Origin of the sequence: Chitinophaga sp., assembly GCF_039596135.1 — a bacterium.
In the GTDB taxonomy this organism is placed as follows: domain Bacteria; phylum Bacteroidota; class Bacteroidia; order Chitinophagales; family Chitinophagaceae; genus Chitinophaga.
The window spans coordinates 1-57671 of record NZ_JBCNKH010000006.1; the positions used below are offsets into that span (position 1 = coordinate 1).

The window sequence follows — 57671 nt, forward strand, 5'->3', positions numbered from 1 at the left end:
GGCTAGTTGGGTAGCGCCGGAGGTGAGAACAATGTTGAGGGTAGTATTGTTACCTACTTTGACTTCCTGGGTTTCGTAGCCCACGTAAGTGATTACGAGGATATCGTCCGGGGAAGCGTTGATAGTGAATTCTCCTTTTTCGTTCGTGGAAGTTCCTTTTTTAGTAGCTTTTACCATAACGTTCACGCCGATCATAGCCTCACCAGTAGCTGAGGTAACCTTACCTTTAACTGGGGGGCCAAACCTTGCATTGGTGTTGATGCTTCCGGTAGCGGTCCGGAGGGGAGATGCACTGGCTTGGAATTGAATCCCGGCAGTCAGCAATAAGAATGACATCATTCTTATTGTGGTCCCTGGTCTAAACTGCAATCGATTGCAATTTCTGCGAATAGCAGGCAGCTTCATAGTTTTTCCGTGTTTAGGTTTATAAATAGTTGTTTTGTGCGCCACGACTAGTTTTGGTTTTTGGCCAGATACATAAGTATAGCGGGCCATTCTGGATGGTATCGTGAGATACGGCCAGTTTCAGTTCACATTGTTTGTTGATAAATAATTATAGGAATTCGTCCCTCCTAACTGGAATTCTACAGAGTTATTTCATTACACCACTTCCTTAATTTGCGGCTTGCTCAGGCGTTTACCCGCGTCGTCCACTGTTGTTTGGTTGTTTTTTCTGTTCGGTATATTTCCTTTTATATCTATGGAATTCAGTTTGAAGATAGTGAGAATATTTAAATTCTGCATTTTTTTTGAAAAAAAATGATTTTGGGGTGGTGGGGAGTTAGTGGAATGGACATAAATGTCCGCAGAACACTTATTTCTGCCTTTGGAAGGGAGAGGTGATTTTATAACAATTTATGAGGGGGATTTGTTTGGGGAAATACTGATTGGTCCTTTGAGGGGTTATTTTGTCTTACAGATGTCTGGATTATTTTTAACAAAATTGCTAAAATTAATTTTGAAATCAAAAAGGGTCTCTTATCTTTGCATCAGAAAAATTTAAGAATTAAGATGCCCATAAAAGATGCTCAGACCGAAAAGTTAATAAAGGAAACCGCTATGCGGCTCTTTTTTGTGGAGGGGAAAATTCATGCCAAGACGCAGGAGATAGCGGATGCAGCAGGGGTAAACAGGGGGTTACTTTATTATTATTTTCAAAACCGGGAACAGTTATTTGAAGAGGTATTTGCAGAAGCGATGCTGGTGGTGGAGAACCGGATAAAAGAATTGTTTATAACAAGTAACCTGGGGTTCAGAGAGAAGTTAGGGGAGTTCATTGAATTTTTTATAGAGAATAATCTTAAATATCCTTACCTGGAGATCTTCCTGATCACAGAGGTAAATACCGGGCACCGTATGCCTCCCAGAGAACGGCTGATGGTAGGTATGATATTGGAAAACATTGAGAGAGAACTGAGGAAAGAAATAGAAAAAGGGACAGTTCCCGAGATGTCTGTAAGGCAGTTTATGACCAATCTTATTTCTCTTTGTGCTTATCCTGTTTTATCAAAGCCGCTATTGAAGAATTTAATGCAAATGGATGAAAAAACATATCTGGCAATGTTGAAAGAAAGAAAGCAACTTATATTGAAGGTACTATTTCGCGACTAGTTCCTAAAAATTTAAATAGTGTTTTAAAGGTACCTGAGGGTACCAATTTTTTTACCTTTATTTTAGCAAAAATGCTAAATAAAATATCAATAGGCACCAGGTGCCTTTTTTTAGGGTTTTAAATTAGCAAAAATGATAAATAAAAAATGGATAGGTTTTCGGTTCTCTATACTGTTAGCAGCTACATTTTTGTTGGTTAACAGATCGTCGGGCCAAAGCCTGTATACCTTACAACAATGTATCGACACTTCATTAAAGAACAGTCTTCAGTTAAAATCAGACAACCTGGACCTGGACAAGACGAAAGCATCAATAGGTGAGGCCTATAGTAGTTTGTTACCTACAGTGAGTGCCAGTGGTTCCTATCAATACCAGTTTAAAGTACCCGTACAGCTAGTGCCTGGGGAACTGTTCGGAGGAACAGCAGGCACTTACCAGGTGGCACAGTTCAGTGTACCTCAGACAAAGTCTGGTTCATTGGACCTGAGCCAGACGTTATTCAATGCTTCTTCCCTGATCGCATTGAAGGCAGCTAAGGTAGCCGTGAACCTGAATCAGCTGCAGATACAAAGTTCTAAAGAGGACCTGGTCTACAATGTATCTGCTACCTATTATAACATTCAGACCATCATGAAGCAAATGGAAATGACCAGTAGGAACCTGCAGAATACGGAAGAGCTGTTACAATCTACCAGCGACCAATATAAAGCCGGGCTGGCTACTGAAACAGATGTAGACCGGTTGAATGTATCGAGAGATAATAGCAGGGCGGACCTGGAATCGGAGCGTAATAGTCTGGAAAAGCAATATAACCTGCTTAAGTATTTGATGAATGTTCCTTTGGAAAGCAATATTGTCATACCTGATATTGATCAGGCAGGCACCATAGTACCGGCCGAAACGCCGGCATTTGATATCACAAAGAAAACAGATTACCTGCAGGTTTTGGAAAATAGACGTGTAGCAGAACTGGAACGAAAGAATATTAAAGCTGGTTATCTGCCATCCTTGACACTGAGTGCTAACTATGGTGTGAGTGGATATTATTCCAACGCCGATCCATTTAAGAATCTGAATGATAAATGGTATTCTTCATCTTATATCAAGCTTGCTTTGAATGTTCCCATTTTCGATGGCTTTAATAAAAAATATAGGATTCAGAGCAAGTCTGTCGAGATAAAAAAATATGATGTGCAGGCAGAGCAATTAAGACAGCAAAGTTTAAAAAATGTAGCCAATGCCAATGCGGATCTGAAAAGTAATTTCCTGACCCTTCAGAATAAGAGAAGGAGCCTTGACCTGGCTCAAAAGGTATTGGATGACCTTCAGCTTCAATATCAAAATGGGATAGCGAAGATCACTGATGTAATCAATTCACAGACTGATCTGCACACTGCCCAGAATAATTATATAAATGCTTTGATAAACATTAAACAGGCAGAATTAGATCTTAAGAAAGCACAGGGAACCTTATTGAATTAATAACAAATATAAAAACTATGAAAGTTAATATACGATATGCAATTACCAGTGTGATCATACTTGGACTGATAGGTTTGGTCGTGGTCAAATTATTGGGCAATAAACAGGAAGTGGAGGAAAAGGTATATAAGAAAGATCCCGATCGCAGGGTAACGATACAGGCAGATACTGTTCAACCAGCGCCTATGAATCAAAGTACTTCATTCCTGGGAGCTTTTGCTCCTGTGCGTGAGGTAACGATATCGTCGGAAAGCACAGGGAAAGTGGTATCAGTAAAAGTAGAAGAGGGGTCATATGTCAGTGCCGGTGCTATCATCGCGCAGCTGGACACTGATCTGTTGAGGGCGCAACTGTCTTCTGCAAAAGCGAATTATGATAATGCTGTAACTACCCTGAAACGATATGAAGCAGCTGCGAGCGGGGTTACCAAATTGACGATGGATAACGCAGCCACCCAGGTGCTAACCTATAAATCACAGGTAGAACAATATGAAAAGCAGATTAGGATGTGCACTATTAAAGCTCCTTTTAGCGGGGTGATTACTTCCAGAAGTTTTGAGCTGGGAGCGGTTGTAGCCACAGGTGCACAGATGGCGGAGTTAACTAATATTGATCAGTTGAAACTGGAAGTAAATGTTCCGGAAGGTAATATTTCCAGCTTTAAGGATGGCCAGTCTATTTCTGTATTTACGGATGTATATGCAGACAAAACCTTTAATGGTACGGTAGATATGGTGGGTACTAAGGCGGATGCATCACACAACTTCGTATTGAAGGTGCTTGTGAATAATAGTGCAAAATTATTAAAGTCTGGTATGTATGGTCGTATTCAGCCGAAGGAGGCATTGCAGCACGATGTTATTTCAGTTCCCAGGTCTGCTTTGATCGGATCATCAAAGGTGCCTAAAGTTTTTGTTATTGAAAATGGGATAGCACGCGTGAGAGAGATTGAGAGTGGAGCTGGTAATGAATATGCAGTGGAAGTGAAAAATGGATTGAAACAGGGGGAGGTTGTTGCTACGGGTGGTCTCGTGAACTTATATGATGGAGCTAAGGTGTCGATTTCGAAATAATTATTAAAAGTAAGATTATGTCAATTACGAATATAGCGATTAACAGGCCCTCGCTGATCATTGTAATTTTTACGATCCTGATAGGTGGCGGTTTGTTTTGTTTCACCAAACTGAATTATGAGCTGATGCCTGATATTACACAGCCTACGCTGATAATATCTACCTCGTATCCTGGTGCCACGCCTACGAATGTGGAACAAACTGTCACCAAGAAAATAGAAGATGTGGTGAGTGGTGTGGACAGGTTGAAGAGTATGACATCGCAATCTATGGAAGGTAACTCTGTTATCCAGGCAGAATTTACCATGGGCACTGATATAGATGATAAGCAACAGGAGCTGCAACGTAAGATCAATAACATTATATCAGATTTGCCGGATGATGTGAAAACGCCCAGTATTTCAAAAATATCACCCAGCGATCAGCCTATTATGCAGCTAACGGCTGTCTCGTCAATGGATAATGCAAAGTTTTATGATATTGTAAAGGATGAGATCAAGCCTCAGTTCCAGCAGATAGGGGGAGTGGGAGAGATTACCCTGATAGGTGGACAGGAGCGTGAGATCCAGATTAATGTGAATAGTGATAAGCTTGAATACTATGGAATATCTATTGCCCAGGTAATAGACGCGATCAACAAGGGGAATGCTGAATTTCCAACGGGAAAGGTGAAGACACGCCAGGAGCAGATGACGGTGCGGGTAACAGGAAAGTTTACATCTGTGGATGAGATCTCAGAACTGGTAGTGGCACAGAAGGCGGTTGGTAGTGTGATCAAGTTAAAGGAGGTAGCTACAGTGAGTGATATTGTGAAAGATGCAACTGCTGTAAGCCGGTTAAATGATGTGAATGGCATAGGTATCCTGATTAAAAAACAAAATGGTGCAAATGCGGTAGAGATCAGTAATGAAGTGAAAAAGCGGTTAGTACAGCTGCAACAGAAATATGCTGCCCAGCATGTAAAATTTACGATTGCTGATGATACCGCCGACTTTACAATGGAATCGGCAGATTCAGTAGAGCATGACCTGATCATTGCGATTATATTGGTTGCGGCCATCATGCTGCTTTTCCTGCATAGTTTACGGGATTCGATGATTGTACTGGTAGCCATTCCGGCCTCACTTTTATCTACTTTTTCGGTGATGTACCTGTTGGGGTATTCTCTCAACCTGATGACCTTACTTGCATTGTCGCTGGTGATCGGGATATTGGTGGATGACTCGATAGTGGTGCTTGAAAACATTCACAGGCATTTGCATATGGGTAAGCCCAAACGGCAGGCAGCATTGGATGGGCGAATGGAGATCGGTTTTTCTGCTTTGGCGATCACGATGGTGGATGTAGTTGTGTTTGGTCCTATTGCCCTGGTGAATACTACGATTGCTCCCATGCTCAGGCAGTATTCACTGACTATTGTAACAGCAACATTATTTAGTCTGCTGGTATGTTATACCCTTACTCCCTGGCTTGCATCAAGGTTTGGTAAGATCACTGTGCTGAACCCTAAGAACTGGGGCCATAAAATCCTGATCTGGTTTGAGGCGTTGATAGAAAGTCTGACTGCCTGGTATGAAAATGCGCTGAAATGGGTGCTTCATCATAAACTGGTACTGACAGGTATTGTGATCAGTTTGTTTGTCGCCATTGGGCTGGTAATGAATATGGGCATACTGGGTAGTGAACTGGTAGCAACGGGCGATCAGGGGAAAATGCAGTTGAAACTGGAATATGATAAGAACACAACGGTGATACAGAATAATCTGTCGACTAAGAAGATAGAAGATTATTTGCTGTCGCAGCCAGAAGTACTTTCTGTATTCTCGAATGTAGCCGGACCTTCTACTACAGGGCTTGAATCGTCAGTGGCGGTAGGGAGTGAATATAAATCTGAACTGACTGTTAAGCTGGTGGACAGTAAACATCGTTCCATGACGACAGAGCAGTATATGATTCAGAAGACCCGTGAATTGGAACAGCATTTTCCGGGGGTGAAGATCCGTTCCAGTGTGGTAGGTATGGTAAGTATGGGAGATCCTATCCAGATTGTATTGAGTGCTGAGAATTATGACCTGCTGATGAAGACGGCCAATGATCTGAAACGCCGGATAGAGTCATTGCCTGGTACCAATGACATTTCATTGAGTGTAGAAGATGGTAATCCACAGATAGAAGTGAACATAGACAGGGATAAGATGTCGCAGCTGGGACTTGACATCAATACCGTTGGGGGTACTCTTAAAAATGCTTTTTCTGGTAATACAGATGCAAAGTATAGGGTAGGCACTAAGGAGTATGATATAAATATCAAGTTCGACGATTTTGACAGGCGAAATGTAACAGATGTAGAGAATCTGACATTTTTGAATACCTCTAACCAACAGGTGAAGCTGTCCCAGTTTGCGACAATTATACAAGGTAGTGGGCCAAGTTTGCTGGAAAGGAAGAACAGGAGAACAGCGGTAACGATAAAGAGCAATGTATTGGGAACGACATCTGGTATAGTAACTGATAAGATCAGGGAATCGTTGCTAAAGAACCCGATTCCCACTGAGGTAGATCTGAAGTGGAGTGGGGATGCGGAGCGGCAGGCAGACTCAATGGGGGCATTGGGTACGGCAATGCTGGCAGCGCTGGTGTTGATGTACCTGGTGATGGTGGCACTTTATGACAGTTTTGTTTATCCATTTGTAGTGTTATTCTCCATTCCTGTTTCATTCATTGGTGCATTTCTGGCATTGAACCTTGCCAAATCTTCTATGAGTATGTTTGCCATGTTGGGGCTCATTATGTTGTTTGGCCTGGTGGCAAAGAATGCGATCCTGATTGTTGACTTTGCAAATCACAAAAAGGAGCAGGGGGCATCTACATTTGATGCACTGATTGAAGCGGGTAAAACAAGGCTCCGGCCTATTCTGATGACAACGGTAGCAATGGTAGCGGGGATGTTTCCTATTGCTATTGCGAAAGGTGCGGGATCGGAATGGAAGAATGGTCTTGGATGGGTGCTGATAGGGGGATTGAGCTCCAGTTTGGTACTGACGGTGTTTGTGGTGCCGATGGTATATTATGTGGTGGATATGATAAAGTTATGGTGGAAGAATAAATATGGACATGTTAATGAGGAGCCTGCGCTCCAGGTAGCTCATCATTGACTATAAAGAAGGTAGTTGTGAATTTGTTCTATTTGGGCACTGGTCTTTAGCGGGACATGTGTTTCCTTTTAGGAACAGTTGTAGGTTTAAGTATACACCCGTGTAATCTTGCATGGGTGTTTTTTCTTCCAGTGTACAAAAAAGGTAGGTTTGACACCTAACTAATAGGTTCTTCTTTTTTTTGGAGTTTAGACCAGATATAATTAAAAAGCCAGGCGCCCAAAATGGCATAAACGGGAATCGCCAGGTATGATTGAAGTATAAAAGTTATACCGATTATATTTATAACGATAGAGCCGACTACTCCTAAAATAATTCCTACCAGGGCACCGTTTTTTTTATCTTTATTTCGTCTGAAATAACCAATTACTCCCCCAAGGATTATACAAATTAATAAAAGTTCTGAGCCTCCCAGTGAAAACATAGTAAGGTATTTAAGTGTTAAAACATTAGTTCTCTTGTAAAATATTAAAATATTTTAATATTTTACCTGGAGTGCAGGAATTTATTAATGAGTGTCTGCGCGGGCGGCTAAGATTTGCTGTAAATTTCCAAGATTAGGATCGGGATAGTCTGAATATTTATAAATAATATTTCCTTTCCTTTCAATAAGGAAAACCTCCGGATAGGCATTTATCTGATAAAGCTGGTTGATTTTATCGTTATCAACAATATTCATCCAATCCATTTGTTGTTCCTTAATGAATTGTCGAACTTTTTCAGGGGCGGATCCAACGGCAACTGAAATTATTTCTAATTGTTCTTTTGAATACTGCTGCCTTATTTTTCTGAGTAAAGGAATCTCTGCTATGCATGGTGGGCACCATGTTCCCCAGAATACAAGCAATACATGCTTCTTATTGTAAATTTCTTCAAATATTACCTTGTTATTGTTTATATCATTGGCAGTGAACGATATTGCTTTTTTTTGCTCTTCTATAATAGCTCTGTTCAATAGGTACTTTTTAATGCTGGTACCTTCTTCACTATTTCTGAAAGTAGCCGGGAAAGTTGTAGTAAACTGTTGTAAAAGCAGGTCTGGTGGCAGGGCTCTGATAGTGTACTTTTCAAACAAATAAAAAGAAGAATAGGATTTGGAGTGGCTGGTAATGTATTCCAGTCGTTTCCTATCAATTGCCATTTTGGCTTCTTTGATCTTTTTAAAGTCAAGACTATCTTCTGATTTCCAATTCGGTGCTATTGAATCATAGATTTGCCTGTAAGTATTTTGAGCTTCTTTTATGTATTCTTTCTCAGCTAAAAATTCCTGTTTAGGATCCTGTGCGTTTACAAGCGTATAGTTTTTAAAGGGATCGGCTTCATTGATTGGTTCAGAGAAGGTTACTTTAGCAGGTTTTTCTGTGGTGAATATGGTCATACCGGGTCTGAGATCGGCGGAACCATACTCTACATAAATCTGGGCATACACGGTGTTGTAGCTGTGAGAAATGATTGCTTTGTGATGATGATAAGATGCTGGAACTGATATAAAGTCTCTTAGCTGACAATCATAGTAGAAGAAAGACAGTTTTTTTGTTGCTGTGCTGTCCGGGAACGAAAAGGATACCTCGAATTTTTTTTGACCAAATATCAGGCATGGACAAATAAGAAGGATGAGCAAAAAAATAATAGATTTCATAATAATCCTGTAAGTTTTTCTGACGCTAGTTTTTAATGGCTGGTAAGTGACCTGTTATTCTTTTAGTTTGCTCTTAAAATACTCAATTCTCTTTTTATATGCTGCTTCATTCTGTTGTTTCTCCTTTAAATCCCAATCGGTTCTTTTTTGGTTTAGTGAGATAGCAAGATTAGCACAGTCAATGGCTTCTCTATATTTCATCAGTTTCTCCAGTATGTCAATTTTTTGTCTGTAATACCATGGTTCGTTTTTCTTTGTAATTGCTTTATCAATGAGCACAAGCGCCTGATCCAAATTCTTGTTCAGGTAGAAATTATATTCTGCTGCCGCTGCATACTCGTCCGGGTTAGTTGATTTGTCTGTCAATAAATGTTGTTCTATATAGTCTTTCGCTTCCCTGTCTGATGCTGTTTCTATCTTAAATGAAATTTCGGTTTTCTCCCATGCTACATAAACAAGCGCATTATTTGGTACCACATCGATGTCTATTGTCAGTGACTCATAATACCGGTTCGTTGGTTGACTTTTTGCTTTGAAACGAATGATATCCTTTCTCTCATCATAAGATGATATTCCATATAGTGTTGTATCTGCATTCAAAATTATGGTCCAATCACTTTTAGTGGGAATTGTGAAGAGGGAGTAGGTTCCTGCGTTTATTTTTTTATTGTCAATGGTGACTGGCCTGGTGAACCTGATCTTTGTACAATTTCCTGCTCCGGTTCTCCATAAATTATCATATTTAATTAATTCACCGAATACTATTCGTCCTCTGGCTGCCGGACGTTCATATTCAATTGAAATATTGGTGAGTCCAATGGTTTGTTCGATGCTTCCTTTAGGACTTAAAGCGGGGAAGATAAACTGAGCAAAGGATTGGGTTGTCGTTATTAGAAAAACTATGGTCAAAAGTGTTTTCATTTTGCTATTTTATTAAAGGTAATTTATGAAATTTATTTACCAAAAAATACAAACTAGTTGGTATTGTCTCTCACTTCATTTTACCCTAATTTGGTCATTAATTACCCCCAGCTACAACCTATAACTGTATTTCCTTATGAATAGAACAGAGAACATTTTCAACAGGAAAATTGCATTGGCCACCAGTGCTGCTTTAAACTTAAAGCAATTCCAGCAGCGCACTGATAGCGTTAAGATTACCCAGCAGATAGTTCGTGAAACTGCAAATATTAACAGGGAAGTGCTACGTTCCCCGACGGCGAAAATGATTGCCGCTACTGAGCGGATCATTCGGGGTAAAGATAACAGCACGGTTGTACCGCCCTCCCTGCGGATAGAAGGTTTTGGAAGGCCAGTGGCCCGGCTGCATGAACTGAATGCTGCAGTGGAACCTAAAGGTTTTGGATCAGGTTTTTTAGTAGCGCCTAATATTCTGATCACCAATCATCATGTCTTTGAAAGTGCAGGCTCCGCCGTAGGATGTGTGGCCAATTTTGGTTATCAACAGGATTTTGAAAGTAAACAGATCAATCTGGGTTGGCAATTCAGGTTACGTCCGGATATTTTTTTTATCAATTATGAAGAGCTGGACTTTGCGCTTGTTTATGTGGAAGAAGACGCCATCGAATCAGATAAGAAATTGACTGAATTGGGTTTGCTTCCATTGATTGCAGCCAAGGGGAAAGTTACGATAGGTAGTCATATGAATATCATTCAGTATCCTCAGGGGGGTATTAAGAAATACACAACAGATGATAATGAAATCATCAATATTGATGATGAACGTGGTATCATTTATTATTACACTGATACGGAGGTAGGTTCTTCCGGCTCACCTTGTAGTAATGACTACTGGGAGGTAGCGGCTTTGCATTATACGGGTGTTCCTGATACCAATGAGAAAGGTCAGTGGCTTACCACGAAGGGTGAAATATGGGATGAGCATACAATGAAAGAAAGTGACGTTAACTGGATTGCCAATGCTGGTAAAAGTATTAGTAAGATTGTTGCCTATCTGCGGGCATTACCTGATGGGAATAAATATCTTCAATCTGTATTGGCAAATACAGGTGACCCACTAAAAGAAAATAAAGCCATTGCTTCAGAGGGCGTAATAATTCCTCCATTCAATTCTTCAAATTCTTCCAATATGAGCAATTTCAATTTCAACTTTTACGGAAATGCAACTATTAATATAAATAACGATAGCTTGCCACGGGTGGAAACTACAACTGAATTGACAGAACTGGCGGCACTTACTGCTGCAGAAAAGAAGGAAAGATTTGATGAAGATTATAGTAATCGAAAGGGATATAGTGAAACTTTTATTCGCGGTTTTAAAGTACCAGTGCCTTCGGTTACTAAAACAAGAGAGAAAGAACTATATAAAAATTTTGGATCATCTGTACCTTATGTTGTTCCTTATTATCATTATTCTTTAGTGATGAACAAAAACCGGAGAATGGTGATGTGGACGGCGTGCAATGTAGATTACAGCGAAAAATTCAGGGATAACAGAACCCGGGAAGATCTGGGGAATGGTGCATGGAGGTTGGATCCGCGTATTCCTGCCAAATATCAGATTCAGGCGGCTGAATTTTATGATCCTGCTACGCTGGTGGATAAAGGACATATTGTGCGCCGGGATGATAATTGCTGGGCGCCTTTGAAAGGGGGGCAGACAGATAGTGTGGGTATTGAATATGCAAATGCCGATACTTTTCACTGGTCAAATTGTACGCCGCAGCATGAGGCGTTTAACAGAGATACAGCTCAATATACAGGTGTGGGGAAATGGGGGGTACTGGAGAATGCGATTAAATCCCAATTAGAAATAGATGAAAATGATCCTGATAAGGATTTTGGCCAGCGGGCGTGTGTATTGGCGGGGCCTGTTTTAAGTGATGATGATCCAGCGTATATGGACATTCAATATCCGTTGAAATTTTGGAAGGTATTTGCTATTAAAAGTAAATCGGCTGGTAATTTAGTGTATGGATTTCTATTGAGCCAGGAAGATAAAGTTGAAGAGTTTGGATTGGAGAAGGAAGGTAAACCGAGATTCAATCGGAAAGTCAAAGCTATGCAGAAGAGTTTGAAGTACATTGAAGAATTGACGGGTGTGATCTTTGATGCGTCGTTACATGTGTATGATGTATTAGCTAATGAACCGGACGAGGAGGGCGAAAGTTTGAAGGATGATTTGTCGAATTTTAAGATGAAGAAAGCTTATTTGGGAGTGCAGTAAGTTGAATTAACGGCTCCAATACCTCACGGTGAGTTTCTCCCCATTGGGCGGTTACTTCGATCACAGGTATTAATGTTTCGCCCAGTGATGTGAGTGCATATTCTACTTTGGGTGGTCGTTGATCAAAGACTCTCTTAGTAAGAATACCTTGATTTACGAGTTGTGCCAGTTGAGTATCCAATAGCCGCCGGGAGGCTTTAGGGATGCGTCGCTGTAATTCACCTGGCCTTTTAATACCAGCATGAATGCACCAGATGAGGCTAATCTTCCATTTCCCGCTCATCACTTCCATAAAGAGGTGCAGCCCGCATTCAAGTTCTACAGGTAACTTCTTTCTGTACATACTACAAATATCGGTCATCCATTTGTCTTTTTCTATAGGGCTAAATTTAGCCGGACTTGACTGCGTAGGATAAGCAACGCAACTTTGAGTCATGAAAAATAAACTATTTGGCGACCATACAGGAATACCAGCCAGCGAAATTATATTAGGAGCGGCCAATTTTGGTGAACGCAGGGGTTATGGGGCTCAATGGGAAGACATTCCCCAAATTTTATCTGCCTATACAGATGCGGGCGGTAATTTTATTGACGTGGCAGATCAATATCAGTTTGGAGAAGCGGAGGAAATCATTGGAAAATTTATAGCGACACAACGTCATAATTTTATTATTTGCACCAAATATACCTGTAGCAGTGAAAAGAATCCATCGGCTGTTAATTCGGGCAACCATCGCAAAGCAATGCGTCAGGCTGTTGAGGCGAGTTTAAAGCGGCTGCATACAGACTATATTGATATTTATATGCCACATTTTGATGACGGATTAACTCCAATCGAAGAAGTTATCCGCGGGCTCGAAGATCTTGTAAAATCAGGTAAAGTGCTTTTTACTGGCTTGACAAACTTTCCGGCATGGAAGGCGGCTGCGATTGCAAGTGCTATACCGCTTGCAGCATTACAGATTGAATACAATCTGTTACAACGAACAGCTGAACGGGAATTACTGCCAATGGCCAGACATTTTGGTTTGGGTACAATGCTATATTCTCCATTAGCAGGGGGATTGCTGACTGGAAAATATCGCAAAGGATCGGTGGGGCGTATGAACTTATCGGCACCGGATGGCTATCAGGAAGACCCGGCTACTAAAGAAATTATAGATCAGTTAGAAATAGTTGCAGCAGAAGTTGGTGCCACACCAGGTCAGGTAGCATTAGCCTGGTTGCTGACTGGCGATGCTTTCCCGATAATAGGCGCCCGGACACTTTCGCATTTGACAGATGGGCTTAAGGCACTTGAAATAAGTCTGACGGGGGATCAGGTGACGCGTTTGAATAATGTTAGTGCTGTAAGTTTAGGGTATCCACATGAGCTGCTTAAAACTGTTCAAAAAATTTATTGAGCATGGGTTGATGAGTGATGGGATGAAAATGGGACCAGAGTGGGTTCAGACGATCTTACAAACAGAACGAGCCTGGATTCTAAAAGAGATACCAGCAATACTTTCAAATAAAAAGCCATACAGCATTAGCTGTATGGCTTTTTAAATTTTTTCCATTTTAAAAATCACCACCTACGCAGAAACACTCTCCATTCCTGCCACATGAACTTTTTCAGTCTCCTGTGGCGGCGCGATCACCCTCAATTTAGCGACTTCCAACTCATGTAGCTGCTGCTCCAAATCCCTCCTGACTTCCCTGAATGCAGGATCATATGCCAGATTTGTATATTCAGAAGGATCGGCTACTAAATTATAAAGCTCATATTGTTTGTAATACGCGCCTGAAGCATCAAAATAATAACTGAACTTCCATTCTTCAGTTCGGATACATCTGATACGATTGGCTGCGTTTACCGCTGACCATTGGCTATTTGAACCTGCCTTTATATCATCAAAAGTAAATAATATACTATTCTGTACAGGTGTACCATCCTCCATTATCGGCAGCAGACTGGTACCTGCTAAGCCGGTTGGTGGATTAGAGACATTTGCTATTTCCATAAAAGTAGGCATGATATCCGCTAATGTAGCCAGTGCCATCGACTGCTGGATCGGATGACCTGAAAATAAAACAGGATTAGATATTACCAGCGGCACCCGCAATGCCTCTTCATAAGCTACAAAAGTTTTTTGTCGCAATCCTCCATGTGCTAACCCCATTTCTCCATGATCAGATGTAAAGGTGACAATGGCCCCATCAGCTAAACGTTTGCCATCGCTACTAGTATCATATAATTCTTTTATAAGGTAACTTATCTCCTTGTCCACTAAGGTTAACAAATACCCGTAGAAGTTGATATAATCTAATTTTTGCTCATCGGAGGGCAAAGGGCCTAATAAGCCATCCATCCCCAGCAGGATCTGTTCCTGTGCCATTGGTTTCTTATTAGCCAGCAAATGTTCATTTACCGTTTCAGGTAATTTGATTTCTCTTCCAGACCAGGAATCAGCATGATAACCTGAAGTTCCCGCAGTCTTAGGATAAGCTAATACATCATGTGGATTCACAAGTGATACTATCAGGCAATATGGCTGATGATTACCAGCCGCTCTTTTTACTTTTACCTGCTTTAAGTATTGGATGGCCTCTGCAACATACCGGGCATCATGATTAGCAAATCCACCGCCAAAATTCAATGGATTTACATCCTCTCCTGCATCGGGCGCAACCCATCCCATAGCGCCAAATAATGAAATATCTGCCGGTGTAAGATTATCGTAATTCGTTGAAGCCCCATTGCCTGCAACCCCCTTGCTCATATGCCATTTACCACGGTATTGAACATCATACCCCTCGCTCCAGAGCACATTCATCAGATTGGGCAATGAGGTACTAAGTGTCGGTTCCGAAGGTGATAATGGTCCTCCAATAGTGAGCGTTTGGGAAACATGGTGTTTAGCCGGATACAACCCGGTAAATAAAGTTGTTCTGCTTGGCGAACACATGCAGGTATTACAAAAGGCCCGGTCAAAACTAAACCCGTTCTTTTTGAGAAAGGTTAATGTAGGAAGGTTCTGCTCCTCCCACCCTACCGGGAAATGTTGTGTTGCACGTTGCTCATCGGTAATAATCAGGATTAAATCTGGCTGTTGTCCCAGTTGCGTCAGTTTTGATTTGAGGTTCATGATTTGAAAAGCTTTTAGGAATATGGAATTGTAACCTTTACTTATATATAACTCTTCTCTTTTTTTTTTGTTCAACCCTTACGTATTATATTTTCATGTGGAATCATCTTCATTTGGGCATCAGTGTATAACCTATTCCAGCAACGCAGCATTAACAGTTTTTCTTGTATTAATTTCAAACAAAACGTTATCATTATAACGTTCTACTGTATGTACATTGTTCATTTTTGCAAATATTGACCATAACAAGCTAATTCCATTTTCTTTAAAGTATGTTTTGAATTTCGGGAGTTTTATAGTCACAACTATTCTTCAATGGTTCAGCATCATTCTCTGTAAGGATAGAAGATATTGGGCCTGATAAATGGGCAGAGGAAGCTTATAGAAAAGAGATACTCCCGAATATTGACTCCCTTTATAAAAAGCCTGGTTATTCTATGTAGTCTTTAGTTATCCTTACAACCAAATTGGGAGATAATTTTAAAAACACTTTTGATTAACTGAGAATCAGGTATATTATACTCAGCAGATCAGCAATAACCTATTCAATCCGGATTGTTCCTTTGGTGCACGGTGAACACAAGGAGGAACCTGACTTTCAGGATGATCAACCGCTAATCGCAAAAAGTGGCTAATACTTAAGTTTATTAGGTTTGTATTAGGTGCTGCCTGATAGTACAGATCAAAGAAATGTTCAGTTAAGAATGATTCAAAACTTTCTTCTGCGCCTTGGTATAGCTACCGGTGAACATTGACCTAATGATGGATGAGAAAACCTATTGGGATCTGATAGCCGGTTCTATTGGGGGATACCATGCCCCGGAATTTACAGTTAGCATATAAAGGGCTCATCTAAATATGTTGGTGTTTAAGGTTAAAAAGCATGAAAATCTGGCACTCGCTATAATTGAAAAAAAGGCTTACAAATCAATGACTTGTAAACCTTTTAGTGCCCAGTAGCGGAGTGTTTTCGAACCAGATGATGTTGATTTTGAGTACCCTATGGCAAATAATTGGCAATTTTGCCGTCTATCCTGGTAGAATAAATCTAATATCCTCACATTCATTTTACCGTAAAAAGCACAATAATTATTCATTTTACAGTATGATTTATTAAATTTACCGTAAACAATGATAAATGGCATTAAACCCTGTAGGTAGCCAATGGTTAAAAGAAAAATTTAATATATCTGGATATATATTAACCCATAGTTCATTCATTGGGAGTAATGACTCAATAGAAATTACCAATAAAGGAAACATTGAACAGGTATATAATAGGAAATATGCTCCAAAAGAAGAAGCCCCCATCTATCATCTGGAGTTTGCGCTAAAATATGATGATTTGAATCTTCCTTTTTTAAAAAAGGTATTTGAATATATTTCAATAGAAGAAATAGAAGGTTTTATTGAAGCATCTCCAGGAGGGAAATATACAAGAAGAATAGGATTTCTATTTGAATTCTTAACTGGTAAACGGTTAGTGATCCGAAAGCCTGTAAGTGGAAATTATGTAAACCTACTGGATGATGATAAGTATGTTACTGGAAATATTGTGAAAAATACCCGATGGCTGGTGAATGATAATCTTTTAGGCACAAATTCTTACTGCCCTGTAATAAGAAAAACAAATAAGCTTAAGGAGTTATTAAAGTTGGATATTAATGCAAAGATAGAACAGTTAAAGATTGACTTCTCTGCAGCAGTTTTTCATAGAGCTATTAACTATTTATATAATAAGGAAACCAGATCTTCTTATGAAATAGAAAAAGAGCAACCGACACCTGATAGAATGGAAAAGTTTGTGTCGTTATTAACACAGGCAGGAACAGAGGAAACAGGGACGATGCTTGATGAGCAAAGATTGACACAGTTACAAAATGCTATTGTAGATAGTCGATTTGTATCTCCAGGGTTCAGGGATTTTCAAAACTATATTGGACAATCTTTACCCGGCTATATAGATATGGTTCATTACATATGTCCACCACCGGTTTTCGTCCCCTCTCTGATGGATGGATTAAAAGATACCTCAAATAAAACGATCGGCATATCAGCAGAAATTAGAGCTGGTATTATTTCATTTGGTTTTGTTTTTATTCATCCATTTGAAGATGGAAATGGTAGGATACATCGATTCTTAATTCATGATGTATTAGTCAGTGATGGCATTGTTCCCAAAGGTCTGATTATTCCAGTGTCAGCACATATGCTTAATAATATACGTGATTATGATGCTATTCTTGAACGATATTCAAGACCATTATTGCAGCTCATAAAATATTCTAAAAATCAGGACGGAGGGATTGAAGTCTTAAATACATATGAAGTGGAAGCTTATTTCCGATTTCCTGATTTAACAGAACAAGTTATTTATCTGGCTGAAACAATTCATGCAACTTTGAAAGAAGACATGCCCGAAGAACTATTGTTTATAAAACGGTATGACGAAGTAAAACGTGCTTTTCAGGATATTGTAGATATGCCGGATAGAAATATTAATCTGATGATTTTATTTTTACATCAGAATAAGGGAATATTTCCCAAACGGAGAAGAGAGCAATTTTCCAAATTAACAGATGAGGAGATCGAAAAGATGGAAATTGAATATCGAAATATTTTTGAATTAAAATAGTTGTTTGAAAATTATTAGCGTGCCAATTATCATTCATGCAGTGCGAAAATTATTGAATACTTCCCGGCTGAAAGCTGCACAATATGTTTCAGAAGATGCTCAAGATCAACTATTACATAGATGGTATGCCAGATTGATAAGTACAGGTTTTCCTGGAAAATTACTGGTAATGTATGTGTATGAGCCATCCCTGTTAACGGTCGTATGCCGGGGGAAGACTATAGGAGGTACCTGGGATGAATTTTGTAGCCGCCTACCGGGATCCTTCAAACCCCATTATTTTTAAGATCAGGGCATTTGCAAGCGTTTGTAAACGCATACCAAGTTCATATTCCTCCATTTCAAATGTTTTCTTATCTAAAGGTTCGAGTGTAATGTTTCCATGCAGCAATGCATTCCAATAAAGGATACGGCCGTTACGCCTGATATTGTTACAGTATACCAGGCAGAAGGGCTTTCGAGGGCGGCTGGCGCCTAATTTTTTAAGGCTTTTATTTTTGCTGCCGCTTCAGTATCGTTGGGTTCGAGTGTCAGATAGTTTTCAAATGTTTCGATGGCCTTACTTTTATCACCCGTCAGGCGGTATCCTTCTGCAAGACTGTAAAGCGCCCCGGATGATCCGGGAAAACTTTTTGTGTTCAGCAGTAACAATGCCAACGCTTCGTTATTCTTTTTATCAAACAACTTATGCCATGCCCAGCGGTCAATAACACTTTCCCTGAGTTTTAGTCGGCCTTTGTTTTCACCAACCAGCTTGAGCCCGGCTTCCAATCCGCCTTTGGCAGTTGTCTCGATGATCTTTTTTGTATAGAAATAGTTATCTGTTGCTGCTGATGGGCCGCACATACGGCTCTTGATAAAATTGCTGGCTTCCCAATAATTCTCTACTTCACCGTTGGTGAGGATAATTACGGTAAAACCAAGGTCGGGACAGATCATCAGTTCGTTGGCAATACCAAAATGCCCACCGGTATGACCGAAGAGCGGGTGGCCATTCAATGTGTCAATGCTCATGCCATACGCATAGCTACCTCTGTCATATTTGACTTTTCCATTTATATAAAGAGCCGTGTTTTCTTTATTGAGCAGCAGGTTGGTCAAAACTGCATTGGCAAACCTGAGCAGATCTGCCGCGGTGGAATAGCTGCCGCCGGCCGGGCCGCCTTTCACCACATTTACATACATATTATTTTTCCACTGGCCGGGATAGTCGGGCGACATGCTGTAGCCAATGGCTATACGGGGTACTGCATTGTCGAGTTCATAAGCATCGGTATCATACATTTTCAGCGGGAGAAAGATATGCTGTTTTACATAGTCAAAATAAGTTTGCCCGCTTACCTGTTCAATGATCTTTCCCAAAAGTGTATAGCCGGCATTGCTGTAAAGGTAACGGGTGCCTGGTGTAAAAAGGAGCGGTTTGTTGATGAACAGCGTAAGATAGTCGTCAACCGTTTTATATTTTTCTTTAGCCAGCTTTTCATGCTCTTCCCAGAAATTACCCATGCCCGAAGTATGCGTGAGCAATTGGTGAATGGTGACGGAATCAGCCACTGCTTTGTTGGCATAAGCCGGCAGGAAGGAACCGACATTGGCATTGAGGGAGAGTTTGCCGGCTTGCACTAATTGCATAATGGCCATGCCGGTGAACATTTTACCCATAGAGGCGAGATTAAAGCGTGTATTGAGCCGGTTAGGTATGCTATCGGAGAGATTGGCGTAGCCATAAGCTTTACTAAAAACGGTTTGCCCGTTTTTGGCGATAAGTACGACCCCGCTGAAGTGGTCGGTTGCTGCCAATTGATCGAGATGCCGGGCCGCAGCCGCAGCAAGAGGGTCTTTAACCTGGGCTGAAAGTGTGGGTGGAAATAATACAACTGCCAATGCTGAAACTACAGAAGCCAACAAATTTTTCATGATCATACTTTATGCAAAATAAAGTTATCACCCGGATGAATAATTGTACAAATGTCAGGCACCTGGTAGTTTTTTGTTAAATTAGCAGCTGATATGGAGGTCAGTATCTACAAACCGGTTTCCCCTTTGCTGCAACAGCATATCGCGTATTTTTATACCCTTCACCGGCAGGATGGGGATGAACCGGGCACCTACCTGACATTTCCTGGTATCTATAATATTGTATGCGTGTATACCGACACAGTAAGTGAGGTTAGTGACGACCTGGTATCTATCCGGCATGAACCGAATGGTGTACTGGAAAGCCGGGTGGTAGGAAAATTCAGCAAGGCAGTATGTGTTAAGTATGAAGGCCGGATCAGCGAGATCACCACTTTATTCAAACCGCTCGCTATAAATGCTTTTCTGCCGTCACCGCTAAAAGACTTTGCCGGAGGGCATTTTTCTTTTTTCAATCCTTATCCTGATTATGTGCCGGCGATGCAGGCAATGCAATTCATGCATACAGTGCAGTATAAACTGGCTACACTGGAAGCTTACTGGCTAAACAAATACAATGGTTATACACACCCTTTTCTACCTGCTATTCTGGATGAAATGGGCAATGAAGACATCCCGGAACGTAACATAAGCGAGATGTGCAGGGCGTATGGGGTGTCCCGTCAAACCATGCACCAGCATTTCGAACGATATCTATGCAAAACACCCGCAGAGTTCAGAAAGATCATCCGTTTCCGGAAAGCGGTGCATGCCCATCCTTTATTGCCGGCGGAGCAGAAGCTGACCCGCCTTTCGGTACTGGCCAATTATTTTGATCAGTCGCACATGATCCGTGACTTTAAAGAACTGACCGGTTATACGCCCAAATCCTTTTTTAAAAACATTTCCCGTTTTGGCGATGGCCAGATCAGCTGGCTATTCCTGTAGCCCGGACCTTTCCTGTGTTCTTTTCCTGGTTGGCGTTACCATTGAATGCGTTTTTAAACCATTTCTTTATAAAGTGCCCCTTCCATAACCAGAAGCCTGAAAGCGTGATAATGGGTATAAAAATAAACCTCATGCCCGGAGCTGCTTTCTGTGTTTCTTCTGCAGGCCCGTAGATAAAACATAAAAGCGGCACACTTAAAAGAATATGCACCCAGCGGATTATTTTTCTTTCTGTAGAGGTTTTCATAAAATGGGTTTAATAGGCGTGTGTTGAATCACTTTTCTCCCTGTAACATTCAGTATGCTCTTTGTCTGTATATCTCCAGTTCCTGCCGCGAAACATAAAGACATTGCCGGTGATAAAAAGCACAATAGCGAGTACAGCCGCCACTTTGGTGATCCTTGTCAGGGTCTTGCTGGCAGAGAAGTTCCCGAAAATATAGCCCAGGATAAATACCATGCAGGCTATAAACAATAGCCTTGATAAAAGGATCTCGATAAACATAATTCCAGTTTTTAGATAAATAATTGTACTGTAAAGCTACAGGCACGCAAAGCCCGGAAAGGGTAGAGTAGATAAAGGGGAGAATTGAGACAAGATTGCTAAACGGAAAGAGCAGCCTCCACTGCAGGGCGATAGGTTTCGCTCAATGATAATAGAAATACCGACCGGTAGATCAAATAGAAAGCAAAATATGGTTCCTTTAAAGGCTGAAATTGAAAAATGTAGGAAGAGGTTTACTAACGCCCGCCAGCTCATGCTGGATAAAGAAATTGAGGCGTAGGAGTACAGGGAGATCAAAGAACAATATGAAAAGAAGATCAGGGAAATTGAAACCCAAATAAAAGAAGCGGAGACCATGACTGACACTATTGCCGAACGACTGGATTTATGCGGTCAAATGCTGCCAAATCTTGCAAAGTATTATGATTCAGCAGATTTGCAGGCCCTTCGAGGCAGTACAGGAAACCCGTATAAAATATAGATGGGAAGCCCTTGAAGAAGAAAATAAAGCCTATGAACAGGCTAAAAAGCAGAAGATTCCCTATCAACGAGAAGTGTTGCATAATGGTGATACTATTAAACAGCTCCTGGCTCGTAGCAGATACTTATTGTTCAAACAGCCACGATTATGGACTAGAGAGCAGCAGCAACGGGCGGAACTATTATTTACCAGATATGCCGTTATCCAAAAAGCATATCAACTGTCGTTGGCCCTGGGAGATGTGTTCAGAATATGTACTAACAAAGAACAAGCCTTTAAAAGGCCCGCATTATGGTACAATTATGTAGATATCTCAGGAATACAATCCTTCAAAACTCTGTCCAGGACTGTGCAAAATCATTATCTGGGTATCCTAAACTTCTTTAACAACCGGGCCACTAACGCGGCGGCAGAATCATTTAATGCGAAGGTAAAATCATTTAGAAACGCTATGAGAGGAGTAAGGGACTGAACTTCTTTCTTTTTCGGCTCGTTAAATTATATGCCTAATGAGAATCCCCCAACTTTTCAACTTGATCCGTTATTTCGTGGATAGTCAAGGCAGACAAGGGTTTCAGCGAGATGGTAAATGAAAAATCCCCCAGTAATTCGAGGGATTCCACTTTCGTGCCGAGGACAGGCAAAGAAACGAACCTTATATTGAAAGATTTGTTAATAATTGCTAAGCTGCCTGACCTAAAGGCCCTCTTCGATCAATAATATAAAAACTGATTAAGCAGTATTCCTTATCGCATTATTTTTCTTTAGTTAACTTTTTCTGACTTTCATTTCAGCATGCTTGGATAGTTAAAAATACCATCCACTCTTAAATCATTAACATCGGGTTAACTTTTTTTGTTTTATAAATCATTAATATGCAATCTATTATATGAATGCATGCTATTTTCTATTTTAACTATCGTATATAATTTCTTATGCCTCAAAGAATTTTCTAAAAAGGTTTGTCTTGTAGAGTAATTCGGGATACTAGTTAATGTGTATACGAAAAGTACAATAATTAAAAAGCTATACCATGATCTCAAAAATTGATATCTTTAAATTTGGCCTTTTCTGTGGATATGAGTGGAACAAATCTATAGGTAAAGAAGAGTCTTTTCGAAGACTAAATATTATTTATGGCAGAAATTATTCGGGGAAAACCACACTTTCAAGAATTATGAAGTGTTTAGAACAAAATAAGCTGCATAAAGACTATAATAACGGTAATTTTAATTTAATGCTTGCTGATAATAGTACTATTAGACATAACACCTTAGAAAGTTTCCCCGGTAGGATGAGAGTATATAATACCGATTTCATAAGAGAAAATCTAAGTTGGCTGCATAAAGAGGATGGCTCGATCGTACCGTTTACAATTCTCGGCGCTAAAAATATTGAACTGGAAACTCGGATTTCTGAAATTAATTCCCTTTTAGGCAATGCGGAAGATAAAAATGGATTATTACATGAATATAATGATGTTAAAAAACTAATTGAAGAATATCGGAAATTATTAGAATTAAAAAATAAGAGTATTGACGATAAGCTGAGAAATAAGGCCAACGACAATATAAAGATTGATAAATCTTTGTTCATTGGAACAGCTACAAAAAAAAATTATACTATTACAGATATCATTTATGAGATTAATCTGATTAAAGCAGATATTAACAAACATATTTTACCTACACAAAAAGTTACAGAGCTTACTAATTCCCTTAATGAAATTGACCTACCAGATATCATTCCATTAAGAGAAGTTAAACCTAGCTTTATAGAAGCAGTAAGTGACACAGCAGAATTATTGAGTAGAAAAATAAAACCGACCAAAGTAATTACCGACCTAATTGAAGATAGTTTATTACAAGAATGGGTTAGACAAGGTATTGGTATACACAATGGAATTAAAGAAACATGTGGGTTTTGCGGCAGCCCAATTCCACTTGATCTTTGGGACAAATTGGCTGTCCATTTCAGCCAAGAATCAGAAGCGTTAAGAACAGAAATTATTGAAAAAATATCTCGCCTAAAATCGGTACAAGATAATTTATCATCATTCATCACACTTGATAAAAATTTATTTTATCAGAGCTTACAAGGAAATTTTGAACAATTGACTAATGAATGGACAGATTTAGTTAATTTATACAAAATTAGAATAGGAGTTCTTGTTGATCATCTAAAAAAACGAGAAGAAAATATTTTTCAAAACCTTACACTTCCAGAACTAAATGATTATTCTGATAGAATTTACGAACAAATATTGAAGTTTAATGCTTTAGTAAAAGAGCATAATATTAAAACTAAGACATTAGTTAAAGATCAAATGTTGACTCGTGAACTGCTGCGATATTCTAATATTGCTCAATTCATTAAGGATATTGATTATGATTCATTAAAAGATGAAGTTCAAGATTTAGATAATAAATGTAAGGAATTGGATAATGCTAAATTGCCATTACAGAATAAGATTGATGCATTAATTGAGGAAAAGAGAAAATTAGAATCTGAGATGAAAGACGAAAGTAAAGGTGCCGAACTTATTAACCAATATCTATCACACTTTTTTGGTCATAATGAATTAAAACTTGTAGCTGAAGGCGAAGCCCCAAAAATGCACTTTTCAATTAAGAGAGACAATTTTCCTGCAAATAATCTAAGTGAAGGAGAATGCAGTTTAATATCTTTTTGCTATTTTATTGCAAAAATCGAAGATGAGTTAAAGGATGAGTCAATAAGTAAAAATATGATTATTTACATTGACGATCCAATTTCAAGTTTGGATTATAATCATATTTTTTTCATGTTTAGCTTAATTGAAAATGTAATTGCAAAACCACAGAAGTACGGACAGCTATTCATATCTACTCACAACTTAGATTTTCTAAAATATTTAAAGCAATTAACTTATCCAAAATATAAGCCACAACCTAATAGTAAGGATAAGGCTGATCATAATTTTTTCATGATTGAACGGCAAAATAAAACTTTTTCAATAATAAGAAAATCTCCTGCTTATATGAAGGATTATGTGACAGAGTTTAATTATTTATTTCATCAAATATACAATTGTTCTATTTTACCCGAGAATGATATTGCAATGGAACAACAATTTAACTTTGGAAATAATCTTCGTAAATTTTTGGAGGCATATACATTTTACAAGTATCCCAGTAATAAAATAGCTTTTTCCCAACGATTAGAGAAATTTTTTGAAGGTGATAGGATATCAATGACATTGGTATTTAGAATGACAAATGAATATTCTCATTTGGAAAATCAATTTGATAGATCTATGATACCCATTGAAGTAAGTGAGATTTCAAAAATTGCTAAAGCAGTCATTGAAAAGATTAAGCAAACTGATCTTCATCAATATAATTCTTTAATGGAAAGTATTAATTGATGTAATTACGATCACCTCTTTAATTAGACAAATGGCAATTAATTTTTCTCTACGCGATTTTTATGATGGCACAACTGAAATTGTTGGAATAAAGTCAGGGCTTTTATTAAATCGTTTTCAAGTTGCAAAAATATTGTTGGAGAAGTTTGATGAAAAATATCTTAAAAGTGATGATTTGGACACTTACGTTAGAATTCACTCAGGAGATCTTGAAGAAATGCTCTTAAGAATCCGACAAAAGATAGGTAATTTACCTGAGAACTTGCCTTCACGTAAAGCATTTGAATATCTACAGGAATATTCAATAAAAAACAAAGATATTACTGTTGCCGCTACTGCCGCTTCCATTGGGTTTCAATATTTAAATTCAAATAATGAATTGACAATAGAAGACCTTACTAAGCTTATTCATAAAAATGAAGGCTATGATAAGGAATTGAGTTATGCTGTTGCGGTTATATCTCACGAAAAATTTGACCAAAGTTGTATAATACCTTCCTCAATTGGTTGGGATGGAGGAACAGAATTATCCAAATTATATAATTGTGAGTTGAAATCAGAAAATAATTTTTTAGAGCAAAAATTCATTGATTATTTAGCTGCAAATGGAGATGAAATCGAAATCATACATTGGAGAAATTTTGAACGCTTCTGTGCGGAATATTTTAAAAAACAGGGCTATAATGTGGTATTAGGTCCAGGAACAAATGATGGTGGAGTTGATATTAGAGCATATATAGAGAATAATAAAAATTCTGCACCTGAACTTTTAATTCAATGTAAAAGATACAAAAAAGAAAATAAAATCAGCATAGAAACTGTAAAATCGTTTTATACAGACGTGCAATTTGAGCAGGCCAAGTTAGGCCTTATTGCGACTACTAGTTACATAGCCGCAGGTGGCAAAAAAGTTTGTAAGACGAGAGGTTATAATGTTAAATTCGCTGAAAGAGAAAATATTAAAAACTGGGCTAAACAAATGTGGACGCATAAATAAGGAAAATAGGCTGGAGTTATTTTATTAGAAGAAATTAATTATAAACAAAAGATGAGATTTTTTTACTCGATTTGACTTTTCAACTTGATCCTAGATTCGACAGTAATAGTAGAGTATACCAATAACAAAAAACGCCGGAGGTATTACCTCCGGCGTTTCGCCATCCAGGGTGCCCAGAACAGGAATCGAACCCCGCACTATCTTGCCATAACAAGGTTTTGGGGTATAAAAATGGCGAACGATTTATCACGTTATAAAATAAATATATCCACCGTCGCTTAGACCCAATAATTCTCTCTATCAAGAGAACGGAATAGTATAGCCTCTGCAATGTGATCTGATTGGATATGTTCACTTTTTGCCAGGTCGGCGATGGTACGGGAGACTTTTAAGATGCGATCGTAGGCGCGGGCGGAGAGGCTTAAGGTTTGCATAGCTCTTTTGAGCAGATCTGCACATTCGCTATCCAGGTAAGATACCTTTTTTAATAAAGATGGATGCATTTGTGCATTGTTGTAAATACCTCTATGTCTGGAAAATCTTTGCTTTTGAATATTTCTTGCGGCAATCACTCTTTCTCTTATTTTTTGGCTGGTTTCGGATGTGGATAAGTCTGTTAATTCCTGATGGGAGACAGGCGTGACTTCTATATGCAAATCTATTCTGTCCATAAGTGGGCCGGAGATTTTGCGCATATAGCGTTGCACCGCACCTGCAGGGCAGGAACAGGATCTTTCAGGATGGTTAAAATATCCACAGGGGCATGGATTCATAGAAGCAATGAGCATGAAGCCGGCCGGGAAATCGGCAGTGTAATTGGCTCTTGAAATGGAGACCTTTCTTTCTTCTATGGGTTGACGCATTACTTCTAAAACGGCCCGTTTGAACTCGGGTAATTCATCCAGGAATAATACACCATTATGGGCTAAGGATATTTCTCCTGGTTGCGGTGTGACACCACCACCGACTAAGGCTGTATCACTGATAGTGTGATGTGGTGAACGAAAAGGGCGCTTTGTGATTAAGGAGCAATCGAGTTTTCCGGCTACTGAATAAATTTTTGTGGTTTCCAAAGCTTCTGGAAGTGTCATCGGAGGGAGGATGGTTGGAAACCGTTTTGCAAGCATGGTTTTTCCCGCGCCGGGAGGACCGATGAGTAATACATTATGACCGCCGGCGGCGGCTATTTCCAGGCCGCGTTTTACCATGTATTGGCCTTTTACTTCGTTGAAGTCAAGATCGTTGGTGTTTTGTTGGGAGAAGATGGTGGAGGCATCTGAGTTAGTGGGATGTAAGGTTTTCGGGTCTACGCAGAAGTCAATGACTTCTTTGAGGTCAGATGCGCCATATACTTTAATACCATCTACCATCGATGCTTCTCTTGCGTTTTGCAGGGGTAATACGACTCCTTTGAAACCATCTTTCTTAGCTTGCACTGCAATGGGGAGCGCTCCTTTTATTGGAAGTAATGTTCCGTCTAAAGAGAGTTCTCCCATGAGGGTATAATGAGCGAGATAATCGGTTTTAATTTGTTCTGAACCGGCTAATAAGCCTATCGCTATCGGGAGATCATATGCCGAACCTTCTTTGCGGATATTCGCAGGCGCCATATTCACGATGGTTCTGAAGCGGGGAAAGAAGTAACCAATATTGTGGATGGCAGATTCAATCCGGTCTTCACTTTCCCTGATTGAGCTGCCTGGTAAACCTACGATTGAGAAACGGGTACCTTTGGGCGAGACATTCACTTCTATAACAATAGAGATGGCACTGACGCTTTGCAGCGCACTGCCATAGGTTTTAACAATCATGGATGAAATAGTTTGTTATTGAATATAACGAAAAAATCTCATCTACCTTTTGGCGGATGAGATTTTTCTTTTACTTTATCTCATTTAATAAATCCAATACCTTCTCTCGTTTCAATATCAAATACCCGATTTTTTCTTTCGCTATACCATCTTTTAACTGGTAAGTAAAGTATAAATTATCCTCTATTACTTCCGATTCAAAATACTTAAACCTGATATTTGAAGCACCTTTCAACTCCTCTGCAATTTCATACAGGTGTGTAGATAAGATGAACAAACAGTTCGTACTCTTCAACAAACCATTAATCACAGCGAGTGAACAATTCTTTGCATCTTCTACATTAGTGCCTTTGAACATTTCATCTATCAGCACTAACCATTTTCTACCATCATTGATTTTGACAATCGTATTTTTGATGCGCTGTACTTCATTAAAGAAGAAAGATTCTCCTTTGAAAATATTATCCTGTACCTGGATGTTACTGAAGATACCATTGAAGAAACTACACTTCATTTCTTTTGCAGGCACGCCCATGCCTATATGAGCCAGGAATACAGCTACACCCACGGCTTTGATGAATGTCGTCTTACCTGCCATATTCGCACCAGTTAAAAACATGAAGTGCGATTGTGGCGTGATCGATACATTGTAAGATACCGGTTTAGGTAAGATTGGATGATAGAGATCTTTGATCTCTACGAATGGATGAGGTGTATCTTCAAATGCAGGGAACTGTAAATTAAAATGACGGATTGCTTTTGACATCGCATACAGTGCATCCAGTCTGCTGTATAGGTCTAACAACTCCTGAATTGTTTTGCGGTGTTTCTTGCGGATGTAATGATCATGCCGCAGGATCTGCATGAATGATATGGTGCCTGCTGCATCTGCAGCAATGATGTCGTTAAATTCTTTTTGATATAAGAGATGATGCGCCCTGTCTAATATTTGCTTAAGATCGCGGGGCGTATTTTCGGTATTATAGGTGCTGACTAAGGACCGGAATCCTTTGAGCAGGTTGAGCAACTGTGTGAAAGAGAATTGGATGAACCCGTAATCTGAATTGTATATCATCTTTGTCATCACTGCACTGACTACGAGCGATATACCTTCCGGATTGCTAATCGGTTCTATCTGTGCCTCGAGGTAGTTTTCCATCACGACGATGGTACCATTGGTAATATCCGCAGGCCAGTGGTCTTCCTCCTGTATCAGGTATTGCAATGCTTTGTGTCTATGTTCAATGGAAGCTATATCTTTCAGCGGACTTGCATACATCTGCCTGAGATAATGTCTGCCGCCTGTCGTTGTTGTAAAATCCAGTTTATGAAACAGGGAGAATTCCTCTTCTCTGTTGAATATAGATAGGTCGTAGTAGGTCGTTTTGTCTAATTCCATTGCACAGGCTTTTAGGTGAATATACGGAAATATGTCGCTTTATTTACAGATGAGCAATGTGAAGAATTCCATAAGAATGGGCAAAAAAATACCCATCCCTGTGAAGAGATGGGCGAAAAATCTTAAGACCAGCGGTCTGTCTGAAGCAGGGTAAAGAAGCAGCCGGGTGAGCTACAACATTATCTGTTGAACAACAAGCGTTGCCCTTTCTCACTCTCATTGAATTTACCATTCTCATAAGCGAGGTGACCATTTACGAATGTATGTGTCACTGCTGCGGGGAATGTATGTTCTTCCAGCGGAGACCATCCACATTTGTAATGCAGATTGCTCTTGTCGACCATAGTCGCCTGTTGCAGATCTACGATCACACAGTCTGCAAAGTATCCTTCGCGGAGGAAACCTCTTTCCTTTATCTGGAAACAGATAGCAGGCGCATGCGCCATCTTTTCCACCACTTTCTCCAGTGAGATATTGCCTTTGGCTACGTGTTCAAGCATCATCAGCAGGCTGTGCTGCACTAATGGAACGCCGGATGGTGCCTGTAAATAAGGTTGTTGTTTCTCTTCCCAGGTGTGTGGCGCGTGGTCGGTTGCGATGATGTCCAGCCGGTCATCCAGCAAACCCTGCCAGAGGCCGTGTTTATTGTGTGCTGCTTTGATAGCAGGATTGCATTTTATGAGATTGCCGTAGCGGGCGTAATCATCTGCAGTGAAGTACAGGTGATGTACACATACCTCAGCGGTAATACGTTTTTCTGCCAGTGGCAGCATGTTGCTGAACAGCTGTAATTCTTTTTCTGTAGAGATATGCAGGATGTGCAGGCGGGAGTTGTGTTTTTTAGCAAACTGGATCGCTACAAGGGATGATTCAAAACAAGCTTCTTCATTGCGAATGATGGGATGGTAAGCAGCGGTGAGGTGCTCTGCGCCTACTTCCTGCTTGTATTTTTCGAGGTTGGTTTTGATGATCTTTTCATCTTCGCAGTGTGTGGCAATGAGTACTTCACTACCGCCAAAGATGCGTTCGAGGGTGATGTAGTTGTCTACCAGCATATTGCCGGTAGAGGAGCCCATGAATATTTTCACGCCGCAAATACGGTCTTTCTTTTCATTCGTTTTCAGTACTTCGTCGGCGTTGTCGTTGGATACGCCCATGAAGAAGGAGTAGTTGGCCAGGGAGTGGTTTGCACCGATGGCGTACTTGTCTTCCAGCAGTTCCTGGGTGAGGGCGGCGGGAACGGTGTTGGGCATTTCCATGAAGCTGGTGGTACCGCCGGCTACGGCTGCACGGGATTCCGTGTAGATGGTAGCTTTGTGGGTGAGGCCGGGTTCACGGAAATGGACCTGGTCGTCGATAACACCGGGCAGGAGGTGTTTGCCTTCGCCGTTGATTTCGGTGTATTGTCCGGGGATGGTGATCCGGGGAGCAATTTTTTCTATACGGTTATTGCTGATAAGGACGTCCTGAACAGAGGTACTACCTTCGTTGACTACGGATATATTGCGGATGATGTATGTCTGCATGCCGCAAAGATAGTGCAAAGAAAGGTTTGTTGACCTTCAGGGAATTGGCGGTTGGATGGAAGTTGTTCTGCAAACTGTGTATGGCTTATTAACCTTCCAGGTGGATGGAGAACACGATCATGCGGGACTTCAGGGATTGAATTACATTGGAGTAACGAAGGTTCTTGTCTTTCACCTGCATATTTGATAAACCATTACTGATTTTGAACTCTGGTGAGAAGATGAAACTTGGGAAATAAAATTCAAAACCGGCGCCTGCTTCATAGCCATAATCACCAGCTTTAATTTTTACGAGATCCTCTGCACGACGTGCGCGGGCATTGGAAGCCAGGTCATAGTCGTATTTCAGGCCGGCGATCACGTATACGCGCATATTATCGATGCGATCAGACTTGAACTTGATCTGTAAAGGGAATTGCAGGAGGATGGATTCGATATTTTTAGTGGTTTCCCGGGAGGGGAAGTTCTCTCTATAGTATAAGTTTTTCGAGGCAAATGACAATTGCGGATTAAGGCGAAGGTCAAAATACTCACTCAGGCGTACGTTGCCCAGCAGACCAAGGTTGAACCCAAAGGTCTTGAGGGGCTCTACTACCATAATAGAGTCCTGATGCAGGAAGACTGCATCGTGCAGGAGTTTGAAATTAGAGTTGTTGGCCGCGAGCGTGATACCAAAGTAATAGGGTTTGGCATCATGTTCTTCCATATTCAGTACGGTTTGCGCCTGTGCGCCCCTTGTATTCCATAGGATAGCCAGTATCAGTACTAGCGGGAAGCGCAATAAATAGAGCTGATGCCGAATGTGAGTTTTTTGCATGTCACTGCTTGAAAGCCGGTATTAGTTAAAATATTACACATTTGCTGACCTTGTGGAAACGCTTTCACAGATTCGGGGAGGTAGCTGTATGCTGCCTGGCTCTTTGCAATCCATTTTCCGATCAGCGGTGTAATATAGCGAAAATACAAATTATATAATTGTTTAATGGGAAAAACTGTTGGATTAGAGAATTCTAAAATCACCAATTTCCCGCCCGGCTTTAATACACGCAACATTTCCGCCAGTCCTTTTTCCAGATTTTCGAAGTTGCGAACGCCGTATGCTACCGTTATTGCATCAAACGTATTATCAGGAAAACTTATTGTTTCGCTATCCCCCAGCTGCAGGGTAATTTTGTCAGAGAGGCCCAGGTTACTTATCTTTTCCCGGCCGAAAGAGAGCATGCCTTCGGAAATGTCGATACCGGTGATAGTGTCGGGATTCAGCATCTTGTTGGCCATGATGGCGAAGTCGCCGGTACCGGTGGCCACGTCCAGCATCTTTTTGGGTTGGAGGGATTTCAGCAGTTTGAGGGCCTTTTTACGCCACATGATATCGATACCAAGGGACATAAAATGGTTTAAAAAGTCATAGCGATGGGCAATATCATTGAACATTGTCGCTATTTGTTCCTTCTTGCTTAATTTTGACGCGGCAAACGGTACTACTTTCTTGTCTGACATAGCCCGCAAAGTTAGGGTGTTCTTGTTGATAAGTAAAATGCTAAAAGTCATGTACGGGGCCATTTTTTGTTTTTTTGTGTAAAAAGAGATTATGATTATAAAATCTGCAGAATATCTGATTAGTAATGTTGACTGGGAGAAGTGTCCGACTCCGAATCTGCCGGAGTATGCGTTTATTGGCAGGTCGAATGTGGGTAAGTCATCGCTGATCAATATGTTAGCGAATAATGAGAAGCTGGCGAAGACTTCCGGAACGCCTGGGAAAACACAGTTGATTAACCATTTTGTGATTAATAAGGATTGGTACCTGGTAGATTTGCCAGGGTATGGGTTTGCAAAAGTGAGCCAGTCTCAGCGGAAAAGTTGGGAGCGGATGATTGAGGATTATTTGCGGAAGAGGCCGAACCTGGTGAATGTGTTTGTGTTGATTGATAGCAGGCATACGCCACAGAAGCTGGATTTGGATTTTATTAACCAGTTGGGGGAGTGGCAGATTCCTTTTAACCTGGTGTTTACGAAGGCGGATAAGAGTACGCAGGCGGAGACGAGTAGGAATGTGAAGGCGTTTTTGAATAGGTTGAGGGAGAATTGGGAGTTTTTGCCGGCGAATTTTGTGACCAGTACGGTGAAGAAGATGGGGCGGGATAAGATATTGGAGTTTATAGATGAGATGAATATGCAGTTTAGGGCGATTGCGTAGAGGGAATAGATAAACAGTTCAGGATGAATCTCTGGACATTTGGGAAGGATTATATAGATGAAAATGGGTAAACAGTTCAGGGTGAATGCCTAAACTGTTTACAATATTATATGGATAAAGGGGCGCTGTTACAGTGCTCCTTTATTTTTTACCCTAACATAAGTGGCTTTGATACCATCGGCGATGTGAACGGCAGATAGGTATAACGTATCGGCTGAGGCACAGAAGGCGCAACTGTAAATTCTTGGATTCCAGGGATCTTTGTCAGATACCAGGTAGGGCAAGCGGTCAGCTTTGAATGCCATGAGGAAAGATTCCCGGTTCACGAGGGTGTCGTGACGGTAAGTGAACATGGTATTGCCATTGAAGGTAATGGTATTGTGAGCGCTGCTATCTACCAGACTAAGATTCTTGCCGGAAACAGTTTGTATCAGCCGCCAGCTACCTTGCAGTTTGCTGGATGGGTTGTCTGCAAGGTTCTCTTTTTTGCAGGCAAAGGTTGCTAATATCGCTACTAGTGTGACAGTGACAGAAATGGGTCTCATTTTGATCCCTTTGTTTTATTGTAGGTTAGGTATGGAATTAAGATACGAAGAATTTTTGAAAAATGAGGGGATGAGGGTAGTTCATGAAAGAAATATGGATCATTGTTTTTGTCTTTGGTAAGTGCAATGACTGGTGGGCTTATTGGTTATAGTGATTGGAGGGAATTGACTTTTAGGAGAAGAGAGATTGAAGGATAGTCATTTAGCTTTTGCAGGAAAATCAATTAATTAAAAGATCTATGTTTTTTAGCTTTTTGGGAGCGGTTTTTCAGCAGGTAATGGGGGATAAAAGCCCCGGATGTGCGTGTACACATCCTAAAACAATGAGAGTGGGTGTGGACTGCGTTTATCAGTTGACTACCTTATCGGCGCAGCAACTGCTGGCAAACGCGTCTGGCTTGGCTTTGAAGGCGAAACCCATACCCAGTATGTAACCCATAGCTTCGCGTAATGCGAGGTTACTTTTGAACTGGGGGTTGGTGTTAATGTCCGCATGTACTTCCATGTCTACGTCGTATTCCGTAAACATGTCACAGAGTTCGTACGCGATTTCGATGCTTTTGGCTACTTCTATCAGCATACGCTCTTTGATAGAGTAGACGTCGCGGGTTTTTTCATTGTGAATGAACATGAATCCTCCATGTCCTTCGCGCAGAAATACGATAACGGTAGCGAATTCCGTGTCAGCACCTTTGACCTGGGAGTCGGTGCCGATGCATACTTTGAGGTGAAAGCCCTTTGCGGTTTCGCGGATGATAGCCTGGCGGACTTCTTCCTTAATTGGCAATTGGATTGGTTCGCCGTTGAATCTTCTCCATTTCATGATATATATATGATTAGAGTGAAAAGGCGGTGTTGATAAGTGATAGCCAGTCGATGATTTAGAGCCGGGCGGAGGGAATATTAGGATAACCGAATATACAAATTATTTCGATAGGTTGAGTATGGTATACATGCAAAAGGCCGGTTTTGCAAAAGCAGAACCGGCCTTTTTATGAAAAAAGCACTCAATATTGTCCGGTACTCAGGAGTACCAATGTACAAGCTTCCAATGTATAAATCCCTTTATCCTCCGCCATCTTCGCCAGTTCGTTGTTCTCTGTACCGGGATTGAAGATGATGCGTTTGGGATGTAAATTCATGATGTAATCATAATATTCCTTTTGGTTCCCCGGATTCAGGTACAGGGTGACTGTATCCACATCTTCGGTTGCAGGATGATCTGTAGTAACGGGGATATCCCCAATTTGTGCAGCTCTTTTACCAATAGCTACTACCGGGTGCCCATGTGCCGTGAGTCTGCTTACAGCCAGGAAACTATATCTTCCAGGATTGGGTGATGCACCCAATACCACTGTTTTTTTCTTGTCGCTCATGCTTATAGTGGTATCAAACTTTACACCAGATCATTAATAGAAGAGGTGATACCGTCTTCCTGGCAGACTGTGTATAATGTTTTCCATGGCGGGTTTCAGATATGGATACTGAAACCTAAAGCCAGCTTGTGTTGCGCGGGTCGGCAACACCCACCTGCTTTTCAGGAGTAATTCGGTTTCAGTGCCAATGAGGCAGGCGCCAATTTTTAATAACCAGGCAGGGGCCGGCAGGCCAAAGAGGTGACCAGCAGCTTTTCGCAGTGTGCGCATGAATTCACGGTTAGTGGTGGGATGAGGAGCACTACAATTGAAGGTGCCGGATAAGGCAGGATCTTCGTAAATCCATTCCATCATGCGGGCTACATCTGTGATATGTACCCAGCTGAACCGCTGGTTGCCGCTGCCCTGGTAACCACCCAGGCCAAATTTGACCAGGTTCAGGTAAGGGGATATGACACCTCCTTCGGAGCCAATGGTAACGGCCATGCGTAATAGGGCTTTGCGTACACCGGGTACGTTTGCTTCGTTAAAACCGGCTTCCCATTTTTTGCAGACCTGAACAGAGAAGTCGTTTTCTATTTCACCATTGAATTCGTCCATGGGACGATCTTCTGCATGGCGGTAGATGGTGGCGGAAGCGGCGTTGATCCAGACTTTTGGAGGATGGGGAATGGAACGAAAGGCGGTGGCTATGACGTTTGTAGCGTTGGTACGGCTGTCAAAGATGGCTTGTTTATTTTTTGGGGTGTAGCGACAGTTGACGGATTTGCCGGTGAGATTGATGAGTAGATCGGCATTTTCGAGGTGATTTACCCAGTTGCTAAGGGTCTTGCCATCCCATGCGGCGTAGGTGATACGGTTATGGGAAGGGAGTGGGCGGCGGGTCAGGACCACGATGTCGTTGTCCTGGCCGAAGTAGTGGATGAGGCCTGTGCCGATGAAGCCAGTGCCGCCAGCGATGATGATCTTTTTGTTTTTCATGTTCTGAACTTTCAGTAATTATTGAAAGATGTTGAGAAAAAAGAAGGCGGGGGGGCCGCCTTTGATTATTTAAATAGGTTTAAAAGCGAATTATTTAAAGAGCTTCATCAGCGTTGAATAAAACCAGTTTTCATCTGCTTTTACAAATGCATTCAGTGTTTTATCTGCCTGGTGAGCGAATCTGTTTATTTCTGTAATAGATTCTTTGAATGATTTTACGTGCTTGTCTTTCGGATCACCTTCCACTTCCTGGAGTTGTTCCAGGGTTTTGAGAACAGGATCCAGTTCACGGCGTTTCCTTTCGCGGGCAATTTCCTTGGCGACTTTGTACACATCTTTTTCTGCGGTAAAATATTCTTTTCTTTCACCGGGAACGAGTACACGGTCTACGAGTCCCCAGTTGATGAGTTCACGCACATTCATATTGGTATTGCCACGGGAAATGTTTAGCTCTGTCATGATTTCGTCTGCACTCAGGGGATCTGGCATGATCATTAGCAAAGCATGGATCTGGGCCATGGTCCGGTTAATTCCCCATTGTGCTCCGAGTGAGCCCCATGACTGGATGAATTGTGCTTTTGCTTCGGCTAATTTCATTACTTCCTTATTTCCTTATTGATGGTATAAAGGTATACCATGTTTTTGAACTTTCAAAACTTAGTGAAAATTAATTAGAGATTAGGTACGGGAATGGAGGGCGATGCGGTTGCCGTCGGTGTCGTAGATGATGGCGAAGAAGCCGGGAAAGGGGATGTCGGAGAAGGGGCGTTTGTCGAGTTCGATTTTGCCTCCGGCGGCTTCGACGCGGTCGAGGATGGGGGTGAGGTCTTCGCCGGCGTTTAAGTAGATGAGTGCCCCGCGCTGGCTGGGGAGGTATTCCATGCCATGAACGAGTGCTCCGCCTGCGCCTGTGGAGGGGTCGAAGGGGAAGAAGGCCATTTTTTTGAGTCCGGAGGTTTGTTCGGGAAGATCGCAGCCGAGGATGTGGCTGTAGAATTTCTTTGCCCTGTCGAAGTCGTGGACGGGGATTTCGAACCAGTTTAATGCATTCCTGAGAGGTTCCATTGTGACTGGGTTTGATATATAAATATAGGGATTTTTTTTGGCTGGTGGTGTGAAGGGGAGTTTGATAGTGGCCTGCGGCAGCAAGGAAAGGGGATTTTTTTTCAGCTGACGCTGGGAGTTGGAGGGGGGCGGATGTTGATTTGGTACTGGCGGCTTTAAATAAAAAAGCGACTTCCTGTTAAGAAGCCGCTTTTTAAAAACTATTTATAAATGGACTACACCAGCATTGTAACCGGGTTTTCCAGATAACCTTTCAGTGTTCCCAGGAACTTCGCACCTACAGAACCATCTACGCTACGGTGATCACAGCTCAGGGTCAGTTTCATGATATTAACAGCTTTGAACTGTCCTTTCTCTGATACTACTGTTTCCTTGATACCACCTACTGCCAGGATTGCAGAATCCGGAGGGTTGATGATTGCAGTGAATTCATCGATACCCATCATACCCAGGTTAGAGATAGTGAAGGTATTACCAGTGAAGTCCTGTGGTTGCAGTTTCTTGTTCTTCGCCTTGTCGTACAGACCTTTAGCATCGGCTGCGATCTGGCTCAGCGACTTCTGATCAGCGAAGCGGATAACCGGTACGATCAGACCATCTTCGATGGCTACAGCAGAACCAATGTGTATATGGTGGTTCTGGCGGATGAAATCACCCATCCAGCTACTGTTTACATCCGGATGCTGACGCAGGGCCAGGGCAGCTGCCTTGATCACCATATCGTTGAAGGAGATCTTAACAGGAGAAACCTCGTTAATTGCTTTACGGGCTTCCATTGCCTTATCCATATTTACATCTACTTTCAGGTAGAAGTGAGGAGCAGAGAATTTGCTTTCGCTCAGGCGCTTAGCGATTACTTTACGCATCTGAGTCAGCTGAACATCGGTGTAACCTTCCTGACTGGCGGGTGCAAAAGCAGGAGCTGATTTTGCAGCAGCAGGAGCAGCAGCGGTGGCAGCAGGTGCAGCAGATGGAACGAAGCTGTCCACATCTTTCTTCACGATTCTGCCGTTATCGCCGGAACCAGTTACTTTATTGATATCGATACCTTTTTCCTGTGCCAGTTTCTTAGCCAGCGGAGATGCTTTCACACGACCGTTAACGTCAGTAGCTTCAGGAGTTGCGGTTGGAGCTGCATTTGCAGCAGGAGCAGCAGTTTGAGCGGCAGGTGCAGCAGCGGCAGCAGCTGGTTTAGCACCACCTTCAGCAGCCAGGATTGCATCTACATTTGTACCTTTCTTACCTACGATAGCGATGATACCATTTACTTTGGCAGCATCACCTTCTTTCACACCCACATATAATAATTCACCTTCAGCGTAACCAATAACTTCCATGGTTGCCTTATCGGTTTCCACTTCAGCCAGTACGTCATCGCTTTTTACGGTGTCGCCTACTTTTTTATTCCAGGCTACGATCTTACCTTCTGTCATCGTATCGCTCAGGAGTGGCATACGGATTACAGTAGCATTTTTCAGTGCCTCTGCAGCAGCTGCATTATCAGCGGCTGGTGCTGGAGCTGGAGCAGCAGCCGGAGCTGGTGCCTGAGCAGCTGGTTGTGCCGGTGTAGCAGCCGGAGCTGGTGCAGCACCACCCAGTAAAGACTGGAAGTCTTCACCTGGTTTACCAACGATAGCTATAACTTCATTTACTTTAGCAGCCTTTCCCTTCTCTACACCTATATATAATAACGTACCCTCTACATATCCCATCACTTCCATGGTGGCCTTATCAGTTTCCACCTCAGCAATTACATCGTCTGCTTTTACGGTATCGCCTACCTTTTTATGCCATTCCGCGATCACCCCTTCTGTCATCGTGTCACTCAAAAGGGGCATTCTGATAACTTCTGCCATAGTATTTTTCCAAATTTTGCTCAAACCTACAAAAGAATTGCGAATTGTGAAAGTCGTATTCGTGATCTTCTGCTGATTCCAGACAGTATTAAAAATCGAGTTCCAGATTTAGTTTGTCTTTCAACTCTTTCACAAGTGGATATTTTTCTATCATCTTTGCAAATTTCTCACGGCTGGATAAAGGCGCAGGGCCAATATCCGCTGTTTGCTGGGATTCGTCGAGATGTAATGTGAGTACCAATCCATTGTTCCGGAACTTGTCTTTGAAGAAAGCCGAGATGGACAATTTTTCTTCTTCCATGAAGCGGAATTGCACAATATTCCTGCTGGTGATTCCGATCTCTTCAGGTCCTATCATGGAGATGACAGCCAGTTGTAAGTTACTTACGACTGTCATTTTGTTAGCCTGCCGGAAGCGGTCAATGAACTCCTCCCAATACACGTGCAGGGCACCCAGGGTCATTGGGATGGTTTCCTGTTTGGTGACGTTGGTTTGCTGTGCGGCAAGGGCCTGCTTCATGGCTGCCAGACCTGATACTTTGGGTTGGTTGGGTGCAGGTTGTGATGGTTTGGGCGCCGTCTGGGTAGGGGCAATCGGAGCGTGTGCTGTCTGCCCGGAAGCAGTTTGAGCGTGGGCTGTTTGTCCGAATGCAGTTTGAGAATTTGCTGTTTGTCCGGAAGTAGTTTGGGTATGTGCAACCTGTCCAGGCGTCGTCTGAGCGTATGCAGCCTGTCCGGATGCAGTTGGAGAACTTGCCGTCTGTCCGGAAGTAGTTTGGGTATTTCCAACCTGTCCGAATGCAGTCTGTGCATATGTTGCCTGTCCGGATGCCGTCGGAGAAGAAGTATATGAACTGTTCTGTACCGGCTGGGAATTGGTTGTAGCAGCCGTTTGTTGTACAGGAGGTTTATTTTCTATAGTGAGTCCCGGGCCATTGGCTGCGATAGATGCACTTGTAGCCGGCTGGCCTGCTTTGGCAGCTGTGGCCTGTGCTATCGGTGCCCGGAGCTTTTGTGGTGCGGAACCGTCAGCTACCAGTTTTTTTTTTACTACCTCTCCGGTTTGGTCATCGCTGACTAAAGTAACTGCCTGTTGCAGGAAACAGAGTTTGATCAGCGCCATTTCCACATGGAGACGTTTGTTGCGGGCCATGCGGTAGTTGATCTCCGTTTCATTCAGGAGGTGGAGGGCGGTAATCAGGTAAGAAGGACTTAGTTTGCCGGATAACTGGCGGTAACGGTCTTTCAGGTTACCACTTACTTCTACGAGGTGGAGGACTTTGTCTTCCTTACACAACAGGAGGTTGCGGAGGAATTCGGCCCAGCCATTGAGGAAGTTGTCACCTTCGAAACCTTTTTGGAGTATTTCGTCGAAGATCAGGAGGGCAGCGGCTACGTCCTGTTGCAGTACTCCATCCATGATTTTGAAGAAGTAATCATAGTCAAGGATGTTAAGGTGCTCCAGGGTGTTCTGGTAGGTAAGTTTTCCGCCTGTGAAGGAGACAATTTTATCCAGGGTGCTGAGAGAGTCACGCATACAGCCGTCGGTCTTTTGCGCTACGAGGTGCAGGGCGTCGCCTTCGGCCTGGATGTGTTCTTTCTGACAGATTTCCTGTAAGTGATCCACGGTGTCCTGGATGGTGATGCGTTTGAAATCGAAGATCTGGCATCGGCTCAGGATCGTGGGGAGAATTTTATGTTTTTCGGTGGTAGCCAGGATGAATATTGCATAGGAGGGGGGTTCTTCCAGTGTTTTCAGGAATGCGTTGAATGCGGAAGAACTGAGCATGTGCACCTCATCTATGATATAGATTTTATATTTACCGGCTTGAGGTGCAAAGCGTACCTGTTCTACGAGGGTACGAATGTCATCTACTGAGTTGTTCGATGCAGCATCCAGTTCGTGGATGTTGAAAGAACTTCCTTCGTTGAAGGAAACGCAGGAGTGGCATTGGTTGCATGCCTCACCGTCGGGTTGGAGATTTTCGCAGTTGATGGTTTTAGCCAGGATACGGGCACAGGTGGTTTTGCCCACACCGCGGGGACCGCAGAACAAAAAGGCGTGCGCAAGTTGGTTATTGCGGATGGCGTTTTTGAGTGTGGTGGTAATGTGGGATTGTCCTACAACTGTAGAAAAGTTCTGTGGTCTGTATTTACGGGCAGAAACGATAAAATTCTCCATATTCAAAGGCTATTCACGAAGGCCGAAAGTACAGAAAATTCAGGAGAAATGGAGAGGTTGGGGGATGGCCTGCGGCAGCAGGGAAGGGGGCTTTTTTTCGGCTGGCGCCGTGGGGGCGGGTTGGATTGCCACGAGGGTAACTTTTTTTTGAATAACTATTTATTATAACACCGCTTCTAACCACGCCTTTTTCATAAGAATAATGTAATTATTGTAATAATCCATCATCGTGGTACTGATCTCATGCAGATTGGTAATTTCTTCCATAACCGGTTCATTCCCATTTATATAACTGTAATTATACCTTAGAAAATGACTGATCTTCTCCTGCAAAGCACCTTCCCAACCTGCCGTCACCTCCGGCATCTGCTTTAGGCGAAGGAGGATCTTTTTGAGTAAGGCTCCTTCATCTATCAAACTATCAAAATAGGGTTGAGCACTCACAATCGTTAAACCCTGCTCACTGAATAGTGAGCTGATGGTGTGAAGGATTCTGGCCACAATATCATTTAGCTGCCAGCAGACAGCCTGGTGTTCCATTAAAGTATGATATTGTTCCAGCAGTTTTTGTGCCCACAGGGGATCCTTCTGAAAAGCGATGGTATAATGATAATGAATGGCCAGTATGTCATGCGCCTGTAGCCACTCTGTTTCCTGCCGGATGCCGGATTGCAGTTTGACACGTACTTTGCCGGCAGCTGAAGCCGGATATTGTTTGCCCTCAAACTCAAAATACCTTGTTTTAATTTGCCCCTGCTGTATGGCATGCAGGGTATCTGCATCCTGGAGATCCCTGAAATAGGCCCGCAACCGTTGGACATTGTTTTCTGAGTACAGACTGGAAAGGGAGAGCGTTGCCATCTGTTCATTTGTTAAGGGGGTAATATTCCCTTCAGGTAAAAGCGGGAGAGGGCGGTTGTCATAATACTCATTAAAGACTGCCGGCATTGAGTAATCCCTGATCCGGGTGGCGGTATCTGCAATAAAGTTTTCTACCGGGTACGGTATATATTGAGCTGAGGGTTGAATAAAAGGTTGATTGAGCAATGTGGACATCCGCTCCTGTAGCTCTTCGGCATGTTGAAACAGCTGCCACGCACTTTCTCCTTTGATGGATTTCCTGATATTGGCTGCCATGTAACGTTGTTCCCGTTCTTCACGTGAAGGGTGTGTGGCCCATTGATCGGGTAATTGTATCCTGCTGAGCAGGAAGGAACTAAAATAATTATCTGTCACCAGCGGTAACTGATGTGCATCCAGCGCTATTTGGTGTTGGGTGGCATACAGCCGGATCAATGATCGGTGTACTTCATAAATATTTCCGAAGCGACGTTGTTGTTTTGCCATTTCGGGAAGTTGCAGCAGGCAATGCTCATAAAAGAACCCACTTATTTCCAGCCTGCGCATTGCAGAAATAGCTGCATCTGTACCGGCTACTGTAAGTGCTACAGCATCTGCATGGAATTCCATTTCCCTTCTCAGGCGCATGTATTGCCGGTTTACCATGCTGTACATGAGTCGTAACGCTTTTTGTATATCACTTACAATGCGAAGATTGATGCGTGCCAGCAGTGCAAATCCTATCCATCTGCCGGAAATCCAGTTCATGGTTTTGTGCCAGCTCTGGTTTTCATACAGCATGTTATAGATCATCCTGTTCACGGTATATACATAGCTGGCCAGTTTCATACTACGTTGTGAAAAATGCCCGAATTCATGGGCGATGGCCATACTGAATTCACTTACGTTCAGACTATTGACAAGGCCTAACCCTATTTCCAGTTTTTTGCCGACAGGCCAGAACATATTCATGAAACGGACGGGGTAGATGACTGCTGCGTTTACACCGGGAGCGAGGTATACTTTTTTAGGAAAGCGGGTTTTGGTGGATCGCGCAATTTGATGGAGGCAATCGAATAACGCTGGTTGTTCCTTACGGGTGACGGGAATGCGGAGTGAAAGATCCTGGCGCTGGCGGGTAAAAAGGAACTTGATCAGGAACAGGACCTGCATGATGCCCATGAAAATAATCCCTAATCCTGCGATGAACAGGAGTGCTGTGAGGATGGTAATGGGGTGAAGCGGGGCGAACATAATAAGACTAACACCCGCCCATAGAAAAATGGCGGCGAGTATTCCTGCATAGATGAGCAGTAAACCGTAGGTGATGAAGAATAGCAAGATGCTTCCCATCATTTTGAGGACCTGCAATCTGAATGAGCCGGCAGGTTGAACGGTGGTGGACTTTTCGGAGCCGGCCGAAAAAAAGCTGGACATAGTTACAAGCAAGTTAGCATGATGATTGCTTAATAAATATAACTTTATTTTGAGAAGTAGCGAGCGGGAATGAAAGGAATTTGTGGAGGGCTTGTGGCAGGAGGGGAGGAATTTTTTTTGCGAATGCCAGTGGTAATGAATGGGATTTGTGGATTGCCTGCGGTAGGAAGGAAGGGGAATTTTTTTGGCAGGTGCCAGTGGTGACGAATGAAATTTAAGAATGACCTGTGGCAGGAAGGGAGGAATTTAAGCGATCACTCATAGTAAGGAATTGGACGAAATAAAATAAATCACTACCTTAATATAAGATATAGCACCACAGAACGGACCATAATTATCGTGTAGTAAGCAATCATTTTAATATTTCAATTTGTTATGATGTCGCGGATGGTCGTACCCAGGTTGACCTCATGTATTGCACCCCTTCTGGTGCAATTACCCGATAGCATTTTTGTCATTAGCATAGCACTATTATTTCTTTTAATAGCAGGAGGCGCTACTGTCATGATCTATCGCCTGCGGATGCAATTAAACAAAACAAAATCCGCCTTGTCTGCATCCAGGAACGGCAAGCTGGATATGATTACAAATTTCAACAGAGAAGTGCGCACACCACTGAATGCCCTCATCGGCATGAGTGAACAGCTTTCTCATACCCCACTGAATAAGGAACAAACTGAACTGGTACATTCTATCGAACATGCCGCCGGGGTGCTGCTGCGCATTATGAATAATGCGCAGGAAGTGTACAACCTGGCAAAAGGTGATGTACGACTGGATTCACAGCCGTTTGAAATTTATGCCGCCTTTCAGGCAGTGACCGAAGGAAGGCAAAAAGCCGCTTTTGAAAAAGGATTATACTTTGATGCCGTCTATGAGGGTGATAGGCACCTGCGTGTACTGGGAGATGAACAACGCCTGAAACAGGTGATACAACACCTGGTTGAAAACGCTATCAGATATACTACCGATGGCGGCATACAGGTTATACTGCGTGTATCAAAAGCTCCTGAAGACAAGGTATTGCTGCATGTGGAAGTTCACGATACAGGCATGGGCATTCCTGAAACTATGCTTCCTCATTTATTCGGTTATTATAGTTTTGCACGCCCTCCGCAAATGGCAGCGGTAAGTGGAGCGGGATTAGGGCTGGCTATTATTCAGCACATCCTGCACCTGCATGGAACAAATATAAATGTGGAAAGTACTCCGGGTAAAGGCAGCATTTTTTCGTTCGGGATTGTTTATCCATTATCTGAGGCACAGACAACGGTCATTACGCGAAGAGAGCTGGAAGATATGACGGGGAGTTTTATGGAAGGCAGGAATATACTGGTGGCTGATGATCAGGAGATGAACCTGCTATTGCTTACCCGCATACTGAGCCGGTGGAAGTGCAATTTTGATAAGGCTGCAGATGGCATTGCTGCCTATGAATTATTTTCTTTGAATGAATATGATATGATTTTGCTGGATGTGCAGATGCCGGGAATGACTGGGCTGGAAGTGGTTAAGAAAATCAGGGAGGATAGTGATGTGATTAAATCGAAAGTGCCAGTGCTGGCTATTACTTCTGATATTACACTTACGGAAAATAGCCGTTACCGGAATTTAGGATTTAACGACTGTATGTTGAAGCCCTTCAGGGAAAGAGATATTTACAATACTATTATCAGGCATTTACCACCGGAGGAAGTAAAGATATTATAACCAAAACGGCCTCCTGTAAGGGAGGCCGTTTTGTATGTTAACCCAGTTGAGGATGACGTTTGAATTCTTTGGTTCTATCAAAAAGATAGCGATAAGTAATTAATTTTCGGGTAATAGTTGTGCCCAATCCTTCAGCCATATTAATCATTTTAGGATTAAAATCTCCAATCCACTGCATCTCATATTTCTCATATTTCAGCTTATTCTGTATAATGGCTCCGCCTTCCAGGATCATATAAGCATCAGCTCCTTTTCCCTGAAACTCCGGTACGATACCAAATAAAATACCTGTGAACGTTTTGGTATTACGGGTCCATTTCAACCAGAGGAACAGGAGTTTTTGCAAGAGGCCAAATTTCCCGTTCATGTATTTGAAATACTCATTCAGAGAAGGCAAATTCAACCAGGCGCCGATAGGTTCATTGTTGTGGTAGATGAACCATACGATTTTTTCATCCATGACAGGTTTCATCTGCTTAAACAACTTAAGTGCCTGTGGTACGCCCATTTCCTTATTTCCCCCATGTCCTGCCCATGCTGCGTTATATACATGCACAAAGTCCTTTACATATTTTTCCAGCTGATTCTTTTTGATATGGCTGGAAGAGAATGCCGGATCTGCTGCCAAAGCGGCATGGCGGGTATAAAACTTTTCCTGCAGCCTATCTTTTACATTCAGGCCATAGCAGTACTGGTTGAAAAATGGCTGAAAACCATAATTCTCCATGAGCTGCTTATAGTACGGCGGATTGAAGTTCATGCCATATAACGGCTCATGGAAACCTTCTACCAGCAAGCCCCACCAGTTATTTCTTTCGCCGAAGTTGATAGGTCCGTCCATAGCCTCCATCCCCTTTCCCTTCAGCCAGTCGCGGGCATGATCAAAGAGGAAGTTGGCGGCTTGCTGATCATTGATACAGTCGAAGAAGCCTACCCCACCGGTGGGTTGGGTATCTCCTTTGGTTTTGTATTTTTTATTGACAAAAGCGGCGATACGGCCTATCAGTTTGCCATTGTCGTCTTTCAGGAGCCAGCGGATTACCTCTCCATGACGGAATGCCTTGTTCTTTTCGGGATCAAATACATCGTTGATATCTTTGTTCAGGGGGCGAACCCATCCGGGAATATCTTTATTCAGCTGCACATGAACGTCTAAAAACTGCTTTGCTGTTTTTTTATCATTTACAATCACCAGTTCCATAGGGAAAATTTAGAGGTGCAAAAATAACGATTGGTAAATATATATCAGCTGGGAAGAATTATCAGTTTAAACATTTATTTTTTAATAAACTTTATGCGATTATGGTATGAGCCGTGTAATTAAGTGCTGCAGGTGGCCATTAATTTCTGATTTTGACCACTGGCATCATTTTTTCTGATTAGTCCGTTATGAAACGGAATGTAGGATATATTGTCATTATTATTTTTCTCGGCATATTTCTCGTGATGAGTTATTCTCGTCAGCAAGAGCGGGTGAAGCAGGTGCTGGCACAGAATGAGCGGTTGGCAAATGAGAACCGTCATTTGAAACAATCGTTGGATATGAGTAGTAATACTGCGCAACAAATTGCGGACAGGGCTGAGGTGAGGGAGCGGGAGAACAGCCAGGGACAGTTTGTGGATCCACGGATTTATTATAGAAAGAACTGGAAGCAGTTTATTGCGGTGACGAATAGTGATTACAGAACTGGTTTCCTGGGAGGGATTAAAGATCTGGATGTGATTGTGAAGAACCAGACAGAGTTCGTGATCGACAATGTGATTGTGTCGGTGGAGTACCTGAGAGGAAATGGAGATGTGTTTAAGACGGAACAATATACTATCAGTGATATAGGGGCGAAGGGAACGAAGTCAGTGAGAGCGGCGGATAGCAGGAAGGGACAAAAGGTGGTGGTTAGGTTAGTGAGTGTTACCAGTCAGTCGATGAATTTTTGCTGGGCTGTGAATAAAGTAGTGGATCCTGTTAATGCGGATCCTTATAAATGCACGCCGGATAAGTGATAGGTATGTTTGCCGGATAGAAGTCTGGTCTAAGCAATGCAGGCCGGATAAGTGATAGGTATCTATGCCGGATAGAAGTCAGATCTAAGCAATGCAGACCGGATAAGTGGTAAGTATCTATGCCGGATAAAAGTCAGATCTAAACAATGTACGCCGCATAAGTGATTATCTTTGGGACATGTTATCATTCCGGAGTACAAAAATCATATCCCCTTTAGTTATTGCATTATATGAGTCGGCCTTTCCTGAGGAGGAGCGGCGGCCATTGCCTGCGCAGCAGCGATTGCTGGTGGAGGGGGCGTTGCAGTTGCTGGAAGTGGTGGCGGAGGGTCGGTTTGTGGGGTTTGTATTTTGCTGGGGATTGACGGATTTCACGTTTATAGAGCATTTTGCGATTGATCCTGCTATGAGGGGGCAGGGGACAGGCACGAAGGTGATTACCTTATTATTTGAGCAATATGGGCGGTTGGTATTAGAAACAGAATTACCGCATACAATAGAGGCGCAGCGGCGGATCCGGTTTTATGAAGCGCTGGGCTTTGGGGCATTTCCTACACCTTATTTACAACCTCCTTACAGGGAGGGATGGGAGCCATTGCAATTGATCTTAATGCAGAAAGGTATGTCCCGGGAGGAACATACCTTTTCAAAAGTAAGCAGTGAAATATATCGGGAGGTTTATGGTCTCTGATAATTAAGGCTGGCAATATTACCTTTCAGTTCTGCGTGGCGCAGTACGGGAAGGTTGGGATTGCTGTTGCTGCTGTACCCGTTGTTGTTGCTGCTGCTGTTGCTGTTGCACTCTTTGTTGCTGTTGCATCTGCTGTTGTTGAGCTCTCTGCTGTTGTTCCTGTTGGGCCCTTTGTTGTTGCTGCATTTGCTGCTGTTGTACTCTTTGCTGCTGCTGTTGCTGCTGGATACGCTGTTGTTCCTGTTGTTGTTGTTGAATCCTTTGCTGTTGCTGTTGTTGCTGTACTCTCTGCTGTTGTTCCTGTTGCTGTATCCTTTGCTGATTTTGCTGCTGCTGAATACGTTGCTGCTCCTGCTGCTGTTGTTGTTGACGCACACGTTCCTGCTGTTGTTGTTGTGCTTGTTGCTGCTGGATACGTTGCTGATCATTTACCTGCGTGCGCGCACCGGTATTGGGCGTAGACGTTGAAGGCGTGGTACGATCAGGCCTGTTAAAATTGTAATTCCTGTCAGAATTGCGATTGTCGTTCCGATCATTGTTAATGTTGTTTGTGTTATTGTAATTGTTTCTATTATCGACCCTGTTAGGGACATTATTGTTGTCATTCCTATTAGGGAAATTATTATTATTTCCCCTGTTAGGAAGGTTGTTATTATTCCTGTTATCAATCCGGTTAGGGAAGTTGTTATTATTGTTTGGACTATTAGGTCTGTCGAAGTTATTTCTGTTATTCCCATTACCGCTGGAGAAGTTTCTGTTTTGCTGACCCTGACGTAAGTCATTTGGGTTAGGGCGGTATACGCGTACCTGGTCATTACCGATAGTGCCACGACCCGGGCGATCGCTGTTTTCCACCCGCATAGGGCGGATATTGGTCCTGGTATAGCGTTCTACATCCCTGGTGGCAGGGCCACGGTAGTAGGTGCGGTTATTAATAATAGTGGTATTATTAATAATGGTGGTACGGTTATAGACTTCTACCCTGTTATAGCGTGGTACATAATAACGGCTTACATAAGCGTTGGTAATGTACTGGCAGGGTACAAATGACCAGTAAGCAACCGGGATATTCACACTTACCCCAATGGTCATACCTGGGCCTAAAGGTGCCCAGCCATAATAATCGGCGCTATTTCTCCAGCTTACCCATGCTGGTCCCCATTCATAACCTGGGATCCAGATCCATCCATAATAGTCGTCATATGTCCAACGACCGTAGTGGAAGGGTGCCCATCCCCAGTCATAATCGGACATCCAGGTCCATCCGTAATCGGTGTATACCCAGTGACCGTTGGAGGAGTAGGGTTGGAAGTCGGGTCCGGCATTTGGAATCCAGCAGTCTCCGTAACCATTATAATTTACCCAGCGGCCATAGGGGCTAAGGGCATCGTAGAAACCGCCTACGGAAACCTGAAAGTCTTGCGGAGGGCGGGCTGCTACACAAGACATACCTGGGAGTGCAGCAAAAGAGGCTGCTATAGCTATTGCGGAAATATATCGTTTGATGTTTTTCATATATGTAATCTTTTGGCGGCGATTTCTTTAAAGTATAGGAGTTAGTTCTACAGCAGTAAAGGAATCTGTTGATTTTAAATAGTTTACGAATGAGTAGTGTATAACATTGATCAGTGTTATTAGCTGGCTTTGGCTGGCCTGCTGCATTCAATTCAGGATGTTTGCGGTGTCAGATGTTAGCTTGATCAAGTAAAATCAAATCCTGTGCCGGATTAATCAAAGGCTGGGCTGTAGCGGGTTTGAATGGTTTGTAGCGGGTTGATTTTAGCAAAATGCTAACATTTTCCTGATAATTTATGTGGATAAGAATGATGACAATCATGCATGACAAATGGCTGGGAGCTGTTATTTTTACACCTGAGAATGCATATTAATTATGTTTAACGTAATTAACGCAAAGCCACGTTTTAAAGGGAATTTCAGCGGAATATCCACGGTATTTTGAATTTCCCCTATTAACAGTTACCTTTGCGGCAAAATTTACAAACCGCTCATTTTAAGCATTTATAAACCTCTTAAAAATATGCCTAACACAGGTAAGATCAAGCAAATTATCGGTCCCGTGGTGGACGTCCACTTCGACGGGAAGTTGCCCGAAATCTACAACGCACTGGAAATTACCCGCGAAAATGGTCAGAAGGTAGTGCTGGAAGTTCAGCAGCACCTTGGCGAAGACAGCGTTCGTTGCGTTGCAATGGACTCTACAGATGGTTTCGTTAGGGGAATGGAGGTAACAGACAAGGGTACTCCTATTAAGATGCCGGTGGGCGATGGTATTAAGGGTCGCTTGTTCAACGTGGTAGGTGAGGCTATTGACGGTCTGGGTGATATAGATAGAACAAATGGTTATCCTATTCACCGTAAGCCACCTCGTTTTGAGGATCTGGCTACAGATACGGAAGTATTATATACAGGTATTAAGGTAATCGACCTGATCGAGCCATATGCAAAAGGTGGTAAGATTGGATTGTTCGGTGGTGCTGGTGTAGGTAAAACAGTATTGATCCAGGAGCTGATCAACAACATTGCGAAAGGTTACGAGGGTTTGTCAGTGTTTGCAGGTGTGGGTGAGCGTACCCGTGAAGGTAATGACCTGATGCGTGAAATGATCGAAGCTGGTATCGTTAAATATGGTGAGAAATTCCAGGAATCCATGGAACATGGTGGATGGGATCTGGCAGCTGTAGATAAGGAAAAACTGAAAAATTCTCAGGCTACCTTTATCTTCGGTCAGATGAACGAACCTCCTGGTGCACGTGCACGTGTTGCATTGTCTGGTTTGACTATTGCAGAATATTTCCGTGATGGAGATAGCACTGCAGGTGGTGGTAAGGATATCCTGTTCTTCGTTGATAACATCTTCCGTTTCACCCAGGCAGGTTCTGAAGTATCTGCGTTGTTAGGTCGTATGCCTTCTGCGGTGGGTTATCAGCCTACACTGGCTACTGAGATGGGTTTGATGCAGGAGCGTATCACGTCTACCAAGAATGGTTCCATTACCTCTGTACAGGCGGTTTATGTACCTGCGGATGACTTGACTGACCCGGCTCCGGCTACAACCTTTGCGCACCTGGATGCTACAACGGTACTGGATCGTAAGATCTCTGACCTTGGTATCTATCCTGCGGTGAGCCCACTGGATTCAACCAGCCGTATCCTTTCTCCGGCTATCGTAGGTGAAGCACACTACAACTGTGCACAGCGTGTAAAGATGATTCTGCAGCGTTATAAAGAATTGCAGGATATCATCGCGATTCTTGGTATGGATGAATTGAGCGACGAAGATAAACTCACAGTAAGCCGTGCGCGTCGTGTACAGCGTTTCCTGTCACAGCCTTTCCACGTAGCAGAGCAGTTTACTGGTCTGAAAGGTGTACTGGTTCCGATCGAAGAAACTATCCGTGGTTTCAACATGATCATGGATGGTGAAGTAGATGAGTATCCTGAAGCGGCGTTCAACCTGGTAGGTAATATCGAAGCAGCTATTGAGAAAGGTAAGAAACTGCTGGAAGCAGCTAAGAACTAATTCATTTATCACCCTTAACTTTTAATATGTTATTAGAAGTATTAACACCTGAAAGAAAGCTGTACTCTGGCGAAGTGTATGGTGTACAGTTACCAGGTATAGACGGCTCTTTTGAAGTGCTGAATAATCACGCGCCGTTGATTGCCGCACTGGGCAAGGGCAGAATGAAGGTGCTGAAAGATAAGTCACAGAATGAATTCTATAACATAGAAGGAGGTTTTGTGGAAGTATTAAGGAATAAGGCGACTGTGCTTGTAGAAGGTGCATCAGCAATATAACTGAAATAGCAATTAGCTATAAATGAAATAGGCCGGGTAGGATTACCCGGCCTTCGTTTTGTCCTAACTATTCCAATCTAATTAATAATTACCCTGTTTAAAGAGCGCAGTAAGATTACTGGCCAGGGCGTCTTACAATCAGGACCCACGCCGCGCAGGATACAAGTATCCTACAGCCGCAATTGGGCCTGTTCCTATGAAAATGAATATCTTATATTATGTAATGATTTTTTTAATTGTATAACTGTCACATTTTTCACTAACCCCTGACTAGAAATAGAGGGTAGGTGATTTATATTTTAGTTGTTTCAATTATAGTCCAGGAAGGCATACGTAACGATTGTATCGGTTTGTCCTTCATAGGTGTTTATACTTCGGTTTAGTTCACGTTTTTCCAATCATAATACTGATAAACAGGGTCACCAACAATAGATTGCTCTGACTACATTACTATTTTGCGTAAGCAAGATATTTGATTTTTTTTAAATATCCTCGTGCTGAGTGGTTGGGGGGGGATGGTAAAATCCAGCCAACAACGTTAGTCGTTGGAACTGAGTCTGTAGGCTTGTAAATATTTTTTTTCTTTTTTTTCCACAGCGTGGCATTTACCGCTCATCTATGGTATACGGTGCAGTATACACGTTACTAATTCAATAGTGGATCTATTGGGAAATTGGCCATGATGGCAAAGTTGCTGCCGAGATTTTTTAATGCCTGTTTCCAAACGTTTTCATCTTTTTCATCGAAGATGAGGGCTTTATTGCTGGCGGAAAGTATCCAGCTTTTTTCATTTAATTCATTTTCAAGCTGTCCACTACTCCAACCGGAATAGCCGATGAAAAAGCGGATCTTATTCATATCGAGTTTACCTGCATTGATCATCTTCACAACCTGATCGAATTCACCACCCCAGTATACGCCGTTGATAATTTCAAATCCACCATTGATGAGTTCTGGTTGTTGGTGGACGAAGTGGATGGTGTCTATCTGTACCGGGCCTCCGTAATAGACGGGGATGTTGGGAATCAATATGTCTGGAACGAGGTCGTGCAGATTTTGATCGAAGCGTTTGTTGAGGACGAAGCCGAAACTTCCTTTATTGGATTGGTGCTCACAGAGTAGTACTACAGTGCGGGCGAAGTTTGGATCTTTCAGAAATGGGTCGGCAATAAGCAATATACCAGGCGACAAGGTTACCATACACATTCAGTTTTATCACTTAGTCAAATTTAACTAATTGAATGCAAGTAGCGTAGGATTTATTGGAGAATTCATGAGGGTTTTGGGAAAGTTTAACAGGCTGAGGCGGTTGGGGATTGGCCTGCGGCAGCAGGGAAGAAGGCTCGTGATTGGGCTGACGCCCGTTAGGAGATTGAGGTAGTTGTGAAAATGGCCTGCGGCAGCAGGGAAGAAGGCTCGTGATTGGGCTGACGCCCGTTAGGAGATTGAGATAGTTTTGAAAATGGCCTGCGGCAGCAGGGAAGAAGGCTCGTGATTGGGCTGGCGCCCGTTAGGAGATTGAGATAGTTGTGAAAATGGCCTGCGGCAGCAGGGGAGAAGGCTTGTGATTGGGCTGACGCCCGTTAGGAGATTGAGATAGTTTTGAAAATGACCTGCGGCAGCAGGGAAGAAGGCTCGTGATTGGGCTAGCGCTCATTGGGAGATTGAGGTAGTTGTGAAAATGGCCTGCGGCAGCAGGGGAGAAGGCTTATGATTGGGCTGACGCCCGTTGGGAGATTGAGACTATTGTGAAATTGGCCTGCGGCAATAAGGAGGGTTTTCCCTTTTTTTATTGATGGTTGAATTTGACAGCAGCAGTACATTTGAAGTGCATACATGATGAAACTCATTCAAATATCAAAACCTATTCAAAAAAATAAAGGAGGCTAGAAAGCCTCCTTACCATTTTATCAACCAAAATCTAAATCGCTTTATGGAACGAATCCATGTCGATGTATGTAGAAAAATTAAAATTGCTTGTTTATTAAACTGTTACATCAAATTTAGTACCAGTTTGATATAGCAAATGTACGTAAAGAAAGAGAATTACAAACGCCTTTTGCCAGTTAAAATTACGTTAAAGTGGTATTTATTTGCTTGATCCAAGCTGGTAAAAGGTTTTAGCGTATTAATTTTATATTAACGTTGCTATAGCAATTATCCAGTTTTAACAAAATAAGCGCTGGAACGCTCACTGAATGTGAGTATATTGTGCGCTTTACGAGCATCCTGAAATGGTACCACTGAAGAAAGTCTTTCCCATCATTGTGGTGTTAATTACACTGTCCTTGTTGGGCCTCATCTACATCCAGTTTAGCTGGATCCATAACGCCTCTATTGTACGCAGAGAGCAGATCGAAGAACGCGCTATCAATGTACTCGATAGGGTGCGGGAAGAGATGCTTGCACGCACCGGTCCGGCTATTCGCCTGAAAATGAATAATACCGTGATCAGACCTACCGAAAGAGGGCTCACCATCGATAAATTCAATACCCTCGACCTCAATATTGCCGTCAGCGACCGCTTCACCACTGCAGAAGTTAGAAACCTGCTCATCAGCGGCCTGAAACGCGAAGGGCTTGATACTACCTTCGAATTCGCAATCGTAGGCAAAGGGAACTTTGGCGAAAGCAGCATTAAAATGCAGTCTGCCGGCTTCCCTAATATGGCCACAGCAGTAGCCAGGGATAGTGTGAACTACCTTGTGAAATACATGCCTCTGCTGGGTAGCTATGAATACATGACTGACAATACGGAAACCATGGTCGTACTGCAACCGCGCAATAACATGAATTTCCTGTTGTCTCTCGGAAAAATGGTGGCCGGTGGTATTCTCTTTACTGCTGTAATTATCACTGCATTTGCACTCACCATTCGCACCATGCTGAACCAGAAGAAGATCTCTGAGATCAAATCTGACTTCATCAACAATATGACGCATGAGCTGAAAACCCCACTGGCCACCATTTCGCTGGCTATCGACGCGATCGGCAATGAGAAGGTCATGGACAATAGAGAAAAGATCCGTTACTTCTCCGGCATTATCAAAGAAGAGAATAAACGCATGAACAAACAGGTTGAAAGCATTTTGCAATCAGCCCTGTTAGAGAAGAATGAAATAGGATTGAAATTACAACCTACTGATGTGCACGAAGTGATCACACATACGGTTGAAAACATACAACTGCAGCTGGCTTCCAAGAACGGTCATGTTGAATTGAGACTGGATGCTATTAACCCGATTATTCAGGCTGATGACGTACATTTCTCCAACGTTATTTTCAACCTGCTGGACAATGCCATCAAGTATTCCAAAGAGAACCTGGAAGTCATCATCTCTACCTACAGCACTCGCAAGAACCTTGTCATCACTGTATCAGATAATGGTATCGGGATGAGTCGTGATACGATTTCACGTATCTTTGAAAAATTCTATCGTGCACACACAGGCAATGTTCACAATGTAAAAGGATTCGGATTGGGTCTCAGCTATGTGAAAGCCATTATCGATGCACACAAGGGAAAAATCAAGGTAGAAAGTGCTGTGGGCAAGGGTAGTAAGTTTACACTTGAATTCCCACAGGACTAATTCATTATTTTTAAATGGGGTTGTTCAATGGCATTAATCGAAAAAGAATTAGCACATTTTAAATATCCTATAGCCGTTCCCGGTATGGGCACCGCTATGCAGGAGAAACTGAAGGAAAGCCGTATCCTGGTGATAGGTGCAGGTGGTTTAGGTAGCCCGGTTATTCAATACCTGAGTGCCAGTGGTGTGGGTGTAATCGGCATTGCAGATTATGGTGTGATTACGGACGAAGATATACACCGGCAGCCTATTTACCTCATGCAGGATCTACGCAAGCACAAGGCAAAGATGGCTGCCAGCCGTTTGTGGGCGAGTAATCCTTTTACCAAACATTATCCCCTGCTGCTGCAGGTGAAACCTGATAATATTAACCAGTTGCTGGAAGGTATGGACCTGGTAATTGATTGTTCTCAACATATACCTACTCACCTGGTGGTGAATGATGCCTGCCTGGCAAAAGGTAAACCATTTGTGATCGGCGAGGTGCATAACTGGATCTCCTGGTGGGCTGGTTTTAATATCGCACCTTCCAGTGGTGATGCGGCTGCTTCTTATCGTTGCAATACCAGCCTGATTGATGAATATACCAATTTCGATGCAGGTGCTATTGGTGTGACGCATGGCGCTACCGGTATGCTGATCGTAAATGAAGTACTGAAATACCTGGCCGGTGTACCCGATGGCCTGGCAAACAAACTGTATAGTATGGATTACCTTCATAACGTATACCAGACCCATACACTGAACCCGGATGCCGAAATACTGGCTACTACCAAAGCCAATGGCCTGCTCACTGCAGAAGCCTATGGGCTGGAATTAGTACCTGATATAGAAGACTAAAAAAGAACTGCATGTTTCGAAAGGTATTAACCTGGATCTTAGTGGTATATGTGCTGGTGGGAGCGCTGCTTTACTTTTTCCAGAAGAAACTGATTTTCCATCCTACGGTATTGGCTGCAGATTATGTGTACCATTATGATGTGCCTTTTCAGGAGATGAATATCAGGGTCAATAGCAAAACTACCATCAATGCGGTACTCTTTAAAGCTGAGCAACCGAAAGGGATCGTAGTGTATTTCCATGGGAATGCGCGGAATATTTCTAACTATGCTTATGCCAGTAAATATTTTACCAAATATGGGTATGAAGTATTAATGATGGATTATCCTGGTTTTGGAAAGAGTGTCGGTCCGTTGACAGAAGACGATTTATATGCAGATGCATTGCAGATGTATCAACTGGCAAGGTCCCGTTTCTCGCCGGATAGTATTATCATCTATGGCAGGTCCCTGGGTACAGGTATTGCCGCACAACTGGCCAGTATCAGGGACTGCAGGCGACTTATCCTGGAAGCACCTTATTATAACCTGACGGATATGGCCATGAAGATGGCGCCTATTTATCCTTATGGGTTTATGCTAAACTTTAAGTTTCCGACAAATGAGTACCTGAAAGAGGTAAGGGCACCGATTACAATTATTCATGGTACGGATGACCGGACAGTGCCCTATGAGTCAGGGATGAAACTGAAAGAGGCGTTTAAAAAGGGAGATAGTTTTATTACTATTACAGGTGCGGGGCATAATAATTTAAAAGATTATCCACTATTTGGAGATACAGTAGAAGGATTGGTAAAATAGACGCCAACAAAAAACAGCTCCTGCCGTAGGCAGGAGCTGTTTTTTGTATCGGGCCTGTGGTCGGCTATAAAATTTAAGAACGGTCGATGAGTCTGCAGGTTTTTTCTCCAATCTGTAAGTCGTGCAGGATACCCAGTTTCAAGGTATAATTTTCATGGGTATGACCTACCGGAAACCCATAAGCTACCGGATATTCGTAATCCTTCACAATATTGTGTATAATTTCATATTCATTCTGGCCGAAAGGCGTAGTCGTTTCCTGGGAGTCAGTAAAGGTACCTACTACTAACCCCGCCAGTTTATCCAGCCATCCTGCTCTTTTCAGGTTGTGCATCATTCCATCTACTCTATAGCGATATTCACCTACATCTTCCAGCACCAGTATTTTACCTTTGGTATCAGGCTGAGACACCGTACCTGACAAATTGGCCAGCAGGGCAAGATTGCCGCCTATGAGCTGGCCGGATGCTTTACCGGTGCGGTTCAGGACGTGTGGCTCAAAGCTATATCTGTAACTTTTCCCTCTCAGGGCCTGGCGCAGGCTATCCACATACACATTATCCACTGTTTCGGGGCGGATGCCGCTACACATCACTGAATGCATGGTTGGAATGCCATATTGCCCCTGAATATGGCCATGGAGTGCAGTCACATCGCTGTAACCACAGATCCATTTGGGGTGCTTGCGGAACTTTTTGAAATCCAGCTGATCCAGCAGACAAATCATGCCATAACCACCGCGACCAAAGACGATTGCCTTTATTTCCGGGTCATCCAGCATATCCTGTAGTTCTTCCAGCCTCAGCTCGTCAGGTGCGGAAAAGTTGTGAAAACTGGT

At 42.4% G+C, this 57671-nt stretch carries 48 protein-coding genes (1 of these 48 running past the window's edge); 20 read left to right on the forward strand and 28 right to left on the reverse strand.

What is annotated here, in order from left to right; translation table 11 throughout:
* Together ABDW16_RS06210 and ABDW16_RS06215 are read right to left on the reverse strand one after the other, a co-directional pair.
* On the reverse strand, positions 1–339 hold a 339-nt coding region (locus ABDW16_RS06210), incomplete at its 3' end, for a carboxypeptidase-like regulatory domain-containing protein (RefSeq protein WP_343668449.1).
* A 261-nt stretch (positions 340–600) separates the two neighbouring features.
* Positions 601–744, reverse strand: coding sequence for a hypothetical protein (locus tag ABDW16_RS06215; RefSeq protein WP_343668450.1), 144 nt, complete (start codon positions 742–744; stop codon positions 601–603).
* 267 nt (positions 745–1011) lie between these two features.
* Here ABDW16_RS06215 and ABDW16_RS06220 point away from each other — a divergent pair, with 267 nt between their 5' ends.
* From ABDW16_RS06220 to ABDW16_RS06235, 4 genes are all read left to right on the forward strand, one after another.
* A complete protein-coding gene (locus tag ABDW16_RS06220; RefSeq protein WP_343668452.1) occupies positions 1012–1611 on the forward strand; it encodes a TetR/AcrR family transcriptional regulator in 600 nt (199 codons plus the stop codon).
* Positions 1612–1743: 132 nt separating this feature from the next.
* A complete protein-coding gene (locus ABDW16_RS06225; protein ID WP_343668454.1) occupies positions 1744–3093 on the forward strand; it encodes a TolC family protein in 1350 nt (449 codons plus the stop codon).
* Between the two features lie 17 nt (positions 3094–3110).
* Positions 3111–4166 (forward strand): efflux RND transporter periplasmic adaptor subunit, encoded by a 1056-nt coding sequence (locus ABDW16_RS06230; protein ID WP_343668456.1) that lies wholly within the window; start codon positions 3111–3113, stop codon positions 4164–4166.
* Between the two features lie 17 nt (positions 4167–4183).
* Positions 4184–7321 carry an efflux RND transporter permease subunit gene (locus ABDW16_RS06235; RefSeq protein WP_343668458.1) on the forward strand — a complete coding sequence of 1046 codons (3138 nt, stop codon included), beginning with the start codon at positions 4184–4186 and terminating at the stop codon, positions 7319–7321.
* Between the two features lie 157 nt (positions 7322–7478).
* Here ABDW16_RS06235 and ABDW16_RS06240 read toward each other — a convergent pair whose 3' ends face one another.
* From ABDW16_RS06240 to ABDW16_RS06250, 3 genes are all read right to left on the reverse strand, one after another.
* A complete protein-coding gene (locus ABDW16_RS06240; protein ID WP_343668460.1) occupies positions 7479–7745 on the reverse strand; it encodes a hypothetical protein in 267 nt (88 codons plus the stop codon).
* A gap of 84 nt (positions 7746–7829) precedes the next feature.
* Positions 7830–8960: a TlpA disulfide reductase family protein gene (locus ABDW16_RS06245; RefSeq protein WP_343668461.1), complete on the reverse strand. Its 1131-nt coding sequence runs from the start codon at positions 8958–8960 to the stop codon at positions 7830–7832.
* 54 nt (positions 8961–9014) lie between these two features.
* Positions 9015–9881 carry a DUF2911 domain-containing protein gene (locus tag ABDW16_RS06250; protein WP_343668462.1) on the reverse strand — a complete coding sequence of 289 codons (867 nt, stop codon included), beginning with the start codon at positions 9879–9881 and terminating at the stop codon, positions 9015–9017.
* 136 nt (positions 9882–10017) lie between these two features.
* On the opposite strand from ABDW16_RS06250, the gene ABDW16_RS06255 reads away from it, so the two are divergent.
* A complete protein-coding gene (locus ABDW16_RS06255) occupies positions 10018–12168 on the forward strand; it encodes a DNA/RNA non-specific endonuclease (RefSeq protein ID WP_343668463.1) in 2151 nt (716 codons plus the stop codon).
* On the opposite strand, the gene ABDW16_RS06260 is transcribed toward ABDW16_RS06255, so the two are convergent.
* Positions 12134–12604 (reverse strand): helix-turn-helix domain-containing protein, encoded by a 471-nt coding sequence (locus tag ABDW16_RS06260; RefSeq protein ID WP_343668464.1) that lies wholly within the window; start codon positions 12602–12604, stop codon positions 12134–12136. The genes ABDW16_RS06255 and ABDW16_RS06260 overlap by 35 nt on opposite strands.
* On the opposite strand from ABDW16_RS06260, the gene ABDW16_RS06265 reads away from it, so the two are divergent.
* A complete protein-coding gene (locus ABDW16_RS06265) occupies positions 12603–13571 on the forward strand; it encodes an aldo/keto reductase (protein WP_343668466.1) in 969 nt (322 codons plus the stop codon). The two genes, ABDW16_RS06260 and ABDW16_RS06265, sit on opposite strands and share 2 nt — an antisense overlap.
* A gap of 171 nt (positions 13572–13742) precedes the next feature.
* Here the strand turns inward: ABDW16_RS06265 and ABDW16_RS06270 are convergent, their stop codons facing one another.
* On the reverse strand, positions 13743–15296 hold the full coding sequence (locus tag ABDW16_RS06270) for a sulfatase-like hydrolase/transferase (RefSeq protein WP_343668468.1): 1554 nt from the start codon (positions 15294–15296) through the stop codon (positions 13743–13745).
* Positions 15297–16434: 1138 nt separating this feature from the next.
* On the opposite strand from ABDW16_RS06270, the gene ABDW16_RS06275 reads away from it, so the two are divergent.
* A complete protein-coding gene (locus ABDW16_RS06275; protein WP_343668470.1) occupies positions 16435–17931 on the forward strand; it encodes a Fic family protein in 1497 nt (498 codons plus the stop codon).
* A gap of 474 nt (positions 17932–18405) precedes the next feature.
* Here ABDW16_RS06275 and ABDW16_RS06280 read toward each other — a convergent pair whose 3' ends face one another.
* Entirely contained in the window at positions 18406–19848 is a 1443-nt protein-coding gene (locus ABDW16_RS06280; RefSeq protein ID WP_343668472.1) for a serine hydrolase domain-containing protein, read from the reverse strand.
* Positions 19849–19941: 93 nt separating this feature from the next.
* Here ABDW16_RS06280 and ABDW16_RS06285 point away from each other — a divergent pair, with 93 nt between their 5' ends.
* Complete coding sequence (locus tag ABDW16_RS06285; RefSeq protein WP_343668474.1) at positions 19942–20775, forward strand: helix-turn-helix domain-containing protein; 834 nt, start codon at positions 19942–19944, stop codon at positions 20773–20775.
* On the opposite strand, the gene ABDW16_RS06290 is transcribed toward ABDW16_RS06285, so the two are convergent.
* Together ABDW16_RS06290 and ABDW16_RS06295 are read right to left on the reverse strand one after the other, a co-directional pair.
* Positions 20756–21022: a hypothetical protein gene (locus ABDW16_RS06290; RefSeq protein WP_343668476.1), complete on the reverse strand. Its 267-nt coding sequence runs from the start codon at positions 21020–21022 to the stop codon at positions 20756–20758. The two genes, ABDW16_RS06285 and ABDW16_RS06290, sit on opposite strands and share 20 nt — an antisense overlap.
* Before the next feature lie 9 nt (positions 21023–21031).
* Positions 21032–21280 (reverse strand): hypothetical protein, encoded by a 249-nt coding sequence (locus ABDW16_RS06295; RefSeq protein ID WP_343668477.1) that lies wholly within the window; start codon positions 21278–21280, stop codon positions 21032–21034.
* A 422-nt stretch (positions 21281–21702) separates the two neighbouring features.
* Between ABDW16_RS06295 and ABDW16_RS06300 the strand changes: the two genes are divergently transcribed.
* From ABDW16_RS06300 to ABDW16_RS06310, 3 genes are all read left to right on the forward strand, one after another.
* On the forward strand, positions 21703–22233 hold the full coding sequence (locus tag ABDW16_RS06300) for a transposase (protein ID WP_343668479.1): 531 nt from the start codon (positions 21703–21705) through the stop codon (positions 22231–22233).
* A 561-nt stretch (positions 22234–22794) separates the two neighbouring features.
* On the forward strand, positions 22795–25167 hold the full coding sequence (locus ABDW16_RS06305; protein WP_343668480.1) for an AAA family ATPase: 2373 nt from the start codon (positions 22795–22797) through the stop codon (positions 25165–25167).
* Positions 25168–25198: 31 nt separating this feature from the next.
* Positions 25199–26164 carry a restriction endonuclease gene (locus tag ABDW16_RS06310; protein WP_343668481.1) on the forward strand — a complete coding sequence of 322 codons (966 nt, stop codon included), beginning with the start codon at positions 25199–25201 and terminating at the stop codon, positions 26162–26164.
* A 278-nt stretch (positions 26165–26442) separates the two neighbouring features.
* On the opposite strand, the gene ABDW16_RS06315 is transcribed toward ABDW16_RS06310, so the two are convergent.
* From ABDW16_RS06315 to ubiE, 5 genes are all read right to left on the reverse strand, one after another.
* Positions 26443–27975, reverse strand: a complete 1533-nt coding sequence (locus ABDW16_RS06315; protein ID WP_343668483.1) for a YifB family Mg chelatase-like AAA ATPase — start codon at positions 27973–27975, stop codon at positions 26443–26445.
* Positions 27976–28045: 70 nt separating this feature from the next.
* Positions 28046–29374, reverse strand: coding sequence for a DNA mismatch repair protein MutS (locus ABDW16_RS06320; RefSeq protein WP_343668484.1), 1329 nt, complete (start codon positions 29372–29374; stop codon positions 28046–28048).
* 179 nt (positions 29375–29553) lie between these two features.
* Positions 29554–30900, reverse strand: a complete 1347-nt coding sequence (locus ABDW16_RS06325) for a dihydroorotase (protein ID WP_343668486.1) — start codon at positions 30898–30900, stop codon at positions 29554–29556.
* 88 nt (positions 30901–30988) lie between these two features.
* Positions 30989–31681 carry an outer membrane beta-barrel protein gene (locus tag ABDW16_RS06330; RefSeq protein ID WP_343668488.1) on the reverse strand — a complete coding sequence of 231 codons (693 nt, stop codon included), beginning with the start codon at positions 31679–31681 and terminating at the stop codon, positions 30989–30991.
* Complete coding sequence (ubiE, locus tag ABDW16_RS06335) at positions 31666–32400, reverse strand: bifunctional demethylmenaquinone methyltransferase/2-methoxy-6-polyprenyl-1,4-benzoquinol methylase UbiE (protein ID WP_343668489.1); 735 nt, start codon at positions 32398–32400, stop codon at positions 31666–31668. Before ubiE ends, ABDW16_RS06330 begins: the two co-directional genes overlap by 16 nt.
* 91 nt (positions 32401–32491) lie before the next feature.
* Here ubiE and yihA point away from each other — a divergent pair, with 91 nt between their 5' ends.
* The gene (gene yihA, locus ABDW16_RS06340) at positions 32492–33100 is read left to right on the forward strand and encodes a ribosome biogenesis GTP-binding protein YihA/YsxC (RefSeq protein WP_343668490.1); all 609 of its coding nucleotides are present in this window, start codon (positions 32492–32494) and stop codon (positions 33098–33100) included.
* 128 nt (positions 33101–33228) lie between these two features.
* Here yihA and ABDW16_RS06345 read toward each other — a convergent pair whose 3' ends face one another.
* The 9 genes from ABDW16_RS06345 to ABDW16_RS06385 form a co-directional block, all read right to left on the reverse strand.
* Positions 33229–33645 carry a hypothetical protein gene (locus tag ABDW16_RS06345; RefSeq protein WP_343668491.1) on the reverse strand — a complete coding sequence of 139 codons (417 nt, stop codon included), beginning with the start codon at positions 33643–33645 and terminating at the stop codon, positions 33229–33231.
* Between the two features lie 349 nt (positions 33646–33994).
* Positions 33995–34468 carry a ribonuclease H-like YkuK family protein gene (locus tag ABDW16_RS06350; RefSeq protein WP_343668492.1) on the reverse strand — a complete coding sequence of 158 codons (474 nt, stop codon included), beginning with the start codon at positions 34466–34468 and terminating at the stop codon, positions 33995–33997.
* Positions 34469–34652: 184 nt separating this feature from the next.
* A complete protein-coding gene (locus ABDW16_RS06355; RefSeq protein ID WP_343668493.1) occupies positions 34653–35021 on the reverse strand; it encodes a CoA-binding protein in 369 nt (122 codons plus the stop codon).
* Between the two features lie 33 nt (positions 35022–35054).
* Positions 35055–36002, reverse strand: coding sequence for a TIGR01777 family oxidoreductase (locus ABDW16_RS06360; protein ID WP_343668494.1), 948 nt, complete (start codon positions 36000–36002; stop codon positions 35055–35057).
* 90 nt (positions 36003–36092) lie between these two features.
* A complete protein-coding gene (locus ABDW16_RS06365) occupies positions 36093–36599 on the reverse strand; it encodes a MarR family transcriptional regulator (protein WP_343668495.1) in 507 nt (168 codons plus the stop codon).
* Positions 36600–36680: 81 nt separating this feature from the next.
* A complete protein-coding gene (locus ABDW16_RS06370) occupies positions 36681–37067 on the reverse strand; it encodes a VOC family protein (RefSeq protein ID WP_343668496.1) in 387 nt (128 codons plus the stop codon).
* Positions 37068–37282: 215 nt separating this feature from the next.
* On the reverse strand, positions 37283–38923 hold the full coding sequence (locus ABDW16_RS06375) for a pyruvate dehydrogenase complex dihydrolipoamide acetyltransferase (RefSeq protein WP_343668498.1): 1641 nt from the start codon (positions 38921–38923) through the stop codon (positions 37283–37285).
* A gap of 88 nt (positions 38924–39011) precedes the next feature.
* A complete protein-coding gene (locus tag ABDW16_RS06380) occupies positions 39012–41105 on the reverse strand; it encodes a DNA polymerase III subunit gamma/tau (protein WP_343668500.1) in 2094 nt (697 codons plus the stop codon).
* A gap of 162 nt (positions 41106–41267) precedes the next feature.
* A complete protein-coding gene (locus ABDW16_RS06385; protein WP_343668501.1) occupies positions 41268–43382 on the reverse strand; it encodes a M48 family metallopeptidase in 2115 nt (704 codons plus the stop codon).
* Between the two features lie 522 nt (positions 43383–43904).
* Between ABDW16_RS06385 and ABDW16_RS06390 the strand changes: the two genes are divergently transcribed.
* A complete protein-coding gene (locus ABDW16_RS06390) occupies positions 43905–45092 on the forward strand; it encodes an ATP-binding protein (RefSeq protein ID WP_343668502.1) in 1188 nt (395 codons plus the stop codon).
* Positions 45093–45129: 37 nt separating this feature from the next.
* On the opposite strand, the gene ABDW16_RS06395 is transcribed toward ABDW16_RS06390, so the two are convergent.
* A complete protein-coding gene (locus tag ABDW16_RS06395; RefSeq protein ID WP_343668503.1) occupies positions 45130–46293 on the reverse strand; it encodes a hypothetical protein in 1164 nt (387 codons plus the stop codon).
* Between the two features lie 188 nt (positions 46294–46481).
* Here ABDW16_RS06395 and ABDW16_RS06400 point away from each other — a divergent pair, with 188 nt between their 5' ends.
* Complete coding sequence (locus ABDW16_RS06400; RefSeq protein WP_343668504.1) at positions 46482–47093, forward strand: hypothetical protein; 612 nt, start codon at positions 46482–46484, stop codon at positions 47091–47093.
* 178 nt (positions 47094–47271) lie between these two features.
* Positions 47272–47784 (forward strand): GNAT family N-acetyltransferase, encoded by a 513-nt coding sequence (locus tag ABDW16_RS06405; RefSeq protein WP_343668506.1) that lies wholly within the window; start codon positions 47272–47274, stop codon positions 47782–47784.
* An 18-nt stretch (positions 47785–47802) separates the two neighbouring features.
* On the opposite strand, the gene ABDW16_RS06410 is transcribed toward ABDW16_RS06405, so the two are convergent.
* Positions 47803–49299 carry a DUF6600 domain-containing protein gene (locus tag ABDW16_RS06410; RefSeq protein ID WP_343668507.1) on the reverse strand — a complete coding sequence of 499 codons (1497 nt, stop codon included), beginning with the start codon at positions 49297–49299 and terminating at the stop codon, positions 47803–47805.
* Between the two features lie 523 nt (positions 49300–49822).
* On the opposite strand from ABDW16_RS06410, the gene atpD reads away from it, so the two are divergent.
* Together atpD and atpC are read left to right on the forward strand one after the other, a co-directional pair.
* Positions 49823–51325: a F0F1 ATP synthase subunit beta gene (atpD, locus tag ABDW16_RS06415; RefSeq protein WP_343668509.1), complete on the forward strand. Its 1503-nt coding sequence runs from the start codon at positions 49823–49825 to the stop codon at positions 51323–51325.
* A gap of 26 nt (positions 51326–51351) precedes the next feature.
* Positions 51352–51603, forward strand: a complete 252-nt coding sequence (gene atpC / locus ABDW16_RS06420) for an ATP synthase F1 subunit epsilon (RefSeq protein ID WP_116853966.1) — start codon at positions 51352–51354, stop codon at positions 51601–51603.
* A gap of 645 nt (positions 51604–52248) precedes the next feature.
* Here atpC and ABDW16_RS06425 read toward each other — a convergent pair.
* Positions 52249–52803, reverse strand: coding sequence for a YqgE/AlgH family protein (locus ABDW16_RS06425; protein ID WP_343668510.1), 555 nt, complete (start codon positions 52801–52803; stop codon positions 52249–52251).
* Positions 52804–53837: 1034 nt separating this feature from the next.
* Between ABDW16_RS06425 and ABDW16_RS06430 the strand changes: the two genes are divergently transcribed.
* Genes ABDW16_RS06430 through ABDW16_RS06440 form a run of 3 tightly spaced genes read left to right on the forward strand, consistent with a single transcriptional unit; the run spans position 53838 to position 56833 of the window.
* On the forward strand, positions 53838–55193 hold the full coding sequence (locus ABDW16_RS06430; protein WP_343668511.1) for a HAMP domain-containing sensor histidine kinase: 1356 nt from the start codon (positions 53838–53840) through the stop codon (positions 55191–55193).
* Positions 55194–55220: 27 nt separating this feature from the next.
* Positions 55221–56033: a HesA/MoeB/ThiF family protein gene (locus ABDW16_RS06435; protein WP_343668512.1), complete on the forward strand. Its 813-nt coding sequence runs from the start codon at positions 55221–55223 to the stop codon at positions 56031–56033.
* An 11-nt stretch (positions 56034–56044) separates the two neighbouring features.
* Positions 56045–56833, forward strand: coding sequence for an alpha/beta fold hydrolase (locus tag ABDW16_RS06440; RefSeq protein ID WP_343668513.1), 789 nt, complete (start codon positions 56045–56047; stop codon positions 56831–56833).
* Positions 56834–56906: 73 nt separating this feature from the next.
* Here the strand turns inward: ABDW16_RS06440 and ABDW16_RS06445 are convergent, their stop codons facing one another.
* Positions 56907–57671: the 3' portion of an LD-carboxypeptidase gene (locus ABDW16_RS06445; RefSeq protein ID WP_343668514.1), read on the reverse strand. The gene runs 144 nt beyond the window's last position; only the last 765 of its 909 coding nucleotides appear in the window; its start codon lies beyond the right edge, outside the window; the stop codon is at positions 56907–56909.

What these genes read in the sequence shown, in the direction of transcription:
- ABDW16_RS06215 (WP_343668450.1), bottom strand. Translation starts at nt 744, where the DNA reads ATGCAGAATTTAAATATTCTCACTATCTTCAAACTGAATTCCATAGAT.
- ABDW16_RS06220 (WP_343668452.1), top strand. Translation starts at nt 1,012, where the DNA reads ATGCCCATAAAAGATGCTCAGACCGAAAAGTTAATAAAGGAAACCGCT.
- ABDW16_RS06225 (WP_343668454.1), top strand. Translation starts at nt 1,744, where the DNA reads ATGATAAATAAAAAATGGATAGGTTTTCGGTTCTCTATACTGTTAGCA.
- ABDW16_RS06230 (WP_343668456.1), top strand. Translation starts at nt 3,111, where the DNA reads ATGAAAGTTAATATACGATATGCAATTACCAGTGTGATCATACTTGGA.
- ABDW16_RS06235 (WP_343668458.1), top strand. Translation starts at nt 4,184, where the DNA reads ATGTCAATTACGAATATAGCGATTAACAGGCCCTCGCTGATCATTGTA.
- ABDW16_RS06240 (WP_343668460.1), bottom strand. Translation starts at nt 7,745, where the DNA reads ATGTTTTCACTGGGAGGCTCAGAACTTTTATTAATTTGTATAATCCTT.
- ABDW16_RS06245 (WP_343668461.1), bottom strand. Translation starts at nt 8,960, where the DNA reads ATGAAATCTATTATTTTTTTGCTCATCCTTCTTATTTGTCCATGCCTG.
- ABDW16_RS06250 (WP_343668462.1), bottom strand. Translation starts at nt 9,881, where the DNA reads ATGAAAACACTTTTGACCATAGTTTTTCTAATAACGACAACCCAATCC.
- ABDW16_RS06255 (WP_343668463.1), top strand. Translation starts at nt 10,018, where the DNA reads ATGAATAGAACAGAGAACATTTTCAACAGGAAAATTGCATTGGCCACC.
- ABDW16_RS06265 (WP_343668466.1), top strand. Translation starts at nt 12,603, where the DNA reads ATGAAAAATAAACTATTTGGCGACCATACAGGAATACCAGCCAGCGAA.
- ABDW16_RS06260 (WP_343668464.1), bottom strand. Translation starts at nt 12,604, where the DNA reads ATGACTCAAAGTTGCGTTGCTTATCCTACGCAGTCAAGTCCGGCTAAA.
- ABDW16_RS06270 (WP_343668468.1), bottom strand. Translation starts at nt 15,296, where the DNA reads ATGAACCTCAAATCAAAACTGACGCAACTGGGACAACAGCCAGATTTA.
- ABDW16_RS06275 (WP_343668470.1), top strand. Translation starts at nt 16,435, where the DNA reads ATGGCATTAAACCCTGTAGGTAGCCAATGGTTAAAAGAAAAATTTAAT.
- ABDW16_RS06280 (WP_343668472.1), bottom strand. Translation starts at nt 19,848, where the DNA reads ATGAAAAATTTGTTGGCTTCTGTAGTTTCAGCATTGGCAGTTGTATTA.
- ABDW16_RS06285 (WP_343668474.1), top strand. Translation starts at nt 19,942, where the DNA reads ATGGAGGTCAGTATCTACAAACCGGTTTCCCCTTTGCTGCAACAGCAT.
- ABDW16_RS06290 (WP_343668476.1), bottom strand. Translation starts at nt 21,022, where the DNA reads ATGAAAACCTCTACAGAAAGAAAAATAATCCGCTGGGTGCATATTCTT.
- ABDW16_RS06295 (WP_343668477.1), bottom strand. Translation starts at nt 21,280, where the DNA reads ATGTTTATCGAGATCCTTTTATCAAGGCTATTGTTTATAGCCTGCATG.
- ABDW16_RS06300 (WP_343668479.1), top strand. Translation starts at nt 21,703, where the DNA reads ATGATTCAGCAGATTTGCAGGCCCTTCGAGGCAGTACAGGAAACCCGT.
- ABDW16_RS06305 (WP_343668480.1), top strand. Translation starts at nt 22,795, where the DNA reads ATGATCTCAAAAATTGATATCTTTAAATTTGGCCTTTTCTGTGGATAT.
- ABDW16_RS06310 (WP_343668481.1), top strand. Translation starts at nt 25,199, where the DNA reads ATGGCAATTAATTTTTCTCTACGCGATTTTTATGATGGCACAACTGAA.
- ABDW16_RS06315 (WP_343668483.1), bottom strand. Translation starts at nt 27,975, where the DNA reads ATGATTGTTAAAACCTATGGCAGTGCGCTGCAAAGCGTCAGTGCCATC.
- ABDW16_RS06320 (WP_343668484.1), bottom strand. Translation starts at nt 29,374, where the DNA reads ATGGAATTAGACAAAACGACCTACTACGACCTATCTATATTCAACAGA.
- ABDW16_RS06325 (WP_343668486.1), bottom strand. Translation starts at nt 30,900, where the DNA reads ATGCAGACATACATCATCCGCAATATATCCGTAGTCAACGAAGGTAGT.
- ubiE (WP_343668489.1), bottom strand. Translation starts at nt 32,400, where the DNA reads ATGTCAGACAAGAAAGTAGTACCGTTTGCCGCGTCAAAATTAAGCAAG.
- yihA (WP_343668490.1), top strand. Translation starts at nt 32,492, where the DNA reads ATGATTATAAAATCTGCAGAATATCTGATTAGTAATGTTGACTGGGAG.
- ABDW16_RS06345 (WP_343668491.1), bottom strand. Translation starts at nt 33,645, where the DNA reads ATGAGACCCATTTCTGTCACTGTCACACTAGTAGCGATATTAGCAACC.
- ABDW16_RS06350 (WP_343668492.1), bottom strand. Translation starts at nt 34,468, where the DNA reads ATGAAATGGAGAAGATTCAACGGCGAACCAATCCAATTGCCAATTAAG.
- ABDW16_RS06355 (WP_343668493.1), bottom strand. Translation starts at nt 35,021, where the DNA reads ATGAGCGACAAGAAAAAAACAGTGGTATTGGGTGCATCACCCAATCCT.
- ABDW16_RS06360 (WP_343668494.1), bottom strand. Translation starts at nt 36,002, where the DNA reads ATGAAAAACAAAAAGATCATCATCGCTGGCGGCACTGGCTTCATCGGC.
- ABDW16_RS06365 (WP_343668495.1), bottom strand. Translation starts at nt 36,599, where the DNA reads ATGAAATTAGCCGAAGCAAAAGCACAATTCATCCAGTCATGGGGCTCA.
- ABDW16_RS06370 (WP_343668496.1), bottom strand. Translation starts at nt 37,067, where the DNA reads ATGGAACCTCTCAGGAATGCATTAAACTGGTTCGAAATCCCCGTCCAC.
- ABDW16_RS06375 (WP_343668498.1), bottom strand. Translation starts at nt 38,923, where the DNA reads ATGGCAGAAGTTATCAGAATGCCCCTTTTGAGTGACACGATGACAGAA.
- ABDW16_RS06380 (WP_343668500.1), bottom strand. Translation starts at nt 41,105, where the DNA reads ATGGAGAATTTTATCGTTTCTGCCCGTAAATACAGACCACAGAACTTT.
- ABDW16_RS06385 (WP_343668501.1), bottom strand. Translation starts at nt 43,382, where the DNA reads ATGTCCAGCTTTTTTTCGGCCGGCTCCGAAAAGTCCACCACCGTTCAA.
- ABDW16_RS06390 (WP_343668502.1), top strand. Translation starts at nt 43,905, where the DNA reads ATGCAATTAAACAAAACAAAATCCGCCTTGTCTGCATCCAGGAACGGC.
- ABDW16_RS06395 (WP_343668503.1), bottom strand. Translation starts at nt 46,293, where the DNA reads ATGGAACTGGTGATTGTAAATGATAAAAAAACAGCAAAGCAGTTTTTA.
- ABDW16_RS06400 (WP_343668504.1), top strand. Translation starts at nt 46,482, where the DNA reads ATGAAACGGAATGTAGGATATATTGTCATTATTATTTTTCTCGGCATA.
- ABDW16_RS06405 (WP_343668506.1), top strand. Translation starts at nt 47,272, where the DNA reads ATGTTATCATTCCGGAGTACAAAAATCATATCCCCTTTAGTTATTGCA.
- ABDW16_RS06410 (WP_343668507.1), bottom strand. Translation starts at nt 49,299, where the DNA reads ATGAAAAACATCAAACGATATATTTCCGCAATAGCTATAGCAGCCTCT.
- atpD (WP_343668509.1), top strand. Translation starts at nt 49,823, where the DNA reads ATGCCTAACACAGGTAAGATCAAGCAAATTATCGGTCCCGTGGTGGAC.
- atpC (WP_116853966.1), top strand. Translation starts at nt 51,352, where the DNA reads ATGTTATTAGAAGTATTAACACCTGAAAGAAAGCTGTACTCTGGCGAA.
- ABDW16_RS06425 (WP_343668510.1), bottom strand. Translation starts at nt 52,803, where the DNA reads ATGGTAACCTTGTCGCCTGGTATATTGCTTATTGCCGACCCATTTCTG.
- ABDW16_RS06430 (WP_343668511.1), top strand. Translation starts at nt 53,838, where the DNA reads ATGGTACCACTGAAGAAAGTCTTTCCCATCATTGTGGTGTTAATTACA.
- ABDW16_RS06435 (WP_343668512.1), top strand. Translation starts at nt 55,221, where the DNA reads ATGGCATTAATCGAAAAAGAATTAGCACATTTTAAATATCCTATAGCC.
- ABDW16_RS06440 (WP_343668513.1), top strand. Translation starts at nt 56,045, where the DNA reads ATGTTTCGAAAGGTATTAACCTGGATCTTAGTGGTATATGTGCTGGTG.